At 40.1% G+C, this 57,671-nt stretch carries 53 protein-coding genes (2 of these 53 cut by a window edge); 5 read left to right on the top strand and 48 right to left on the bottom strand.

The features are described 5' to 3' along the window. From ACQKKO_RS11835 to nagE, 6 genes are all read right to left on the bottom strand, one after another. Positions 1-689: the 5' portion of a hypothetical protein gene (locus ACQKKO_RS11835; RefSeq protein WP_498647372.1), read on the bottom strand. Its footprint begins 355 nt before the window's first position; only the first 689 of its 1,044 coding nucleotides appear in the window; the start codon lies at positions 687-689; the stop codon falls past the left edge of the window. 306 nt (positions 690-995) lie between these two features. Next, entirely contained in the window at positions 996-2,072 is a 1,077-nt protein-coding gene (locus ACQKKO_RS11830; RefSeq protein ID WP_498647371.1) for an NAD(P)H-dependent flavin oxidoreductase, read from the bottom strand. Between the two features lie 23 nt (positions 2,073-2,095). Beyond that, on the bottom strand, positions 2,096-2,596 hold the full coding sequence (locus tag ACQKKO_RS11825; protein WP_498647436.1) for a GrpB family protein: 501 nt from the start codon (positions 2,594-2,596) through the stop codon (positions 2,096-2,098). Between the two features lie 37 nt (positions 2,597-2,633). Further along, entirely contained in the window at positions 2,634-3,212 is a 579-nt protein-coding gene (locus tag ACQKKO_RS11820; RefSeq protein ID WP_498647370.1) for an LOG family protein, read from the bottom strand. Between the two features lie 184 nt (positions 3,213-3,396). Continuing rightward, positions 3,397-4,461 carry a tartrate dehydrogenase gene (locus ACQKKO_RS11815; protein ID WP_498647367.1) on the bottom strand — a complete coding sequence of 355 codons (1,065 nt, stop codon included), beginning with the start codon at positions 4,459-4,461 and terminating at the stop codon, positions 3,397-3,399. 271 nt (positions 4,462-4,732) lie between these two features. Next, complete coding sequence (gene nagE, locus ACQKKO_RS11810; protein WP_498647365.1) at positions 4,733-6,187, bottom strand: N-acetylglucosamine-specific PTS transporter subunit IIBC; 1,455 nt, start codon at positions 6,185-6,187, stop codon at positions 4,733-4,735. A 168-nt stretch (positions 6,188-6,355) separates the two neighbouring features. Here nagE and nagA point away from each other — a divergent pair, with 168 nt between their 5' ends. Both nagA and nagB read left to right on the top strand, forming a co-directional pair. Then, positions 6,356-7,558 carry an N-acetylglucosamine-6-phosphate deacetylase gene (gene nagA, locus ACQKKO_RS11805; protein WP_498647363.1) on the top strand — a complete coding sequence of 401 codons (1,203 nt, stop codon included), beginning with the start codon at positions 6,356-6,358 and terminating at the stop codon, positions 7,556-7,558. Next, on the top strand, positions 7,558-8,280 hold the full coding sequence (gene nagB, locus ACQKKO_RS11800) for a glucosamine-6-phosphate deaminase (protein ID WP_498647361.1): 723 nt from the start codon (positions 7,558-7,560) through the stop codon (positions 8,278-8,280). Before nagA ends, nagB begins: the two co-directional genes overlap by 1 nt. A gap of 11 nt (positions 8,281-8,291) precedes the next feature. Here the strand turns inward: nagB and ACQKKO_RS11795 are convergent, their stop codons facing one another. The 9 genes from ACQKKO_RS11795 to ACQKKO_RS11755 all read right to left on the bottom strand — a co-directional run bounded on the left by ACQKKO_RS11795 (position 8,292) and on the right by ACQKKO_RS11755 (position 14,425). Next, positions 8,292-8,897: a response regulator transcription factor gene (locus ACQKKO_RS11795; RefSeq protein WP_498647359.1), complete on the bottom strand. Its 606-nt coding sequence runs from the start codon at positions 8,895-8,897 to the stop codon at positions 8,292-8,294. After that, entirely contained in the window at positions 8,894-10,042 is a 1,149-nt protein-coding gene (locus ACQKKO_RS11790; protein ID WP_498647357.1) for a histidine kinase, read from the bottom strand. The genes ACQKKO_RS11795 and ACQKKO_RS11790 overlap by 4 nt, the downstream gene beginning before the upstream one ends. 13 nt (positions 10,043-10,055) lie before the next feature. After that, entirely contained in the window at positions 10,056-11,090 is a 1,035-nt protein-coding gene (gene desA / locus ACQKKO_RS11785; protein ID WP_498647353.1) for a Delta(5) desaturase DesA, read from the bottom strand. A 120-nt stretch (positions 11,091-11,210) separates the two neighbouring features. Continuing rightward, positions 11,211-11,387: a DUF1272 domain-containing protein gene (locus ACQKKO_RS11780; RefSeq protein WP_498647434.1), complete on the bottom strand. Its 177-nt coding sequence runs from the start codon at positions 11,385-11,387 to the stop codon at positions 11,211-11,213. Between the two features lie 71 nt (positions 11,388-11,458). Then, complete coding sequence (locus tag ACQKKO_RS11775; RefSeq protein WP_498647433.1) at positions 11,459-11,992, bottom strand: GNAT family N-acetyltransferase; 534 nt, start codon at positions 11,990-11,992, stop codon at positions 11,459-11,461. Between the two features lie 68 nt (positions 11,993-12,060). Next, the gene (locus tag ACQKKO_RS11770) at positions 12,061-12,810 is read right to left on the bottom strand and encodes a hypothetical protein (RefSeq protein WP_498647351.1); all 750 of its coding nucleotides are present in this window, start codon (positions 12,808-12,810) and stop codon (positions 12,061-12,063) included. Between the two features lie 285 nt (positions 12,811-13,095). Next, positions 13,096-13,812 (bottom strand): Na-translocating system protein MpsC family protein, encoded by a 717-nt coding sequence (locus tag ACQKKO_RS11765; RefSeq protein WP_498647350.1) that lies wholly within the window; start codon positions 13,810-13,812, stop codon positions 13,096-13,098. 226 nt (positions 13,813-14,038) lie between these two features. Next, positions 14,039-14,287, bottom strand: a complete 249-nt coding sequence (locus ACQKKO_RS11760; protein WP_498647348.1) for a hypothetical protein — start codon at positions 14,285-14,287, stop codon at positions 14,039-14,041. 15 nt (positions 14,288-14,302) lie between these two features. Then, the gene (locus ACQKKO_RS11755; protein ID WP_498647347.1) at positions 14,303-14,425 is read right to left on the bottom strand and encodes a hypothetical protein; all 123 of its coding nucleotides are present in this window, start codon (positions 14,423-14,425) and stop codon (positions 14,303-14,305) included. Between the two features lie 166 nt (positions 14,426-14,591). Between ACQKKO_RS11755 and ACQKKO_RS11750 the strand changes: the two genes are divergently transcribed. Next, on the top strand, positions 14,592-14,843 hold the full coding sequence (locus ACQKKO_RS11750; RefSeq protein ID WP_498647345.1) for a hypothetical protein: 252 nt from the start codon (positions 14,592-14,594) through the stop codon (positions 14,841-14,843). Positions 14,844-14,890: 47 nt separating this feature from the next. Here the strand turns inward: ACQKKO_RS11750 and ACQKKO_RS11745 are convergent, their stop codons facing one another. From ACQKKO_RS11745 to ACQKKO_RS11610, 28 genes are all read right to left on the bottom strand, one after another. Then, positions 14,891-15,916, bottom strand: a complete 1,026-nt coding sequence (locus ACQKKO_RS11745) for a serine hydrolase domain-containing protein (protein ID WP_498647343.1) — start codon at positions 15,914-15,916, stop codon at positions 14,891-14,893. 162 nt (positions 15,917-16,078) lie between these two features. Next, on the bottom strand, positions 16,079-17,320 hold the full coding sequence (locus ACQKKO_RS11740; RefSeq protein ID WP_498647342.1) for an alpha-L-fucosidase: 1,242 nt from the start codon (positions 17,318-17,320) through the stop codon (positions 16,079-16,081). Positions 17,321-17,349: 29 nt separating this feature from the next. Beyond that, on the bottom strand, positions 17,350-18,411 hold the full coding sequence (locus tag ACQKKO_RS11735; RefSeq protein ID WP_498647341.1) for a Gfo/Idh/MocA family protein: 1,062 nt from the start codon (positions 18,409-18,411) through the stop codon (positions 17,350-17,352). After that, positions 18,408-19,304 (bottom strand): sugar phosphate isomerase/epimerase family protein, encoded by an 897-nt coding sequence (locus ACQKKO_RS11730; RefSeq protein ID WP_498647339.1) that lies wholly within the window; start codon positions 19,302-19,304, stop codon positions 18,408-18,410. Before ACQKKO_RS11730 ends, ACQKKO_RS11735 begins: the two co-directional genes overlap by 4 nt. Before the next feature lie 23 nt (positions 19,305-19,327). After that, positions 19,328-20,317 (bottom strand): Gfo/Idh/MocA family protein, encoded by a 990-nt coding sequence (locus tag ACQKKO_RS11725; RefSeq protein WP_498647338.1) that lies wholly within the window; start codon positions 20,315-20,317, stop codon positions 19,328-19,330. A 1-nt stretch (position 20,318) separates the two neighbouring features. Continuing rightward, on the bottom strand, positions 20,319-21,236 hold the full coding sequence (locus ACQKKO_RS11720) for a hypothetical protein (RefSeq protein ID WP_498647336.1): 918 nt from the start codon (positions 21,234-21,236) through the stop codon (positions 20,319-20,321). Positions 21,237-21,270: 34 nt separating this feature from the next. Further along, positions 21,271-22,143: a sugar phosphate isomerase/epimerase family protein gene (locus tag ACQKKO_RS11715; protein ID WP_498647333.1), complete on the bottom strand. Its 873-nt coding sequence runs from the start codon at positions 22,141-22,143 to the stop codon at positions 21,271-21,273. After that, positions 22,127-23,476, bottom strand: a complete 1,350-nt coding sequence (locus ACQKKO_RS11710; RefSeq protein ID WP_498647331.1) for a glycoside hydrolase family 125 protein — start codon at positions 23,474-23,476, stop codon at positions 22,127-22,129. The genes ACQKKO_RS11715 and ACQKKO_RS11710 overlap by 17 nt, the downstream gene beginning before the upstream one ends. A 213-nt stretch (positions 23,477-23,689) precedes the next feature. Next, the gene (locus ACQKKO_RS11705; RefSeq protein ID WP_498647329.1) at positions 23,690-25,939 is read right to left on the bottom strand and encodes a helix-turn-helix domain-containing protein; all 2,250 of its coding nucleotides are present in this window, start codon (positions 25,937-25,939) and stop codon (positions 23,690-23,692) included. Positions 25,940-26,060: 121 nt separating this feature from the next. Continuing rightward, positions 26,061-28,352, bottom strand: coding sequence for a glycoside hydrolase family 3 N-terminal domain-containing protein (locus ACQKKO_RS11700; protein WP_498647328.1), 2,292 nt, complete (start codon positions 28,350-28,352; stop codon positions 26,061-26,063). A gap of 30 nt (positions 28,353-28,382) precedes the next feature. Next, the gene (locus tag ACQKKO_RS11695; protein ID WP_498647326.1) at positions 28,383-31,484 is read right to left on the bottom strand and encodes an alpha-mannosidase; all 3,102 of its coding nucleotides are present in this window, start codon (positions 31,482-31,484) and stop codon (positions 28,383-28,385) included. Between the two features lie 32 nt (positions 31,485-31,516). Beyond that, positions 31,517-32,887 (bottom strand): alpha-L-fucosidase, encoded by a 1,371-nt coding sequence (locus ACQKKO_RS11690; RefSeq protein WP_498647325.1) that lies wholly within the window; start codon positions 32,885-32,887, stop codon positions 31,517-31,519. 82 nt (positions 32,888-32,969) lie between these two features. Beyond that, positions 32,970-34,568, bottom strand: a complete 1,599-nt coding sequence (locus ACQKKO_RS11685) for an extracellular solute-binding protein (RefSeq protein ID WP_498647323.1) — start codon at positions 34,566-34,568, stop codon at positions 32,970-32,972. 87 nt (positions 34,569-34,655) lie between these two features. Further along, the gene (locus tag ACQKKO_RS11680) at positions 34,656-35,561 is read right to left on the bottom strand and encodes a carbohydrate ABC transporter permease (RefSeq protein ID WP_498647321.1); all 906 of its coding nucleotides are present in this window, start codon (positions 35,559-35,561) and stop codon (positions 34,656-34,658) included. A 12-nt stretch (positions 35,562-35,573) separates the two neighbouring features. Beyond that, positions 35,574-36,482 carry an ABC transporter permease gene (locus tag ACQKKO_RS11675; protein ID WP_498647432.1) on the bottom strand — a complete coding sequence of 303 codons (909 nt, stop codon included), beginning with the start codon at positions 36,480-36,482 and terminating at the stop codon, positions 35,574-35,576. Positions 36,483-36,802: 320 nt separating this feature from the next. Continuing rightward, positions 36,803-37,441: a YesL family protein gene (locus tag ACQKKO_RS11670; protein WP_498647319.1), complete on the bottom strand. Its 639-nt coding sequence runs from the start codon at positions 37,439-37,441 to the stop codon at positions 36,803-36,805. 33 nt (positions 37,442-37,474) lie between these two features. Next, the gene (locus tag ACQKKO_RS11665) at positions 37,475-37,861 is read right to left on the bottom strand and encodes a VOC family protein (protein WP_498647318.1); all 387 of its coding nucleotides are present in this window, start codon (positions 37,859-37,861) and stop codon (positions 37,475-37,477) included. Positions 37,862-37,879: 18 nt separating this feature from the next. Beyond that, a complete protein-coding gene (locus tag ACQKKO_RS11660; RefSeq protein WP_498647316.1) occupies positions 37,880-38,404 on the bottom strand; it encodes a 5' nucleotidase, NT5C type in 525 nt (174 codons plus the stop codon). Positions 38,405-38,445: 41 nt separating this feature from the next. Next, the gene (locus ACQKKO_RS11655) at positions 38,446-38,853 is read right to left on the bottom strand and encodes an NUDIX hydrolase (RefSeq protein WP_498647314.1); all 408 of its coding nucleotides are present in this window, start codon (positions 38,851-38,853) and stop codon (positions 38,446-38,448) included. 325 nt (positions 38,854-39,178) lie between these two features. Further along, complete coding sequence (locus ACQKKO_RS11650; RefSeq protein WP_498647312.1) at positions 39,179-42,655, bottom strand: hypothetical protein; 3,477 nt, start codon at positions 42,653-42,655, stop codon at positions 39,179-39,181. 117 nt (positions 42,656-42,772) lie between these two features. Continuing rightward, complete coding sequence (locus ACQKKO_RS11645) at positions 42,773-42,949, bottom strand: hypothetical protein (RefSeq protein WP_498647310.1); 177 nt, start codon at positions 42,947-42,949, stop codon at positions 42,773-42,775. Between the two features lie 22 nt (positions 42,950-42,971). Beyond that, positions 42,972-43,370, bottom strand: coding sequence for an HXXEE domain-containing protein (locus ACQKKO_RS11640; RefSeq protein WP_498647308.1), 399 nt, complete (start codon positions 43,368-43,370; stop codon positions 42,972-42,974). Between the two features lie 118 nt (positions 43,371-43,488). Continuing rightward, positions 43,489-43,992, bottom strand: a complete 504-nt coding sequence (locus tag ACQKKO_RS11635; RefSeq protein WP_498647306.1) for a GNAT family N-acetyltransferase — start codon at positions 43,990-43,992, stop codon at positions 43,489-43,491. A 24-nt stretch (positions 43,993-44,016) separates the two neighbouring features. Then, a complete protein-coding gene (locus tag ACQKKO_RS11630; RefSeq protein ID WP_498647304.1) occupies positions 44,017-44,718 on the bottom strand; it encodes a class I SAM-dependent methyltransferase in 702 nt (233 codons plus the stop codon). A gap of 23 nt (positions 44,719-44,741) precedes the next feature. Further along, positions 44,742-46,625: a serine hydrolase domain-containing protein gene (locus ACQKKO_RS11625; protein WP_498647302.1), complete on the bottom strand. Its 1,884-nt coding sequence runs from the start codon at positions 46,623-46,625 to the stop codon at positions 44,742-44,744. 153 nt (positions 46,626-46,778) lie between these two features. Continuing rightward, a complete protein-coding gene (locus ACQKKO_RS11620) occupies positions 46,779-47,537 on the bottom strand; it encodes an SDR family NAD(P)-dependent oxidoreductase (RefSeq protein ID WP_498647300.1) in 759 nt (252 codons plus the stop codon). Between the two features lie 54 nt (positions 47,538-47,591). Further along, positions 47,592-48,275, bottom strand: coding sequence for a Type 1 glutamine amidotransferase-like domain-containing protein (locus ACQKKO_RS11615; RefSeq protein WP_498647298.1), 684 nt, complete (start codon positions 48,273-48,275; stop codon positions 47,592-47,594). Further along, positions 48,272-48,454 carry a hypothetical protein gene (locus ACQKKO_RS11610; RefSeq protein ID WP_498647297.1) on the bottom strand — a complete coding sequence of 61 codons (183 nt, stop codon included), beginning with the start codon at positions 48,452-48,454 and terminating at the stop codon, positions 48,272-48,274. The genes ACQKKO_RS11615 and ACQKKO_RS11610 overlap by 4 nt, the downstream gene beginning before the upstream one ends. A 151-nt stretch (positions 48,455-48,605) precedes the next feature. Between ACQKKO_RS11610 and ACQKKO_RS11605 the strand changes: the two genes are divergently transcribed. Further along, positions 48,606-49,277 carry an NAD(P)H-dependent oxidoreductase gene (locus ACQKKO_RS11605; RefSeq protein WP_498647430.1) on the top strand — a complete coding sequence of 224 codons (672 nt, stop codon included), beginning with the start codon at positions 48,606-48,608 and terminating at the stop codon, positions 49,275-49,277. A gap of 56 nt (positions 49,278-49,333) precedes the next feature. On the opposite strand, the gene ACQKKO_RS11600 is transcribed toward ACQKKO_RS11605, so the two are convergent. From ACQKKO_RS11600 to ACQKKO_RS11580, 5 genes are all read right to left on the bottom strand, one after another. Then, complete coding sequence (locus ACQKKO_RS11600; RefSeq protein WP_498647295.1) at positions 49,334-50,785, bottom strand: glycoside hydrolase family 1 protein; 1,452 nt, start codon at positions 50,783-50,785, stop codon at positions 49,334-49,336. Between the two features lie 22 nt (positions 50,786-50,807). Further along, entirely contained in the window at positions 50,808-52,676 is a 1,869-nt protein-coding gene (locus tag ACQKKO_RS11595) for a beta-glucoside-specific PTS transporter subunit IIABC (protein WP_498647293.1), read from the bottom strand. Positions 52,677-52,838: 162 nt separating this feature from the next. Beyond that, a complete protein-coding gene (gene licT / locus ACQKKO_RS11590) occupies positions 52,839-53,675 on the bottom strand; it encodes a BglG family transcription antiterminator LicT (RefSeq protein WP_498647291.1) in 837 nt (278 codons plus the stop codon). A 218-nt stretch (positions 53,676-53,893) separates the two neighbouring features. Then, positions 53,894-55,015 carry an NADH:flavin oxidoreductase gene (locus ACQKKO_RS11585; protein ID WP_498647289.1) on the bottom strand — a complete coding sequence of 374 codons (1,122 nt, stop codon included), beginning with the start codon at positions 55,013-55,015 and terminating at the stop codon, positions 53,894-53,896. A 139-nt stretch (positions 55,016-55,154) separates the two neighbouring features. After that, positions 55,155-55,346, bottom strand: a complete 192-nt coding sequence (locus ACQKKO_RS11580) for a hypothetical protein (RefSeq protein WP_498647287.1) — start codon at positions 55,344-55,346, stop codon at positions 55,155-55,157. 207 nt (positions 55,347-55,553) lie between these two features. Here ACQKKO_RS11580 and ACQKKO_RS11575 point away from each other — a divergent pair, with 207 nt between their 5' ends. Further along, a protein-coding gene (locus ACQKKO_RS11575) for an MMPL family transporter (protein WP_498647285.1) crosses the window boundary here: on the top strand, positions 55,554-57,671 show its 5' portion. Its footprint extends 96 nt past the window's final position; only the first 2,118 of its 2,214 coding nucleotides appear in the window; it begins with the start codon at positions 55,554-55,556; the stop codon falls past the right edge of the window.

The following is a 57,671-nucleotide window of genomic DNA, read 5'->3' as shown; positions in this document are numbered from 1 at the left end:
TCAAATGTTTCTTCAAGTTGTTCCAAATGTGAGGTTATAATCGTAGGGGTGAGGTGTTGGCAACCTAAAAAATTTAGTAGGTCTATATAGATATGATCTAATCCATAGTGGTGTAGCATTTCTTTTACTCTAAGATAACGCAAACGGACGGTTGGATTCCGTACGTCAGCAACTAGCAACACATGTGTCATTACTCCGGCTGCAAAAAGCCAACCTGTCACCTGTTCGGCCCAGGTTGAATGGGCTGGCAGAGTGTCGAGATTGTTTGTAATTCGAGAACGTGCGTCTTCACATCTTGCTTCGACCCATTTTCTTTGATAAAACTGGCTTTCCACTATCGATTGAACCTGTTGTAATTCTCCTGTTGGATCCAGCAAAATCGTATTCTTTTTTAAGCTGTTTGCTAGATGATACGAGCGCTGAACATTATCTGTCTTCCGAACAACCGACCAAGGTAAATACGTAATATCCAAACAAACTCCACTCGCACGAATTTTTCCAGGTTTTAATGGGACATCATTGCTGTTTACCACAATGAATACATCCACATCAGAGCTTTGTGTTAACTCATCCAACTCTTTTAACTCTGTAATGGAGCCTGCGAGGTACGCACTGTGAAACGTCAGGTGTCTAGAAGAAAACTGCGAAACCCATTCAAATGCCACTCGCCTTGCCTCTTTAACATTCATGTTAGCACTCACCTCACTAAGGTTTATCGCATAACTAAGGCATATTCTTTCCAGTAGCCTTCAACTCGCAGCTATTCCTCCAACGTCCAACCCGAGAATTGAAGGATACAGGTTTTCAACTCATCTGCTTTCTGATCCAACGTTTGTTTAGCCTATTCCCTGGCAACCTCAACATAAAGCCTTACCTTAACAGAAACGTTTCCAAATGGATCAAAATAAGAGTCGATTCGGTTGCTTGACGGATTAAATGTCTATGACTAGAATAGGGAAAATGTTCACTATCCCTCTACTCCTCATGCCCATGAACTAGACACCATTCCAAACCTCTTCAGCTTCCTCCATCACACGCTCAATCAACTCTCCTGCTGTCTGCACGCTTGCAAGCATTGGACTTTGACCAGACCAAAGGGACATGTATTCACGGTTCTTTCGCTTCACAGATTCCTGCCGAATGCTTTGAGTGAGCGTGTGTTGTATAGGGAATGCGGGTAGGTCTTCTTCATGTTTTTGCATCACTCGAATAAACGTATTGTTGATGCCCCTCGCTTTTTTCCCTGAAAAAACGCTTGTTAAGATGGTTTGGCTATCCGTTGCCTTTGTAACGGCTTTTTTATGGATATCTGAGGCTCCACTTTCCGTGCAGGTTAGAAAGGCCGTTCCCATTTGAACGGCATCCGCTCCTAAGCACCTAGCGGCCATCAGTGCACGACCATCCATAATTCCGCCAGCTGCAATAATCGGAATGTGAATGAGACGAATAGCTTGAGGGATTAGAGCCATTAAGCCAATCATTCCCTCTTCCTCTGTATGTAAGAATGTTCCTCTGTGTCCTCCGGCTTCACTTCCTTGTAGAATCACCATGTCTAGTCCCGCTCGTTCAATTTCAATGGCTTCTTTAACTGTAGTCGCTGTTCCAATCACTACAATGTTGTGCCGCTTTAAGCGCTCAATAATCGAGTGGGAGGGAATGCCAAACGTAAAAGAACAGACTGGAATGTTTTCTTCAATCATGACATCAATTAAAGCTTGGTAGGTACGGTGATCTTCTTCTGAACTAGGGAGAGGCACCTCCCCTTGTTCAATCTCCAGACTCTGATGAATGGAATGTAATAATGTCTTAGACGTATGTAAGGCGCAATCCTCCACCTGATAATCAGTTGGTACAAAGAGATTAACCCCAAAGTATTGGTTAGTTTTCTTTTTGACTGCTTTGATTTGTTTACGAAGGGCTGTAGGTGAAAGATATCCCGCAGCGATCATTCCAAGGCCTCCATGATTGGAAACGGCTGCAGTTAACTCTGGCGTTGAAATTCCACCTGCCATAGGAGCTTGGATGATGGGATGTGTGAGTTGAAGACGTTCGTAGATGCTTGCTTTCTTCATTTTAGGCTCCCCCTTTGTCTCATTCAATTTGTGTTGCGCTGTTTTATGACGGATTGAATAAAGTCTGATTTGTTTTTAGTATACAGCTCTCGGTCATGAGAATATTGCTTAGCTAACTTTATTTTTAGTGCTGCATATTCCCCTACCAGTGCAGTAGAGTTACGAAGGGCATCACGAAAACAGAGATGCTCGTCCCATTTTTTTGAACCTTCATCCACGATATGAAGATGAGCCACGCGTTTATTGTTATGTATTTTAATAAAGTACTTTCGCCATTCCTCTTCACCCTCTGGCGTGGGAATATGAACCCAGCTGTCCTTCTGCAAAAGGTCAGTAATAGGACCCATCTTGCTAAAGTCCTTCAGTTTTGCCATCAAATCAATCACCGGCTTTGCTGCTAATCCAGGTACAGCCGTACTTCCGATATGTTCAATTTTTCTTAAATGATAGGGACCTAGAAGCTCAAACAAGTGATTCTTTTCTGCTTGACCCTTTTCCTGCCATAGCTCTTTCGGATCTTCAATGACAATGGGGTCCTTTTCCTATCAAACGATTGACTCATTAGTTTCCCCACTTAGAGATTTCAAGTGGTTGAAAGCTTTCCAACCTTTGTAACAGGTCCGTTGCATTGGTCTCGGAGATGATTAAGTCTTGATATGCAGGTCTCATAAATCCTTGCTCAACTGTATGATTCATCATGTCTAGCAACGGCTGATAAAAGTTATTTACATTTAAGAAGCTACATGGCTTGTGGTGATAGCCTAGTTGCGACCACGTAAAGACTTCAAACCACTCTTCTAACGTCCCTGCCCCTCCAGGCAACGCAATAAAGGCATCAGACAAATCAGCCATCATCGCTTTTCGTTCGTGCATCGTTTTCACAACATGCTGCTCTGTTAATCCACTATGAGCAAGTTCAACATTCATTAGCTTCTCCGGAATCACACCAATCACTTCTCCACCTGCTGCTAAGCATGCGTTCGCAACGGCGCCCATGCAGCCTACTTGAGCTCCTCCGTAGACAAGAGCAATTCCTCTCTCCGCTAATAACGCTCCTACCTTACTTGCCTCTTCCATATAAATTGGGTCTGTACCAGTGCTTGATCCACAAAATACAGCAATACGTTTTAACTGTTTCACAGAATTCTCCCCTTTTTCTACACAAATCTATTTATTCTATTAGTATTCAATAGTTGGTTTTAACTTTCAACCGTTAAGTCATTTTCTTTTTTCAAAGATTGTGAAAAGAAATAGATAGATAAAGAAAGAAACCCCAGATAGAGCCTTACAGCTGTATAAAGGGTTCTACTTTTTTCTGAAGTCATCAGATGGTTTTCTTTTGCAACGTCTTAATAATCTCATTTGTCACTTCTGTTGTTGAATGACCTCCGCCAATGTCTGGCGTAACGATCCCCTGACTAGTTACCTCTTCAATTGATTGAAGTAAGTGTTCACCAAGCTCGGTTTCTCCGTGATGGTCAAGTAGCATTTTAGCTGTCCAGATTTGACCAATTGGATTGGCAATCCCTTTACCAATGATGTCTGGAGCAGAACCATGAACAGGCTCAAACATCGATGGATATTTACCGTTTAAATTAATGTTGGCTGCGGGTGCAACACCAATACTACCCATAATGGCTGCACCAATATCTGTTAGGATATCTCCAAATAAGTTAGAAGCGACGATTACATCAAACGTTTCCGGTCGAGTGACAAAGAACGCAGCTAGCGCATCAATATGCTGTGAATCTGCTTGAATCGAAGGGTATTCCTTACTAACCTCCTGAAACACCTCGTCCCAAAAGGGCATGGAATAAACAATTCCGTTTGATTTTGTCGCGCTGGTCACATGTCTCCGCCTTGATTTAGCTAGATCAAAGGCATAACGCATTGCTCGTTCGGTGCCACGCCTGGAGAATACTGCATTTTGAATGGCAATCTCGTCTTCTCCTTGATGGATCCTTCCACCAATCGAGCTATATTCACCCTCACTATTTTCTCTAACGACAAGCAGATCAAACTCTTTAGGGTTAACTAGTGGGGACGTCACTCCCTTGAGTACCTTAGCAGGTCTGACATTAATAACCTGTTCAAACTCACGGCGTATATTAATAAGAAGCCCCCATAGAGACACATGATCTGGAACAAGATTCTGATTTCCTACCGCTCCTAGAAAAATAGAGTCAAAGTCCTTTAACTGCTCTAACCCATCCTCTGGCATCATTGTTCCGTGTTCCAGATAATATTCACAGCTCCAAGGAAAGGAAGAAAATTGAAATTCAATTCCACCATGCAATTCAGATACCGCTTTCAAAACTCTTTCGGCTTCAGGCACAACTTCTTTTCCGACCCCGTCTCCAGGAATGCTTGCGATCGTCAGTTTCTTCATCATTCTCCACTCCTATTCCGTTTCTATTTTTCTATTGTACTATTAGAACTTCCCTCATCTCAAACGATGTCATTAAAGAGACTGGGACAAAACATCAATTCGCCTATGAAAACACGAACATAGCAATCTATCCGCTACAGGAGAATCCCTTCCGCTCGCCTTACCAAAAAATCCGGAAATTACGAATGGCGAATGATTCGATCGTAGAATCATTCGCCATTGTCGTATTGATCTTTAGTTATGTCCCAGGCTCTTCTTTATCAACCTTACCTTATTCCTTACTGATTCTTTTCATTTCATCAGCGACGAATTGAACCTGCGTTCCTACAACAACTTGTACGCTGGTTTTTCCTGTAACAATGAATCCTGATACTCCATGAATTGCTTTTAGTTTTGAGGAGTCAATGTTTGAGGGATTCACTACTTCTAATCTTAATCGAGTGACACAATTATCAATGGAGGTTACATTCTCCTGTCCACCTAACTCCTTGTAAATCTTAGTAGCCATTTCGGTAAATGAAACATTTCGATCAGTGGAAGATTTTTGTGTATCTGTCACCTCTTCTACTTCTTCATCTTCTCTACCAGGCGTTTTAATATCAAACTTTAAAATTAAGAATTTAAAAATAAAGTAGTATAACATAAAGAAGAAAAGCCCCTGAAGTAGTAACATATACGGTTGGTTAGCCATCGGTAAACGTGAGCTTAAGACAAAATCAATTAAACCAGCACTAAAACCAAATCCCGCTGTCCATTCAAAGGATGCTGCAATGGCAAAAGATAGCCCTGTTAAGAGTGCATGCACAATGTATAACAATGGGGCAACAAACATAAAGGCAAATTCAACTGGCTCTGTGACTCCTGTTAAAAAGGCTGCAAATCCACCAGCTAGCATAAGTGAAGCGACGACTTTCTTCTTGTTTGTCTTAGCAGTATGATACATCGCAAGACCTGCGGCAGGAATCCCAAACATCATGATTGGAAAAAAACCTGCTTGGTACATACCAGTGACTCCCTTCACTCCCGTACCTGACCAGAAGTTACCTATATCATTGATACCGAGATCAAACCAGAAGACACTATTTAACGCATGATGTAATCCGATTGGAATGAGTAGTCTGTTTACAAACCCATAAATCCCTGCGCCTACTGCTCCTAACGTACTGATTGACTCACCAAACGTAACGAGTCCGTTATAGACTGTTGGCCATGCAATATAAAAGAATACGGATGCAAGAATCATAACCGCCGAAGTTAGAATTGGAACCAATCGTTTCCCACTAAAGAATGCAAGTGCACTTGGAAGCTGAACATGGCTAAATCGATTAAACATAACAGATGCAATTAATCCTGATATAATACCAATGAATACATTTTCAATATTACTAAAAGCCATATTCACTTCTGACTCTTCAATTCCTTGAATTAACGAGATGGATTCAGCTGAAAGTAAAGTTGTAATCACAAGGAAGGCGACTAGTCCACTGAGTGCAGCGGCCCCGTCTTTTTGTTTCGACATACCTAATGCAACACCTACTGCAAACAAAATGGGTATATGCTCAATAATCGATTCCCCAGCTATTATTAAAAATGCTGCGATCACATTCTCCGAGCCCCACCCTGATGGATCAATCCAATACCCAATTCCCATTAAGATTGCGGCAGCTGGAAGGACGGCTACCGGTAACATTAAAGAACGCCCTATTCTTTGAAGATAATTCATCATCGTTATGTACCTCCTTTTTTAACTTGTACCTCACTCACAAAATATAACTATGTTATGTTTAATAGGTATATCTCTAAACCATACTAAAAGCTTGAAACAAATAAAATGGTTTCCTCTAATTAATCCTTTTTTATTTTTAGATAACGGAAAACGAAGGAGACGTGTATGATGCAACACACTCAAAAACCAATAATTCTGAAAGGAATGGAAGTCTATACTGAACATCAATTCATTCAGTCCGGTTACATACTTATAGAGAATCAACATATTGCAGCAGTAGGCTCAATTAATGAGTTGAATTCAATTTCTTCTGATTATGAAGTGATTGAAATCCCACCTGAGTACAAAGCGGTACCTGGTTTTATTGACATCCACATACACGGGGCACATGGAGCTGATGCGATGGATGCAACACATGAGTCTCTGCAAACCCTCACAACGAATCTTCCAAAAGAAGGAACAACTAGTTTCCTTGCTACAACGATGACTCAAAGTTCTTCATCCATTGAAAATGCCTTAATCCATGCAGGGGAATTTATCCACAAGCAACAGCATTCAGGACAAGCCGAGATTCTTGGGATTCACTTAGAAGGACCCTTTATTAACTCTGATAAAGCTGGGGCTCAGCCAGTTGAATATATTGTTCCACCAAGTATAGATGTGTTTAAAAGGTGGCATTCTTTATCTAGAGAGTCTATTAAAATCGTTACATTAGCTCCTGAAATGGATGGGGGATTAGATTTAGTAGAATACCTTCACTCTCAGGACATCATCGCGTCAATTGGCCATTCAAACGCTACATATCTTGAGGTAAACAAAGCAATAGAGAAAGGGTCCACTCAGGTGACTCATTTGTTTAATCAGATGAGTGGCATTCACCACCGAGAGCCTGGTGTAGTTGGAGCAGCATTCTTACATGATTCACTCCTAGCAGAATTAATTGTGGATGGCATTCATGTTCGCCGTGAAATTGTTAAGTTAGCTTTTAAACAGAAAGGGCCAGAGGGGTTACTACTGATAACAGATGCGATGAGAGCAAAGGGATTGCCGGATGGCTTGTATGATTTAGGAGGTCAATCTGTCAATGTGAAAGAAGGAGAAGCCTTGTTAAGTGATGGAACGTTAGCAGGAAGTGTAGTCACACTTAATCAAGCTCTTAAGAATATGATGAATTTTTCAGGATGTACCCTACATGAGGCTGTCCTAATGGCTTCCGTAAACCCTGCAAAGCAGGTTAACGTCTATGATCGAAAAGGCAGTATTTCCGTTGGAAAAGATGCGGATCTCGTTATTTTAGATTCTACATGTGAAGTGGCTATGACCTATTGCCAGGGAAAATGTGCGTATGTACGAGACGGAGGAGGAAACTGATGCAAATCATTAAGGCACGGGATTACGGGGATATGAGTGTAAAAGCTGCAGAGTTTGTGATTTGGCATTTAAAACAGAATCCTGCAATGAACATTGGCTTTGCTACAGGTGGAACACCCATTGGTTTGTACAAGCAGTTAGTAGAAGATCACAAAAAAAATTACACGTCTTATCAACAGGTCACATCATTTAATTTAGATGAATACATTGGTCTCTCGTATGACCACCCGCAGAGCTATCACTCCTATATGAGAGAACACCTTTTCAGCCATATTGATATAGGTGATGAGCGAATTTTTTTACCAAAGAGTAACACCCACGAACCTGAAACTGCGAGCGCGGCTTATGAAGATGCACTGTATAAACAGGGAGGCATTGATCTACAAATTCTTGGAATTGGAAATAATGGACATATTGGCTTTAACGAACCGGGAACACCTTTTCAATCGAACACTCATATCGTTAAGCTTGAAGAGACTACACGTGTCGCAAATGCGCGATTTTTCAACAAGATCTCTGAGGTACCAACCCACGCCATCACCATGGGAATTGCTAGTATCATGAGAAGCAAGGAAATTCTGTTGTTAATCTCAGGTCAGAGCAAGAGGGATGCCCTGCACCACCTATTACATGGGAAGGAAACGCAAGATTTTCCTGCATCCATCTTAAAGCGACACCCGCGTGTTACAGTGATTGCTGATGCTGCTGCACGTGGTGAGTAATTGATTGGTAACTAATTAAACCAGCCCTTTTCTTTTGAATGAGTTACAGCCTCGATGCGATTTTTCACATCTAACTTTTCTAAGATCACAGAAACGTAATTTCTGACCGTTCCAAGTTTAAGGTCAAGTTCGGTTGATATTTCTTTTGTGCTTTTTCCTTCTGCAATTAAAGAAAGAACTTCTTTCTCGCGTTCTGTTAATGGATTTGTCTCACGAAAGACATCATCCATCAATTCAGGTGCATAGACACGTTTTCCTATTACAACTTGTCGAATAGCATGAGCAAGCTCATCGCTGGAGCTGTCTTTTAGCAAATAGGCACTGACTCCGGCTTGCAGAGCCCGTTGAAAATACCCAGAACGCGCAAACGTCGTAAGAATAACAACCTTCGTATCAAACTCAAGTAGCTTCAACTCTTCCGCTGCATCAAGCCCTGTCTTTATAGGCATTTCGATATCCATAATGCACACATCAGGTTGATGCTTAGCCACAAAGTCAACAGCTTCCTGTCCTGTCTTTCCCTTTCCAACAATCTTCATATCATCCTCAAGGTTAAGCAATGCTTCAAGTGCTCCAAGCAACAGCTGTTGGTCTTCGGCTATATAAATTGTTATCATGAATTCCCATCCTTGTAGATTATTTTAATGTCATATGGCACTTGAATGCGAAGCTCTGTCCCATCCTCAGAGTTAATCTCAAGGCTACCATCTACAAATTCCAAGCGCTCTCTCATCCCTGCAAGCCCATTCCCCTTCTCAAAATCATTCTCCGTCTTTTTAAATGTTCCATTATCCCTTACGATTAGAAGAAGTTGACCTTGATCCGACTGAATAAACGCTTCGCAGCTTGTTGCATTACTATGCTTTACGACATTCGTAACGGCTTCCTTTAAACACATGGCTAGTATATTCTCGGTAATCAATTGTATATTCGATACTAGATCCGTGTCTTCCTCATGCCAGCTCCATTCAATATGTGCGGCTTTTAGCATTTGCGCTGATAACATTCGTTCATCTCTTAATCTGAGGCCTTTCATCGATGACACTAATTTTCTTACTTCATTTAAAGAAGCTCTTGCCGTTTGTTGAACTTCTTTGATTTCGATCGCAGCTTGTTCAGGATCTTTGTAAATCAACTTTCGTGCTAGCTCACTTTTAAGTCCAATCATCGAAAGACTTTGCCCAAGTGTATCATGCAGGTCTCTTGCAATTCGTTGACGTTCCTTCACCTTTATTAACTCGGATAATTGTTCGTTCGCATTCTCAAGCTTATGCTCCAGTACATCTCGTTCGTTCTTATTATGAGTACTGAACGGCAGAAGAATCACACTAATCCAGGCGATAATAACAAACGCCAGCTGTGGTAAAAACAAGCTCGGTTCATTAATAATTCCATAGTTAATCGCAAATGATGTTGTAACTAAATGAATGAAGTATAACAGGTAAAACGATCGCTTGTCCCTTATATTACCAATAAAGTAAGCAACAAAAAAGGCAAAAAATGTGTACCCGAACAAAAGGATCGTTGAAGTGGAGATACCCATTAAAAGAAAGATCCATAGATAGACAAGCCATCCTTTAGAAAGAAAGGCAATTCGATAAAAAATGAAAAAACTAACCACTAAGATGACACTTGAAATGATATCTACTTCAAATGAAAATTGAAAAATAAAATAGAAGGGAAGAACAAAGAATACCGCCCAGATATAAGGCGATATTCCACTATAGGTATGAAGATTAAACTTCTGCATTTTTTCTAGCATATCGATCATCCTATCATGTTAGAGAACGGTTCACCGTATTAGGAGAAACCTGTTTTAATACATTATACCCAACAAATCGTCTTGCTTCAGTATCCCAAAGTCTGAATTTTAAAGAAGTGAGACTTGTTCGTAACGTGATTGTTGGAATATTACTCAACTGCTCCGTTTTGTTATGAGCTTCTGCTAACTTATAATTAGGAATTCGTGGGCTCAGGTGATGCACATGGTGATAGCCAATATTCCCAGTTAACCACTGCAATAATGGAGGTAGCTTGTAGTACGAGCTTCCTTCCACAGCCGCTTTTACGTAATCCCAATTTTCGTCTTCTTCAAAATACGTATCTTCAAATGTATGTTGTACGTAGAAAAGCCAAATCCCTAGCATCCCAGAGATAAAAAAGATTGGAAGTTGGATTAAGAGAAACGCCTGCCAGCCTACAAGTAAACATGTACCCGTGGCCAAAAGCACAATACATAGATTTATCACATACGTGTTAATCCGCTCTTTACGTGGTGCTTCTTTTCGATTAAATCGATTCTTAATTAGGAATAAATAGATAGGTCCAAGACCAAACATAACCACCGGGTTACGATACAGTCGATACATCAACTTTTCCTTTTTAGAAGCTTCCTGATACTCACTAATCGTCATCACCCAGATGTCACCAGTTCCACGTTTGTCTAAGTTACTGCTTGTTGCGTGATGAATCGAATGATCCCGTTTCCACTGTAAATATGGAAACAACGTTAAGACACCGGTTACTGTTCCGAGAATGTGATTCACTTGTTTATTTTTAAAGAACGATCCATGACAACAATCATGAAAAATAATAAAGATTCGGATGAGAAATCCAGCCGCTACAACAATAAGAGGAAGCGACAGAAAATAAGAAACATCCATTAAAAAATATGCGCCTACCCAAAGAGCAATAAATGGGATAAATGTATTCATTAATTGTATAATACTACTTTTATTTTCACCTTTAGCATATTGAAGAACTTGTTGAGTTAACTTTTTGGTTTTTTGAATGTGGTCAGTGTGAGTCATATATCAGTCTCCTTCGTCACTTATCTATAACGTAACTATAAGCGCTTTCGGAAAAAATCGTAAGTAGTACTTATCATAAGAGCAGTATGACAAATGTCATACTGCTCCTCGTGCCACCAATCAAACGTGCTGTTTCACCGGTGGTCTTGGCCTGCGCACAAGTTCCCCGCTACAATTAGGACAAATATTTTTTAATTCGCTAGTGCACTCCTTGCAATACGTACATTCATGCACACAAATGTAAGCAAATAAATGGTCTTTGAGTGCTTTGTTACAGCGTTCACAGCTCTTTCTCATCTCTAAACCCATCCTCAAATTCCTCCTCTATCTATACAAAAAAGAATCGCACAAAGGTTGGCGATTCTTTTTTAATAAAACCATTCTTCCCTTAAGACGCCGTAACGAACGGAGTCATAGTACTCACCTTGATAGAAACGACATTTTCGTAGTCTTGCTTCAAGTGTCATACCCAGCTTCTCACCAAGCCTCATCATGCGCTTGTTCCCTGACCAAGTCGTAAAACCAACTCTTACTAACGGCAAAGTCTCAAACAAATGAGTAACCCATGCTTTCAAACATGGTGTTCCGTACTGCTTATTCCATTGAGAAGAATCATAGATAATAATTCCTGCCTCAAGCCAATTTGAAGGTTTATGCTCCCAGTAATAAGAAACCGTACCAACTAAACGACCATTCGCAAAAATTCCGTATACATCATCCTGATCAACATATTGAGTACTTAGCTTTGCTAAGAAATCATCGTAAGTAAGAGCTTGATGCTCAAAGTATGGAGCATCCCATTTCTTCCATTCAGGCTTCTCATCTTTGTAGGCAAGCGTCCAAAACGAAAGCATATCTTCTTCCTTTAGAGGTCTCATGTTTAAATGGTCGTTAACAACGATCACGCTCTCACCTCCACAATCTACATGGTTAAATATACCAGTAGTCTACCATATAGGAGCGAACATACCTAGTCTTTTTTCTCTGGTTCTGTATGGTCGGAGCGCTCTTTTTGATCTCGATCACGGTTTTCAATTGTTTCCTCTTGTTGTTCTGTATAGCCTTTATTCGACTCGGAAGACGAATGCTCGTGCGACGGATCTGTATGGTCCTCTCTCGTCTCCTGATCTCGGTCACGATTTTCAATCGTTTCCTCCTGAGCTTCGGTATATCCTTCTCTTTTGTTGTCATCTTCTGATTCATTTTTCTGCTTTTCTTCTTTCTCTTTTTCCAATCTTGCCTTTTTGAAATCAGAACGCTCGCCATGCCAAATTAAATCAAATATAGCCCGTCCATTTGTTGGTTGTCCATCTGGCAAGTATACAGGTATGACATCAAAGAAAATGTAGTAGAAGATATAAAAAAGGAAGGTATTCCAGAACACGTTAGATTCAATGATACCATTGGCTAACATCATATTAATGGTGAGACCCAGAAGAAGTGGACCAAAAATCGGTGATGCATAGATGAATCCGTGCCAAAACCGATTTTTCGGATTCAGCTCTTCATACTCAATCCAACTGTACATAAAGAAATACCGTCTTACTTCAATCGTCGGCAATGAAAATAAAATGGGGCCACTTCCCACAATCAATTTCTTTTCCTTTGCACCAAGGATTGTAACAGCTAGGTAGTAACCTGCTTCCCGAATGATTGAGGTTAGCGGGAGGATAACAACTGCTGCGACAATTAAGCGGAATAAATCGTATAAGCCAAACATGTAAATTCCCTTCTATCTATTAATCTCTTCTATATATAGTTGAATAACAACGGTCGCATTTTTTGTACTGTTCTTCGTCAATTAATTTCTGAACATATAATTCACTATGAGTACTTTCTCTACTTTCAAGTGATGTCGTGTGAAATGCACATGAATCTCTTACAAAGGAGGATCTGTGGATAAGTTTCTGCGTTGTGTCGATTAAATATTTCATGATAATATTCCCCTTTCTTTCATAAAAAAAAACCGAAAAGGAGTATTCTCCCTTTCGGCTTACGTTCAGCACTAATTGTCTGAATCGTTACTACCTAGATTTTCAGTTGGCTTTAAAATAAATACAATGTAACTTATATCTTCAATGAAATCCCAGTCAACAAAGATGTCCATGATTTCAGCATTCAACATATCGTTAAAATCTCCTGTTTCCAAAAGACTCTTCTCTAAATGTCGTTTCGTCAGCTTAAGTGGCTCTATAAAGCCTTGACGAATAAGTTCTTTCTCAATACGGACCAAAATCCCCTCACGCTTTACAATTAAAGTTCGATCATTCAGGTAGCATGAATTCACTGCATCTGGTAGTCTTTCAGCCTGCTTACTCACCTGTTCAATTTCTCGGTGAATAGCCGCTTTGTTTGAATAATCCTCCAGCATGTCAGCGTTTTGATCCGTGCTTTCCATCACTCCAATAATAATTCCGGAGCGATTATGCAATGACCAATCATAGTACAACTCTGAGACTTTAAGATTATGAGTAGCAGAGAGCGTAGCTTTAATTTCAGGGAGAAGTTCATTCATCAATAGATCTCTGATTTCTTCAACCTTTACATCTTTGTTTTGAGCCATTAAGACACGTTCCATTGGAGAAAGAAATTCTCTTAAATGCATCGTAATAAAAGGTTCTTTTATCGATACGTACACAGAGGATGGACCTTTACCAAAGTTGTCTCTTAATAATTTACCTACAAAACTAGACATTTCAGCTTGAATGGACCGTTTATTCATTTTTCGACCTTCCTTTTAGAGACAAGAACATTAATTTTTCTCGTCCACGTTTAGTATACTAGTCATCGTTTCATAATGAAAGGGGTTCACTGGTTTGTATGAGGACGCGACGTCGTTAATATGTGTAATACCCCTATTCCGGCAACTTATTCCTCATCCAGATTGAATTATGTAAAAAACCTCAGGACATGTTAGGGTACCCTGAGGAAATGTGTTTTATTCGTTCTTATTTTCTTGGAAAGCCATTAAAGATTTCGCCAAACTTCATATGATAAATATCGTTAACCACTGAATTCACTTTCCCTTTATCAGATAAATGTCCCTCTAGTACAATCTCAACTCGTTGATTGTTATCAACTAAAACCGCTTGAACAACAAGAGCATCTAATAAAATCCCAGTAATAACAGCGATTTGTTGTGGAGACAAACTATAATTTGAAAACATACCGTCATATTGGTTGCTATCCTTGCCCATTCATCCGCCCTCCACTTAAGTTGATATGATCTCATCACTTCCTAAAGTTGAATCTGATCGACCTGCACCAATGCTAAACAAGATAAAGATAATCACAACAATGAAAAACAACGCTCCTGATTTGAAGGAATGTCCCATACATGTTCCCCCTACTTTATATAGCCTTATGTACCATATGAAGTTGACATTGATTGGTGACACATGAATAAGAAAAACAAATTTCCAGATAAATATTAAAAATTCAGTTTGATATAAAATCTCACGGGGAATGGCATTCATAAGAACATATAGGAGGAGATCACATTTGGAAGCCATTAAAGAAAGAAAGAAGCTTCGTGACACATTATTAGAGGGACTGTATCAGCACCATTTTAATCACACGGGACAACCGATGACGATTACTGTCACTGATACAAAGGTTGAGGAAGAGCTAGCGTATAAGTATCTTGAGGACAAAGGCCTGATTCATACAGAGAGACAAGGTCGCGATAATCTATGTATTGAGATTACAACGGCAGGTATAGATCATGTGGAAAACAACATAGCAGCGAATTAAACAAAAAAGATCCAGCTCACTTTTTTAAGTGAGCTGGATCTTTTTTGTTAGTTTAGATTCTCTAGCATTTCTTGTATTTCTGTCATGATTTCGTAAGCTCCACCTGAAAGGTTTGAACAAACAATGATATTGACCTCAGACTGTGGGAAGAACGCTTGCCTGAAGTTAACACCTGGGTCATACCCCATCATGATACGGCGGCGAATAACAGATTGATCTACCTCCATGTAGTGACCATAGCCATAAAAGAATCCATCGTCTTCCTCCACGTGAGGAGCCAGAAAGCGCTTGGTTGCTTGTTCGCTTAATAGCTCATAACCCACAAGTGCCTCCCAAAAGATCTGCATATCCCCCACCGTCACAAAGACACCACCATCAGACGCGCTTTTGGCTGGTAAGCTATAGAGATTGGTTCGATAACCCCCATCCGGCTTTTCAATATACCCTAAAGCCGTCCGTTCTGGTAATGAATCGAGTTCAAAGTAACCCGAATCACTCATACCAAGTCGATCAAAGATATGCTTTTGAACATATTGATCAAACGGTACCCCACTTACTTCCTCCACAACAAGTCCAAGCAAAATATACCCTGCATTATTGTAGTGAAATTGTTCGCCAGGCTCCGACTTCATCTTCTCATTTTGAAATAATGGCAGAAAATCGCTTAACTCTCGAATCAGATACATCGGATGCTTTACCCAAAGCTCTTCAAAATCATCCATCACGTCTTCATCAAAATAATCAGGTACGCCGGACGTATGAGTAAGCAAGTGGTGAATCGTAATGCCTTGATGAAAATGTGGGAACGAGTGGTCTAAGAGATCAATGAGTCGATCTTCTGGGGTCAGTTTCCCCTGATCCATTAATAAGCTAATGGCTGCAGCTGTGATCGGTTTTGATCCAGAAGCAATACCATACCGTGTTTGGTCTGTGTTATGAATTTTCTCAGCACGATTAGACCAACCATAGCTCTTTGTCCACGTTTCTGTTTTTGTCTTAACAAGCACAGTACCTGAAAATTCAATCTCTTTTTGCTTTGCGTCTACCTTTGTTTCTAACATTTTTTTATCCATAATCACATTCTCCTCATTTATCTTTTTTGGATGATTCTTTACAACAATTGCAGAGTCAAAAAAGATAAATCAGTAAAGCGTTCACATTTGATGGATTTTGAACATGTGACACCCCTCCTTTTTGTTAGTATAGCATGAGGAAGTTTCAGTTAATTCGTACATTCATATTTTTTTAGAAATAAAAGCAGAGAATTCGACTATTTCTGGATTGCCAACTGCTTGATTAATAGTCAAACGGAGCTTATTAGTCTTTATAGCTTGAAAGCTATGAATACGCTTATGTCCTACGGCTGTACCTTCAGATACCATTTGCCATTTGTCATGAAGCTGAGCTTCAATCTTATAAGATCGAATTCTTTCTCCTTTACGGATCTCTTCTTTAAGCATGACGACATCTATCTTTCTCACTCCATCTAGCTCCATTGTTAGCTCGTGACCATTTCCAAAGCATGACGCCACTGGCCTCGTATAGGCTTCGTTAATTCTAGATCTCCATTCACTCAGACGATCAATATCTACTGTAGGAATGAGTCCACTGTGATCGGGTGCTACGTTTAATAATAGATTTGCACCCCGACCAACAGACTTCTCATAAATCTCTAGCAAGTTATCAACTGATCTCAATCGTTCCTCATCGTGTTCATGCCAAAACCAATGATCGCCTCGGATTGGTACATCGCACTCCGCTGGCAGCCATTCTGGAGTTCCTGGTAACCAGGTTGATTCTTCTTTAGAGAACAAACTTACTTTTGACGTCTGACGTGAATTCCAGCAAGGGTCTGGAGCAATTCCATCTTCATTTCCAGCCCATCTGATTGTAGGCTGCCCCATATTAAAAATCATCGCATCAGGCTGATATCTCTTCACAGTTTCAATGATTCGGCTCCAGTTGTATTCTCGTCCTTCAGAACCGGCCCCATCAAACCATATTTCAACAATCGGACCATAGCTTGTGAGTAACTCTGTTAGTTGCTTACAATAAAACGTATCATACGCTTCTTGATCTTTATAGCAGGGCTCATGTCGATCCCATGGGGAGAGATAGAGGCCAAAGGGCATTCCAATTTGCTGACACGCATCTGCGCACTCCCTCACTACGTCGCCTGCCCCGTTCTGCCAAGGACTGCTTTTCACTGAGTAACTGGTTGTTTCCGTTGGCCATAAACAAAATCCATCATGATGCTTTGCCGTAAGCATAAAGTATTTAAAACCCATATCCTTGGCTACTTTGACCCATTGCAACGCTTGTAAAGAAGTGGGGTTAAAAACCTTTGGAGAATCAGTTCCATCTCCCCACTCCTGGTTTAAAAATGTATTCAAACCAAAGTGGACAAAGAGTCCAAGCTCTAAATTTTGCCAAGCTACCTGTTGTGGCGAAGGAATGGCTAGATCAATATTACTCATAAGGTTACCTCCTTATGTCAAAGGCTTTACTAAAATCGAACCTCTGCACCTGTCTTACTTGATTCGTAAATAGCAGCTAAAATCTTCATGATCTCAACGCCATCTTCAACTGGACTAATGGTTTCTCGCTTCCCCTGTACACATTCTACAAAATGATTAATCTCATCCTGAAATCCTTTAACAAAATCAAAGGTTCGACTATCCATTTGAGGGACCAAATTTAACATCGTATTATGCTTCTCAGTAGCGATTTCTAAAGCTGGTTCAATCTGAGCTCCGCCTCGCTCACCAAATAAATGAACCTCCATCTTCTCTTCTTTTGCGTGGAGTGTAAAACTAACGTCAACCATTAACGAAGCTCCATTTTCAAAGCGAATAAGCGTATTCGCTAAATCTTCTACATTATTTTTGGTTGAATCAAAATCTGCGGCTTTATAATACGATTTGTTTTGAATGTTGGCCCTGTTCCCTAGCTTGTTGTATGTGTTACCAGTCACTGATTGTACCTTAGGTTTTCCCATTAGATACCAACAAAGGTCAATGACATGAACACCTAAATCAATTAATGGACCGCCTCCAGATCGCTCTTGATCGGCGAACCAACCACCAGGATTGCCTAAGACTCTTAGGCATGAAGCCTTCGCATAATAAATATCCCCTAAATCTCCAGCATCAATAAATTTCTTTAATACCTGTGTATTTGATGCAAACCGGCGCACAAAACCAACTTGGAGTGTCTTTCCATTACTTTCATTCACAGCTTTTTGTATGGCCTCAGCTTCATCTACTGTTTTGCATAATGGCTTTTCAACCAACACATGCTTATCAGCTTTTAATGAACGAATAGCAATCTCCGCATGAGAGTTGTTCCATGTACATATGCTCACCGCATCAATTTCTTCTAATGCTAGTAGCTCTCGGTAATCAGTCGTAACGTGTTGTGCTCCGTATTTAATTGCCTTTTCCTCTGCTCTTGACTGATTAAGGTCACATACTGCATAGATTTCTACTTGAGGATTTGTTGCGTACGAATCAAAGTGCATGTCAGAAATCGAGCCTGCCCCAATAATCCCTATCTTAATTAAACTCATCCTATGTGCACCCCTTCCATTTCATTAGGTAACTCATCCCATAAACGCTTCACATTATGTAGGGAAATTGCCGCAGCACTCTTGCATTCCTCTAGTCCTTCAAACTCAATTGAAATGAAATCATCGTATCGTGAATGCTTAATTACCTGTAACACATCTCTTAAGCAAATATCTCCATGCCCTGTAATTGCACCTCTAAGGAAGTTGTGGTTCGTTGTCTTGAACCAGCCCTCACCCGGATTAAACCCTGATGCCTTGCGTACATAAAAGTCTTTTACATGGATCATCGAGGCCAAATAAACTGTATTTGACACAGCGGCATACGGACTCTCATCGACACAAAGGAAGTTCCCTGTGTCCATTGTTAACTTAAAGTTTTCTCGGTTCACTTCACTAATTAATCGTTTCACCCGGTCGCTTGATTGAATATAAAAACCATGATTTTCGATGCTTGTTGTTATTCCATACTCCAAGGCATAGTCAGCAATAATCTGGCAGCCCTCAATCGAGGTCGGCAGATCTTTTTCAAATTCCTCAATCGTTGCTTGTATAGGTGGCTTAAAGGACACGTCATGCCTCATCTTCTTCACGCCAAGTCGATTAGCAATGTCTACCTGTTCCTTCACTCGTTTTATTTCTTCCTCAAACGCATGTCTTGATCCTTTTAAGAAATCTGCTCCGATCGCATAATTGGAAAGATCAATTTGGCACACTTTTGCCTTCGCAACGATCTCATCAATTAAATGTTCAGACTCCGTTAGATTAAAACCTATCGGAACAATTTCAACATGCTCCCCTCCTTGTTCAGCTGTCCACTCGATCACATCAACAATCGATAGTTCATTAGACTGAATAGCACCTACTAAACTGTAGGAACTCATGCCAAACTTCATGTTTTAACCTCCTATCTATTAAGTTAATACGCAATTCGCTTTAATTTTATCAATCGTTTTTCTTGATCGGATTGATATGCAGCTTTTACAACCTCTAACGTTCTTAACCCATCCTCGCCACTAATAAAGGGAGCGCTGTCATTCTTCACACAAGCAATAAAATCATCCACCAGTAATGCATCCATATCGGCTGCCCAGGACTTCCGCTCGACTCGATTTGTTTCATCATTATATAAAACAGAGTGTTGCTTTAAGGCATCTACAGACAGAACTCCATTCGTTCCGATGACTTCTAAGGTGACATCTCCCCATGTAGGAAAAGATTTAGGTCTTGACCAGCTTGGGTCTATGGTAATTACAACTCCCGATTCCATCTCTAGCTGTACCAACCCACAATCCTCAACCTCGATCTCATAAAAACGTTGATCGAATTCAGCGTAAACAGATGCCACCTCGTCCTTAAGCGTCCATCTAAGAAGATCCATCAGATGAACAATATGATCCGTTGCCGCACCTCCACCTGATTGGTCCTTTTGAATAAACCATCCACCAGGCATTTGCCCATGATTGGTCGCATTCACTGCGAGCACATCTCCAATTACTCCACGATCGATCATCGCTTTCATTTCTTGGATAGGCTCGGAGAAACGAACTGGATAAGCAACTTGTAAAATCACTTGATGCTGTTCACACGCTTGAATCATCTCGATCGCATGATTCAGTTCAGTTGCAATCGGTTTTTCACATAGAATGTGTTTTTTAAAGCTTGCTGCTTTCATCACATGTTCACGGTGATTCACGTTTTCTGAACAGATAATCACAGCATCAATATCTGATGTAAGTAAATCATCTAGTGAAGAGTAAAATTCGGATTGAAATTCGTTGGCTTTCGCTTGACCTCGCTCACTATTCGCATCCCAAATTCCAGCGAGTTTGGCATCTTTATGGTTGTTTAGAGCTAAAGCATAACTATTTGCATGCATATGTGCGAAGCTGATTATTCCGATCTTCAATTTATTCGCCCCCCACTTCAATTGGTTGACCTAATCTTGCAGATTGCTTTGTCGCTTCAAGTATCCTGAGCGAATGTATGATGGATTCACTCGAATAAGTCATGGTTTGTTGTTCGCTTATGGCCAACAAGAGATATGCTAGCTCTCGGTTTCCGTTCTCACGAGAGCCATTTGATTCGGATGTATTTACACCTGTGGGGAATAATTTAATGGATGATGCGTTCTCGCTATGAAAACTCAACATCCCTTTTTGCCCTGTTAGTTCAAGTGAATACACTTCCCTATTGTCCATAAAGCAAAGATCCAGATGAACAAAAGATCCATCCTCCATTCTTAATAAGATTGAATGGTATGCGATCGATTGGTTATCAGTAATCGTTTTACGAACCTGCTTAGTCATGACCCGCTTTACTGCGCCAAACGTTTCTGCGATCCATTCAAACTGTCCAATCGCTACTCTATCAAAGGCATAAGGATCAGAATGAATAGGTTTTAGTCGAACGGAAATTCGTTGCACCCCCAGAGGCCCCAAAGCTCCTTTTAACACCTCTAATTGAGCTTGCCTACGTTCAGGAAGAAAATGAACAGTATCTCGGTTGATCACTTTCAAACCATTCCTGGTTGCTTTTTGGAGAATAGAACGAGTAGCTGCTTCTGTTTTGGCAATAGGATAACTTGTTAACACACTCACTCCTTCGTCAATGAGTGCATGTATAACATGCTCTTTTTCCTTATCTAAGGTACAGAAATCAACGAGTTGAATTCGGTTTGACCGAAGAGTTGAAATGAATTCCTTTAGAGCTTGAGTAAGTTCCCCATGGAAAGTGAAAGTCTTAGCAACTTGAATTTCTTTATAATGTAACCAATAGTCATGTAAAGACTTGAGGTCCTCGGCATCAGACATAATCGCGATTTGCATTAGGTATTTCACCTCTTTTTGTGTGATAGAAGAGTTATAACTCTTCCCATAATCTTTTAACGTTGTCTAAACCAATGCGAGTACCTAATCGACATTCTTCCATCCCTTCGAATTCCAGCGTTAAAAAGCCATCATATCCAGATTGTTTAATTCGCTTTAACAGCTCTCTAACAGGGAGGTCTCCCTGGCCAAATATAGCTCCTCTTAGATAGTTATCATTTGCCGTCTTAAACCATTTACCTGCACCAGGATCCTCGTAACTAGGTCTTATATAAAAATCCTTCACATGTACAAGCGAGGCATATGGAAGGTTCTTAGTCACCCCAACTAAGGGGTCCTCATCGACACACATAAAGTTTCCAATGTCTATTGTGGTTTTAAAGTTTGGTTTATTCACCGCTTGTAAGACCCGCTGAACTCTATCACTATGTTGAACAGCCATTCCATGATTTTCTATCGTAGTTGTAATATTAAATGTGGCCGCATAATCTGCAATCCGTTTGCTGCCTTCCACAATACGCGGAAGGCTATTCTCAAAATACGTAATGGTCCTCTTTTCAGGTGGTAATGTAAAGGCTGTTACATCATGTCTTAAATGCCTGATATTCATATAATGCAAAAGATCGACGTGCTTTTTCACTCGATTTACTTCTGTTTCAAATTCTTCCTCTGTATCTTTTACAAAATCAGCAGGCATTGAATAACTTGAAAGTAGAAGGTCTAGATCTTCTGCTTTTTCCCTTACTTTTGCTGCAAGAGATTCATTGTCCACTAGAGTAAAACCGTACGGGACGATTTCAACGTGTTCGCCTCCGTGGTCAGCCGTCCATTGAAGAACATCAAGAATATCCATCTCACCAGACTCAATTGCCTCTAACAAGCTGTATGTGCTAATTCCTGCTTTCATTTAAAGATCCCCCATTTATTTCGGATTTAAGTGATCGCTGAAGCGGACTTCCTTTTACTGCATATCCACAATATGATAGAAGAAATTCACTAAACATCGAGTTTGCCCAAGCAAACCATGGCCGAGTAAAGCTTCCAGGGTTATTAACATCAAAGCCTTCGTGCATTAATCCTTCGTTTGCATCCGTTGAACTGAATAACGAGAGAATGTAGTCCTTCTCCCTTTTATCTGTAGTTGTCATTCCTTGTATCGCTAACGCAATATGCCAGATATATTGATCAGGTGTATGCGGGCTTCCTATTCCTTTTGCAGCAGTTCCTTCATAGTAATAAGGGTTTTCCTTACTTAGAATAAATGCTCTTGTATTGAGATAAACCGGATCATCAAACTCGCAATATCCGAGATAAGGGATAGACAGTAAACTTGGAACATTGGCATCATCCATTAAATTTACATGACCAAGACCATCTACTTCATATGCATAAATCGTTCCATACGTAGGATGATGTACGATCCCATGCGTTTGAATTCCTTGATCAATTTCATTTGCTAGTGTCATTGCTTCAATTGCTAACCGTTCATCCTGTATGACGTCTTTTGCTAGTTCATACAATTGTTTTAAGACAACAACTGCAAACATATTTGAAGGGATTAAATAGCCATATGTACACGCATCATCACTTGGACGAAATCCGCTCCAGGTCATACCTGTGTAAGCTACCGGAGTTCCTTTTCCCAGATGAGATAATGTATCTTGAGCAGGACAATTGTCACGTTCAAAAAAGTACGGGGATTTTTCTTGATGGTGTTGTTCTGTTTTCCAAACAGACAAGATCTTTTGAATAGCTTCTAAGAATTCTTTATTAATATGTGTTGTTCTTCCGGTGGATTTCCAAAACAAGTAGGCTAATTGAATCGGATAGCATAAGGAGTCCACTTCATATTTTCTTTCCCATATTAAAGGGGTCATAAGAGTGCGATCATCATGGTACCGATTCCCATTATGTTCTTCGTTGAATGCGTTCGCATACGGATCATGATTAATGTATATACACTGCTTCATAATTAATCCTTCGATTAACTCAGCCATGTGAGGATCATGCTCGGCTAAGAGTAGATAGGGGCGTACTTGAGCACTTGAATCCCTTAACCACATAGCAGGGATATCACCAGTAATGACAAAGGTGGACCCATCCTCTTGTTTTCGTATGGTTGTTTCGTATGTGTTAACAAAGCAGCTACTAAATAATTCTTGCATTTTTTCATCATCAATAAGGTGCTCTCTTAATTCATCAACCAAATTTGACATTGAAATTGGCACTTTCTCCTCCATATCTAAACCCACCTCTCACGTAATATTGTAACTGCTTACAATTTTAAATTGGAGAAGGAGGTTCTTCAATATGTTGGTTTGTCTCTCCTTAGTCTAATTAATCAATGAGAGCTTCGTGAAAGCCTAATATGTAGGACTGTTCTTTCAAAAAGTATGTTAGATCTATAACTATATGTTTCTTATCTCCATATTCTTTTTCGGATAAACAATCACTTATTTATGGAGTTTTCGATATTGCCCCGGAGTGACCCCTTCAATTTTTTTGAACTTACGTATAAAGTTAGCTACATCCTTATATCCAACTTGAACCACAATTTCTTTAATTGGTTGATCTGATTGGGTCAATTGATTTTTCACATGCTGAATTCGTAGATCTTGAATGAATTGAGTAAAGGTAACACCCGTTTGTTCTTTAATAAATCGGCTAAGATAGGACACAGATAGATAAAAACGATTGGCTACAAATTCTAATGAGATTTCATACAATGTATAGTTTTCTCTAATAAAAGAAAGAAGCTCATCTCTTAGTTTGGAATTGTGACTATCTTTCTTTCGTTCGACTTCTTCACAGATATCCTCAACAATGTTCATCAGTTGATTTTTGAGATCATCAATTGATTTAAATTCAATGAGTTGGTTTAAATCAATGAACTGATCCTGGCATCCAATATCAGAAACTGTTTTTAAAGTCGTATTAATTAGATCAAAGCAAATGCATTTAATTTCATGAATGGATTGATTTTTCTGTTCTAGGACCTGAAACATATCTCCAAGCATTTCATGGGCAACCGTTACATCACCCTGCTTTAAGCTCTGAACAAATTTAATCTGCTCTTCCTTAAAGTAGCCAATGAGTGGCTGTGAGGTTTCTCCAATATCCTTAAAGTATAAAATACTGCCAAGAGGTTTTGTAAACTTGTACTCAGCAGTAGCAAGTGCTTCAATATATGAGCGATTAACCTTTTCCAACGAGCTATAGGACTGCCCTACACAAATAGTAGGAAATCTTTCAAAGTATTGATTGATGTACGTTTGGATGATTGCTATCTGTTGATCGATTACAGTGGTTGAGCTAGCTGAAGTACTCACTAAGATTGCAATAGAATCCGAGTATAGTAGGTCCACTGCATACACTCTTGTTCCATTCAAATGAACCTCATGTAGCTTCTGAATCAATTGATCTTTTTCACAAATGTTCTCTTCACAAAACGAACCTGCCTCAAAATGCAAGGTTGCTACAAAATGGTTTCCTTCTACGATTGAAATATCTAACGAATCCATCATAGCGGCCAATTCATGTTGATACTCAAAGGACCCTTTTAGTAATCTAAGGAGAAATTGTTCTTTCGCAAAGGGTTGATGTAAATAAACCGTTTCGTTTAATATTTCATGGTGTTGATATAATGTTGTAAATGACCTCCCAATTGTTTCTAACTCATTCTCGTTGGTATATAAACCTGATGCGAAAGAGGCGTCTTCTCCTTTTTTAGCAATGTCAGATAACGCTCTTATTGGTTTGTATTGATTCTTCCCAAATACCACTGCCAAAATGATACCTACAATGAACAAGGAGACCAAAAAGAAAGCTACTATATACTGCATATTCGATAACTTACTAAATAACTGACTTGGATCCATAACCGTTACAAATGTCCAGCCACTCATACCTGACTGAACAGAAACAGTCGAATACTCTTTACCGTTTATCCCTATGGTGTCAATTCCATTCGCATTGTTTAACAAGGAAATTACATTTGGAGCGCTAATTGAGTCATCGTGAATCGTAGAGGCAATGACTTGCCCACCTTCATCGAAAACATACACATTCCCTTCCATATCACCTAAAATGTTTTGGATCATACTTATGAGTGTTGACTCTTCAATAAAGTACATTGCCGTTCCGTACGGAGTAACCGAATTTAATTTAACGGGTAAATAATACACAATTAAATTTTCATGCGTCTCTGAATTGATTTCAAAATCATCAACTGTCCGAATTAGAGGGAGATCTGTTCTTAAATCCATGAGTAAGTTTTCTTTACCAAACCTCTCTAATTGATTGCTATTCTGCATTAATGCGTCTATTGAATATAAACCGTTTGTAGAAAATAAGGTTTCATCGTTGTAGTAATACACGAATAATTCTTCAATGATGGCACTGTTTGCTTTGTACTTTTTCAGCTCATTAATGGCTTCTTTCCCATAATACCCATGGTTCATCATATAAGGAGTCAGCCTTGGATCAAATGAGATCCGCGTTGTAATCGTCTCTAGTTCAGACAATCTGTCATCTGTTAAGTTTCTTACTTGTTCCAGATTATAGATATTTGAGCTCTCTATCTCTTCTCGTAAGCTTGAGACGGCATTAAAGTAGATTACTACACTCATTACAATAAAAGGTACAAGAAAAATGAGCAGGTAGGAGATGATATATTTATAAAGTAGCTTGGATCTATTTTTCATGTTCCGAAGCATCCTTTCCCCTCCCACCAGTCTTTTGCTAAAAACATAAGTCTAATTTAATGAAAACCCTTACATTTTGTATTAAGTATACCTCTCTTTGAATAATTTTTGAACTTTTTTGTCACTCGACTATTGTTAAATCAAGTTGAATTGGTGATTGTAAACTACCGCCAACTAGAAGATGAAAAAGCCCAGGTTCTAAAACTTCTTGCATTTTGTTATTCCATAGCGACAAATCTTCTTTTCCTATATCTAATGAGAGAGTTCTCTTTTCACCTGGCGAGAGCATGACTTTCTTAAATCCTCGTAATACGGATTTTCGTTGAGTCACACTCGCTTCTACATCTTTAATATAGAGTTGAACGACTTCAGATCCTTCTACCCTTCCACTGTTTAGTATATCAACATGAATGAATATGCGTTTTCCATTGTTAAGTTCTTTCACAGTTATTTTGTCTTGGAGCAAGCGAGCATGTTGATAAACAAACGTTGTATAGCTTAGACCATACCCAAACGAAAAGAGTGGTGCGCGCTCCATGTCGAGATACCTAAGCTGGCTGCTTTGATCTTTCGCGTTGTAGTAAACAGGTAACTGTGCACTTGACCGCGGTATAGAGACAGGTAATTTCCCACTTGGATTCACATTGCCGAAAAGAACTTCACCTATAGCTGTTCCACCTTCTTGGCCAGGATACCATCCGCATAGGATCGCCTGACAATGGTCTACTATCGATGTCATTGCATGAGGTCTTCCTTGTATTAACACAGCTATAACTGGCGTACCTGTTCGTGCAAGCTCATGAATGAATTGTTCCTGCACTCCCCCAAGCGTTAGATCTGCAACGTCAACCCCTTCTCCACAATCCATATCAGAGGGATTATTGGATACAATTGCTGCACCATTGATATCAAAATCAATATCAAAGTTCCTAGCACTACTGCCCCCAATTACTGCTATGACCACATCAGCTTCCTCTGCAAGCTGAACAGCCTCTTTAAACCCTTGTTTAGACATTTCCCTTATATTACAGCCTTTTGCATAGGTAACAACTGCCTCACTCTGATCGATAATTCCTTCTAAAATCGTTTTTCCTTTGTGAGGAGCTTGAATGGCCGTATAGTCTCCTAGCTGGTGATAGATCTGATCAGCATTTGGACCAACGACGGCAATCTTTTTCATTTTTCGTTTGAGCGGTAAGATTTGATCTTTGTTCTTTAGGAGAATAATTGATTCTCGAGCTACTTGTAGGTTCACTTCCTTAAATTCATTACTTCCTACCACTGTCTTTTTGTAGTCTGCTTCAGAGAACGTTTGATCCATCAACCCTAGCGAAAATTTCAAGTTTAGCACCCTGCGTACTGCTTCATCGACGTATTCTTCACTGACGAAGCCTTTTTTCACAGCACCATTCAATTGAGTGAAGGAAACATCCCAAAGACTCAGATCGACTCCAGACTGAAGTGCTAAAGCACCTGATTTTTCATAGCTTCCAGTCATCGAATTTAATCGATCAACAGCTGTTCCATCAGCCATAACAATCCCATTAAAACCCCATTCATCACGAAGGATCTCAGTAAGCAATCTAGCATTCGCATGACAAGGTATCCCATCAATTTCATTATAGGCAGCCATACATCCTAAAGCTCCTGCCTCTACACCTGCTTTCATACCAGGTAGATGAATTTCGCGTAGCTCTCGTTCACCGATCGCAACCGTTCCTGCATTCAACCCTCCTTCGCTAGCTCCTTGAGCAGCAAAATGCTTTAAAACAGCCGCTATCCTAGGGTAATCCTTATCTGTAGGCTTTCCTTGGAGTCCTGTAACAGCAGCCTTTGTCATTTCAGCTGCTAGAAAAGGATCTTCACTATAACATTCCTCAGATCTACCCCAACGCGGATCTCTTAACAAATCTAAGGTTGAGATTAATCCTACATGTGCTCCTCTTGATTGAATCTCTAGGGCCACATGTTTGTACGCTTCTTCCATCAGCCCAGGATTCCAAGTAGAACCAACACCTATGTTTGTTGGGATCACTGTTCCATCTAAAGCCTGATGCCCATGAGGACACTCTTCTGAAAGCAATACAGGTATACCAAGTCTTGTATGTTCTTTAACATACTGCTGTATCATATTGGAGACCTTCACATTCTCTTCTGTAGGAATGCCATTCTCATAAGTCACAGCTGACCAAGGGTCGGATCGAAACAAACCGTATAAGGCGCCCATCCCTTTTCCTAGAGCAACATGTTCTTTAAAGGCCTCAGTTAATTCAATCCCACTTTCCGTTTTCCTGTATGCCTCCCAACCGTACATCTTTTGGTTCAGCTGACCTACTTTTTCCTCCAATGTCATTTGCTCTAATAAGTCTTCCACTCGTTCACTGATTGACATCCGGCTATTTTCATACTTCATGTTACACTCACCTCTACTTCAAAAAGGTAGTTACTCATAAACAATGGTCTTTACTTCAAACGGTAATAATGAAAATTTCTCTGACGCCACTTCCTTAGGGTGTTTTTCTAATAAGTTCGTTTCGTATGCCTTTCCTTTTAATACATCTGAATGGATTGAAAACGCATCTCTACTCCCGCATGACTCATAAAGTCTTAACGCTATTCCCTTCCCAGTTTCAGAGTGCTTTACTGTATCAATTAACCCATGTGATGTATCCGTTTGAATGAAGCTTTTTTGTGGTGGGAGTGATCCCTTGTGTCGATCTGTTTGATAGATTGATATGGGGTGATTGAGTTCATATCCCTTTTTTGTCACATTTGCATCAATCCAATTTCCTTGATGAGGGTAAAGTGAATACGTAAAATGGTGCTCTCCCTGGTCAGCGGTTGGATCTGGCCATTTAGGCGCTCTTAAAAGTGAGAGACGTATCGTTTTCCCTTTTACATCGTAGCCATACTTACAATCATTTAAGAGACTCACACCATAATTCCCTTCGGACAAATCTGCAAATCGGTGACCACACACTTCAAATTGTGCATGTTCCCAACTAGTATTTGTATGTGTTGCTCGTTCAATGGCTCCAAACGGTATCTCAAATGTGGCTTTTGTCGTTTGAATATCAACCGGAAAAGCAACTTTTAAGAGCTTATGTGTTTCTCTCCATTCAACCTTAGTTTGAAAGTCTATTCTAGATGAATGATGATATAAGATGACATCCTGCCAAATTATAGAGTCCGATAAAGACCATTGGAAACGAAGCACATCCTTTGTTTTCCCTTTAAGTGCCACCTCAACAGAAACTAGTTTTGGCTTGTTAGCCTCTTGGCTGTTGAACTTCGGATCAATATCCCATGCGTCCCAATACGTTGGTTTATCATGAAACAGCTGGAATTGGTTTGCCAGCGCACCATGGAGTAGAACCTCTCTACTTGCAAACTTATCATATAGTCTTGATATCTCACCGTTGTCATTCCATTCAATCAGGTAGTAAGATGTTTCCCAGCTTCCATTAAAGACAGAAGGATGATTATTTATTTGCGTGTTACGATTAGGGCGCAACCATACGGTCTTATAGCCCAATTGTGGAATCTTTAAAGCGATAAATGATAGATGGATTTCATCTTCTCCTTTATAAAGCAGATCACTTTTTACCTCTTGATTGTTTTCATCATAGACTGAAAGATTTAAAAGCTCTCTTCCTCCTCTTAGTTCAATGACTTCGTCTCGATCCCACGACAAGCTATTAAACAATACGTATGGTTCTCCCTCTCCCTCCGTATTCATTTCCTTGGTAATAACGGACATCGCTTGTTCTTTCAATTTATTACCAATAGAGAAGACTTCCCTATAATCCTCCTCAGATTTCACATATACCTCTGGGATGGACGTACCTGGAATGATGTCATGAAATTGGTTAAATAATAGCAGCTTCCAGCCTTCTTTTAATGTTTTCATATCATCTTCACGAATAGCTACTGGTGCTAAAGCCGACCACATTTCCGCTTCGCGATACAAGATCTCTGCCTTTCGATTCCAGCGCTTATTTTTCGCATGAGTCGTATATGTTCCGCGGTGTAATTCAAGATATAAGTCTCCTACCCACTTTGGGAGAATAGCACTTGCATTTTCTGCTCTCTTAAAAAATTCATGAGCAGTACTATTTTTCTGGAGCGGTAACCCGGGTAGATTTTCAGAACGCTTGACGTACTCAAGCATTTCTTTTGTCACTCCACCCCCACCGTCGCCGTGCCCATATAAAAGCATTTGTTCAGGAAGTTCATTCTTTTGCTTAAAGCTATCCCAGTGTTCCTTCACTTCCTTTGGATGGGTATATTCGTTAATCCCGTGATTAAGGTAGGAAAGAATGGACGTGCCATCTATGCCCTCCCAGTGAAACAAATCATATGGGAATGGGTTCGTGTCGCTCCAGTTCATTTTTGTTGTCATAAAGTAATCCAAGCCTGATTTCTTAAGCAATTGAGGAAGTGATGCGCAATAGCCAAATGTATCTGGCAACCATTCAATCTTAGGCTGTACATTAAACTCATCCTTGAAGAACTCCATCCCGTATATGAGCTGACGTACTAATGATTCACCGGAAGGAATATTTAAATCGGGCTCTACCCACATCCCACCAACGATTTCCCATCGTTCATCCTTCACATGCTTTTTCACACGCTTATAAAGCTCCGGAAAGTATGTCTTCACATATTCATAGGCTTGTGGTTGACTTTGGGCATATGTAAAGTGACTGTACTGATCGAGCAGCGTACTCATCGTCGAAAAGGTGCGACTTGTTTTTCGGACAGCTTCCTTCATCGGCCATAACCAAGCTAAATCAATATGGGACTGACCAACCATATGCATAGTACCGCCGACGTTTAAATCTAGCTTTTCAACAGACTGAAGAAAGGTCCTGACCTTCTCATGAATTGTATCTGGTTGATGGGTCAAAATTTCCTTTGACGTGTTATTAATCCAATCGTTCAATCCTATTAACTCACCTAGTAATGTTTGTTTTGTTAATCCCTCCTCGGGAAGGAACATAGCTGATTCATAGTATACTTTCATCGTATAATATAAATCCTCAAGCGCTTTGTTCGGTTGCACCCATTTACTTTCAAGTAAATAAAGAGGAGCGGGATCAAACTCAGCTGGCGCGTTTTGAAAATTTAGTTGATCCACGACTTGAGCTGTAGGATTAAATAGTTCGATCTTTAAATGGAAAGATTTTTGCTTTGGTAAAGGAATATAACTGCGGTTTCGATCAATTCCATGGTAAGGGACCCCGTTTAGATAAACTAAACCCTCATGGTTCGTAGGAATGCCAGGTTGCCCCACTTTAAATTCCAAACCATACTCTTTTCCCTCAAATGAAGGAGGGGTAGTTAGTTCACCTTCTATAAATAAGGTCTCCCCTGATTCAATTAGCTTATCTCCCACTCTTATGGAAAAAGGGGTTGAGTCCTTAAACTCATATTCTCCAGGTTGTTTATAATAAGCTCGTACGGCTTGCCAATCTTCCGTTACTTGTGTTTGGGTATTTACTAGCGAACCCACATACTGAATACATCTTCTTATTTGTTGCACAGGGTAACAGCTCCTCTTTTCTCGTTGATTAGTTACGTTAATCTGAAGGCATACGCATAAGAGTCATCCAATACTTTTGTGTCCGAAGGTAGCGTCAGATGAATTCCTTCAGTCGTTTGCTTAAAAGAGAGCTCTCTCTTTGGAGAAACAAGCTCTACTTGTTGCACTTCATTAAAATAAGGAAGAATGAACTTTTCTGTAGAAGAATCTATTTCATCATTTAAATAAAAGACATAGACGCTGTGATCCTTCTGTGTGAGGGCATACCCGCCTTGAAAATAGGGCGCAACTGGTCTTGTACCATAGATGCCATCCCCGTAAGTAGATAACCATGATCCGAGTTCATTCATACTGGTTAAGGCACCTCGAGGTAGTCTTCCATCTGGTTGTGGTGCTACATTAAGAGCTAGATTCCCACCCTTAGCAACTACTTCTAACAACAAATGGACGAGCTCTCGCCCTGATTTATATATATCTTCATATCGAAAAGAGAACGCACTTCCCATAGTGATACATGCTTCCCACGGTACATGCATAACTTCTGATGGAACTGTTTGTTCTGGAGTGATGATATTCTCATACTTACCACCTACAGTTCGATCCGCAGCGAGTAGCCAAGGCTGTGTTTTTCTCGCTCGCTCCACCACTTCCCCTAACCGAATATCCTGGTTATTAGCAGCAGATACCCATCCCGCATCTAGCCACAAGACTTCGATCCTTCCGTACCCTGTTAATAATTCGTTCATTTGTTTGTGAGTAAATCGAACAAATTCGTCCCATAGCTCTTGGTGTTCCAAAGGGTTATAACTCGGCCCACGCCACATGTTTGAACCTTCTTGCATGTCCTTAGCCCAATAGGATGGAACATGCCAGTCAGCTTTCGAGAAATAGGCAGAGATCGGAAGACCTTTTGCTCTAAATGCATCAAAGAGTTCTTTACAAATATCTGCTTTAGGGTTTGAATGAAACGGACACTCACGTCCTGTAATCTTGTACTCGGTTGTGTGTGTATCCCACATGGCAAACCCATCATGATGCTTTGTTGTAAACACTAAATATTTGAAGCCATTTTCACTTGCGACTTCAGCCCACTTTTCTGGCTCAAAACGCAATGGATTAAATGTTTTGTTAAGATCTACATACTGTTGCTTAAACATTTCACTATCCGATTCCCAATCTATCTCTTCTCTTGACCATTCTGCATCCTCGTCACTCAATGCCCATGATTCTACAATGCCGAGTTGCGAATATGGTCCCCAATGCATCATAATCCCGAGTTTTTGATCTTTAAACCACTCAAGTTGCTCTAGAAGAGCTTTTTCGTGCGGCTTCACCCATCTTTTTTCATTCGTATAAGAATGAATCCCTTCATCGATTTCCAATGATTGTTCGTTTGTATTCATATGATCCTCCTTACTGATTTCAATTAGAAAAAGCTCGTATTCTACTTAGCTTCAAGTATGATACGAGCTTATATCCCATCAGTTAACTGCTTGCCCAACGATCGTAAGCTTCTTGATAGATTTCAACATATTTTTCTATATTCATGCCTTCAATGGTCTCAACGTATTTATCCCAATTAGATAGCGGTTCAACTCCTGTAATAAACCGAGCTTCTAATTGTTCAACGTAAGACTGTAGATCCACTTCTATCGTGTTCACAATCTCCTGTTCCTCATTGGTTAGATACAATAATGGAATGGGCACTTCACCATATGCATCCACCTTTTCTGCTGTTTCTTCATCTAGAAACTGATCAAACTCAGATAGATCATCATCTTCATATCGCATAACTAGTGTTGGTGTTGGGATGCCATATGCCGGAGTTAACGTTCCACGGTATTCCTCTGTACTTTCATACCCTGCTGGCAGGTCCAAATCAACTTTATTTCCATTATCGTCTACCTCAAATAGATAGCCTTCAGGGCCTCCATTTAAGTACTCAGATCCTTCTTCAGAATAAAAGTAATCTACCCAGCGAATGGATGCCTCTGGATGTTCATTTGAGCTAGTGATTGAAAACGTTCCTCTAGAGATACCAGGATTAATTGGAATCAGTGGCTCATCTGTCATAGGGCTAGATAAAGGATGGAACATCGGATTGTTTATTGATTCTTCCTCTGTTTCACCTGTTGTGAAGAATGAGAACCAATCAGGGAATAGACCTAATTTGTTCTCTTGACCTTTGGCTTTTTTCTGCTCATCAGATTGTGAGAAGGTCTCAGGATCAAGTAAACCTTCCTCATATAACTTATTCATATAAGCTAGATATTCTTTATAGTTCTCGGTGCTTGGAGCATAACGAATCACACCGTCAACCTCTTCTACTCCCCAATCCTTCATGCCAAAAGCAGCTAAGAACGCCTTACGCGTGCCATTCATTTGAACATCAAGTAAAGGGATTTCGTCAGCTTCACCGTTACCATTTGGATCCTCTTCTTTAAACCGAACAAGCAAATCATAAAGTTCATCCGTTGTTTTAGGTAATTCTTCGACATCTAATGCATCAAGCCAAGCGCCGTTATACCACATTGGAACAGCCCATCCAGCGTTTGGATGCTGATTAATGGCAGGAAGCGAATAGATGTGGCCGTCTACTGTTGTGATGGACTTAGCGATTTCCGGATTTTCATCTAAAAGCTTTTGGATATTAGGTGCATATTCAGCAATCAGTTCTTCTAACGGAATTAAGATTCCTTGCCTCCCGTAATCAACCTCCATACCAGGTGTTAGATTGCCACTACCTGCCCCGTAAATAATGTCAGCTACATCTCCACTAGCAAACGCCAAGTTAAGTCTAGTTCCAAAATCACTCATTGGAGGAGTAGTGTAATCAAATGCAATATTCGTTAACTCACTATATTCCGAAAGTGTAGGCATATCCTTCCACTCGGCCATACCGGTGCCTGGAGCCATTAATGAGAGCGTGATTTCTTCATCAACAATAGGGAAACCTTCCTTGTTGATTTCAACATTTGAACTAGATGGTGACGAGCTATCCGTATTTGCATCATCTGAACTGCATGCGGCTATAAATCCTAAACAACCAACTGCGGTTAAAGAAAGCGCTAACGTTTTTTTCATTCTACTAACCCCTCTCGTTTTTGTTGAAGCGATAATCAGTGATATTGGCCCGTTTACTATTCACCCCCAATTTAACGTAAAGAAGGCTCACCCTTTTAAAGAACCGATCATTACACCTTTCACAAAAAAACGTTGTAAGAAAGGATAGACAATGATAATTGGTAATGTAGAAACAATCATGACTCCGTATTTAACGATCGCAGCAAGCTGTTGTTTACTATGAAGCGCTTCCGCCATCTCCCCAGTAATCTGAGTATTGTTTGATGACAATTCATTCAGAACAAGGATTTCTCTCAGTACCATTTGAAGAGGATACAAATTACGATCAGATAAATAAATCAATGCGTTAAAGTAACCATTCCAATGGCCAACGCCGTAAAACAAGGCCATTACTGCGATGATTGGTGCTGAGAGAGGCAGAATAATTTTCATGAACATCTTAAAGTTTGAGGCTCCATCAATGGTTGCAGCTTCTTCTAATCCTTTTGGTATCGTTGATTGGAAAAACACTCGAGCAATGATAATATTCCATACGGCTGCTGCATTTGGTAAGACCATCGCCCAAATTGTATCGATTAAGCCTAGATCCCTAACCACTAAGTAAGTTGGAATTAATCCCCCACTAAAAAACATGGTTAAAACAAACATAGCGGTGAAGAAACCTCTTCCGAAAAAATCCTTACGTGATAAGGCATAGGCAGCAGGAATGGTTACAAGCAAGTTTATTAGCGTTCCAAGAGCTGTATAAAAAATTGTATTTAAATAACCTCTCCAGATTTGACTATTTTGAAAGATCATTTCGTACCCAGCAAACGTTATATCGATAGGGTAGAGCCACATCTGTCCACTATTCACTGAAGAAGGACTGCTAACTGAAGCACTGATGATATAGATGAGGGGATACAAAACGGCTATCAAAGCAAGAGTCAAACAAAAATAAACAAATCCTTTAAACAGCTTATCTATTTTTGTTTCTTGTATTGAAGTATTCATAAGTTACCCCCTTTACCATAAGCTTGTTTCACTCGTTTTTCTTGCTATTTGGTTCACAACGATTAGTAGAATAGCGTTAATGACTGCATTAAATAAACCAACAGCTGCAGCAAAACTATACTGTGCATCTAGAAGTCCAGCTTTATAAACAAATGTGGCAATGACATTTGAGGATTCAAGATTCAGTGGATTCTGGAATAATAAAATTTTCTCGAAGCCTAGTGCCATAATGTTTCCAACGTTCATGATGAGAAGAATAACCATCGTTGGAAAGATAAATGGAATATTGATATGCCATATTCGTTGTAAGCGATTTGCACCTTCAACGACGGCCGACTCATGATGCTGTGGATCTACACCCGATAAGGCTGCCAAATAGATGATGGTACCCCAACCCGTACTTTGCCACACACCAGAAAACACATAAACTGTTTTAAACCAAGCAGGGTCTGTCATAAACGCAATTGGTTCAAATCCCATTAGCTGAATACCATGATTGATAATCCCTGTTACTGGTGATAAAAAGGCGATGACCATTCCCGCGATGACTACAACTGATATAAAGTGAGGAGCATAGGTTACGGTTTGAACGGTTCGTTTGAAGAAGCTATCTTTCACTTCGTTTAACAGAAGTGCCAGTATGATAGGTAAAGGAAATCCAACAATTAACTCATATACGCTAAGTCCAAGTGTATTTTTAATTAGATCCCAGAAATAATACGATTCAAAGAACCTTACAAAATGCTTAAACCCGACCCATTCACTTCCTGTTATTCCTGCAACAGGAGTGAAATCTTTGAACGCAATCTGCAATCCATACAAGGGCATGTAATGAAAGATAAAGAAGTAAAGAAAAGCGGGTAAAATAAATATGTAAAGCTGCCAATTTTGTAGGATCTTTTTAGTCTGTTTATTTCTCATTTTTTTTGGTGGAATTGTAGTATGTGTCTTTTCTACAGGTAGCGTTTTTGGTTGTAGTTTCATTGAATACCTCCTTCTCTTAAATTGCTCCAATCGTAGCACTGCCAGAGAAATAGTATCAATATGTTGTTTTCAAAAAATTAACACAATAATAGAAACAGCATATGAAATCGCTTACATAAATAAGGCTTACTCATACGCAAATATGTGCTTCTTGATGAAATGTGTATGTTATGACATCTCTCTAAAGAGTAGCATACACAAGTCTTTCAGTCGGACCACATAAAAAGAAGCTACCTATGTAGCCTCTTAAGATTATACTATTTAGTCTGCGAGATGGTGTTATTTAGAACATGTAATTTCTTCTCTTCGACTAATAAACAAGCGCGATAGGAAAACCATACAATCGGAGTAAAAATAATTGAAGAACCCGCAAAGATAAATAGAACCGGGACGAAGCTAAACAAAAAATATAGGATGAATAGGCTGAGCATAATCGCTATGGTCTCCATCGGTCTTGCTAACGCAATAAATAGAGATTGTTTAAAATAGGTGAACAAAGGTAACTCATATCTGACGAATATAGTGAACATATAAATGACCGTAATGAGATAGACAAAACAAATGAAAAGGATCACCGCATGTAAATAAAATGACTGGATCAATTCTTCCGAGATCTTTAGATCAATATAAAGGAACAATCCAACACCCATTAAGAGTAAACCCAGTATGTTGGATTTCTTAAATTGAGCCTTATAGGTTGAATAGAATTGCTTAAATATAGGAAAGTCAAAATCTTTGTCGTACCATTTATGAACGACTGAACACAGGGCCATCGTTGCCGGCGTGATACCAAGAACGACCAAGCCAGCAAGTGTGAATAGAACCCACAATATGTGAAGATACATAACCTTAGCTAACCAATTACTACACTCATAAAGAACTTTTATGATATTCATTGGCTTACACCTCTCATGAACAAGATTATAACTCTAGTTGTTATCACTAAATAGACTAATCAAATTCCCATCCGGATCATGAATAATGGCATAGCGCTGTCCCCAAAACGCATCCCATGGCTCTTTATAGCTAACGTATCCTTGCTCCATGACTCTTTCATATAAATCATTTAAGGACTTTGCATCCTCACAGGTAAACGCTAACTCAATCCGATGACCTGTAGGTTCTTCCCACGACCCATAGACAGAAGTCGCAACCTCTACCGTATCAAAGGCAAGCCTCACTCCACCTTGATTTACTTCTACATGGGCCTGGTTGTCCATTTCGGAAGAGATTTTAAATCCTAACGTGCGATAAAAGTCTAGCGCCCGCTTCATATCCTTAACCACTATACCTACCATGTCCAGTTTTATCGACAAGCCGATCCACTCCTATTCTTATAAAAAATAATCTCGTACTTCCTTCCAGTTATTCACCCGAACGACACCTGTTTCATGTATATTGTGAGGAGCTGTGTAGAGGATTCCTTGTCCTTTAAAGGTTTTGAAATGCCTTGAGTTATCATCAATCAAATAGTCAGCTCGGATGATGCTTTTCTTTCCGCAAAAGACAATGTTCAGATCGCTTAGAAAAGGAAAGTGCTCCCTCAACCATTCGTACTTGGCTGTAAAAGATGTTGGATATTCCATAGCTGCGGTTGTTATGTATACTTCATACGTCTGGGTTAATTCTTCAATAACTTCCTGACTATCCTTCATCACTGCAAGATCACGGAAGAATGTAGGGTCTTTAATGTAGCCCTTAATCTTATCTTCAAGTTCTGGTCTGAGTGACTCTAACGTGCACCCATGTAAGTCCTCAATCTTAATCTCGTCCTTATACTCTTTGTTATATAAGGACAAATGCTTCGGGATAAAGTCAGCCATTACTTCATCCATATCAATGGCAATTCGCTTTTTCATTTCATTCACTTCCTATTTCTTTAGTTGCTTTCCTTAGTGTATCAAAATGTCACAAAGAAAGGGTGCTCTGCTGGATTTAAACTTTTTTCAATTCGCTCTCTGAAGTTTTGCCATTTGACCATAGGTAGTGCTTTCTCTAATGGAAAAAATGCGACTTCATCACTTTCGTTTGAAGGCCGGCACTCTCCTCCTATAGGCTTTCCTAAAAACAGTGTATTACAGATACACCTTTCTACATTTTGATAAATTCCACAGAACCCCGTAATCTCAATGATGATTCCACTCTCTTCTTCTGTTTCTCGAATCGCAGCATATTCAATGGATTCACCTTCTTCCACTTGACCACCAGGCATTTCCCACCCCCTATGTGGGTTCTTTACCAGTAGTAATTCGTTCTGACCATTTAAGACAATCGCTGCCGCAGACACAATGTGTTTAGGTACACTCATTTGATCACTCCTCTTAACAAGCATTCGATACACTCAGCAAGATTCCTTTAAAAAAAGATGGGACATTACATTAATGCGGATGACAAAACACGCACATAGGAAACAAGCCGCTGCAGGAGAATCCCTCCCACCCACAAGAACGGCCTCAGCCCCTTCCGCGGGAAAAGCGCCGCTACAGTGTCTTCACCGCGTTCTGTTCCGTAGGAGTCTCGGGTTCACACCCGCTGGTCTTAGTAAATGATGCAAAAATACGAACGGCGAATGATTCGATCATAGAATCATTCGCCGTTTTTTAATTGATTCTTAGTTTTGTCTCTGCCTCTTCTTATTTCCAGTTAGTAAAATAGTTCTTCAGCTTACTCATGAACTGATTCCACTGATCTTTTATTGAGGTATCTTCTTCCCGTTTCTTAAGCTCCTGATACGTAGCAAATCCAATTAGAATGGCTCCACCCGCCATAAGATACACCCACCAAGGGACACTTGACCAAAATGTTCTCGTGGCATAAAGAGTGTTCACGAGTAACGCTACGACACCTGTGATAAAATAGGCCGCGTATTTCAGATAGAAGCCAGCGAGTATGGCAAGGACAGCCAGAATGCTTAAGGTTAAGCTGCCATACAATGTTTGATTGGCAAGCGTTGATAAGCTCATCACAATAAACCCTAGAATGACAGTGACCATCTCTACAGGTGGTCTCCATGAGTAATCTTTGGCAACAATCCGAAGGAGAATGCTCACAAGAAGCATGCATGGAACCGTATAGATAAAGACCATATACTCATCCGCAACTGGAAGGAGCGAAAGAAACAGCGAGTACGGATAATAGAAACCGATTAACAGCGTAGCCGCCTTCACAAAGCGGACTCCCTTGTTTGGCTCTTTGATAAAGAGCAGAACAAGATAAGCAAACAGAATAGTCGCGAGCGTAAGCTCCACAGCCGTTCCAATCGTTTGATCACCACGAAGCTGCAAACTCGCAAATAGAATGAGTAACGTACTTATGATCTGATAACTGTTTACTCGTTTGCTTGATATGAAGGACCAGCCAACGTAATAAACACCTGTTGCCTTGCCTGCAAACGCTAAGGCGACGAGTAAAATAACTGTTTGAAGCGTACTTTCATTTCCAAAGAGAACGATAAGTGAAGCGAACGCATATGGGATTGCTGTGTAATTTCCTTGCTTAAGCTTTTCTTCAAGGTAATAGATGCTCGCTATGCTTACCGCAAAAACTATAGCTACTTTCACGATTCCATAAAGTGTCGCTTCCCAAAGGAGTAACGAAATAGGATAGAGATTCAATAAGACCAAACCTACCACTATTCCTTTTCTTTGATATGATAATGGCTTCCAAAGCATACATAGAACGATTATTCCACCTGTTAACAGTAAACTTTCTGACCCTGTAACAACTGGCAGCTCACGAAACCATATCAAATTGTGTATAAAGAGAAAAACTCCTGCACTTAAGCTTTGAGCGAGGCGCCACGCACGTTCCTTTGAACGAATCACCTCTACTATTAAAAAGACAAATGGAACAAGTAAGCCATGAACACTTAATTCACTAATATAGATGAAAAGTGTGTAGAAAATGCCTATGTTAACAAGTAGGCTTTGACCTGTTATATAGAACAAGGTTCCACCAAGTGAAGTCCTTGCCTTAATCCCTTTTCCAAGCCACGTAAAGATTCCTCCAGAAAGCAGGAGAACAGTCCAGAACCCTAATGTTGTTTCAGCAAGGACTGTGTTTAGTAAACTCATATACGTAAGTAATGCAAAAGCAAGAACACCTACGTAATACCCCGATTCCTTAAATATTACGACAGCAGCCACTAGGAAGTAGAGAACTCCAGCGAGCAGATACCCAGTTAGAACAACAGGGAACTCACTAGCGAACGCGAGATAGTGATACAGGATCGTCATCAGAACGATAAGATAGAGCAAGCCACCAGAAGCATATGAAACAATGGCTGTCTGCATACCTTGCCATTTTTTGTAGGCGAAGTGTAGGCCTGAAAGTAAACCTGCACCTACTATAAAGTGGACCGTTGTATCAAGTGGAGCAAGATAGATGCTTTCACTTGCTCTGGCAAAATAAGATGTAATTACCGCAAAGAATAAGACAATCACTCCACTTACACTCATCACACGCTGATACGCCTTTACTTCATACCTAAACAAAACAGAGGCCAACATCGATAAACCGAGTAATACCCCAGTCAATAGCCACCATTCTGTATAGGTAGCAAGTTCTAAAGAAATCATTCCGATTGACATAGCAGAGATCAATTTAATTGGATGGCGAATGAACCTCGTATCAAGCTTTCGTAAGAAGATTGTCGCTACATATAGAACCACAAAGAGCGCAGCATACGATATTGCTTTAATACTAATGGATTCAAGATAATGACTGATTAAATACCAGATTGAATAACTGGATAACAAATACCCAAAGAACAAGGTCACTCGTTGTTTAGCTAACCACCCAGCTGTAATCAGAAGAGCAACTGTCCCACACATTGTGACACTGTATAAGTTTGGAGTGGAGTCCTCAGCAAGAATCATTAGTTGACTGAAGGCATGTGTGAAAAAGATAGTAATAAAAAAGACGATCTGGATCGGCATGAACAATAAAGCATCGCCTGTTTTCTTCTTCTCAATCTGATAAGCAGCCAATAAAATCGTTGGTAGCACTAACGTAAGTAAAGCATTGTACCAATCATATTCATTCGCATCCCAGAAAATAAAGCCTGTTACACCAATACTAAAGGTTAAAACGGCAGGGATAGAGAGGATCCTGTACACGGGTTGCTTTAAGGCAAACCAATAATAAAGAATCCCGAGTAGTGCATAGTTTCCAAAGCCAGCGCGACTCCAGTCAAATAAAATAAATTGAATAAATGTCGCGAGAATGATCTGCGCGAGTATAAACCATGGCAGATATACACGATACGATTGAAAGGCAGATACATTCATTACCTTATTCCAAAGGAACAGTTGAACAAATATAAAGATCGTGAGTAGAAGGACATACGTTTCAACAGTGGATGAAACAAATCCGGCTGTATACAACATACTAGAAGCGGTTGCAATTAGAGCAACAATCTGGAATGTACGGTTTGCTTCAATACTATATAGAAACGCGTAAAGTACGGCACATGTAAGAGATGCAAGAGCCGCAAATAACAAACTGCCTTCTCCACCCATAGATAAGTAGTCACCAAAGATCCCGTAGTAACTAATAGAGAAAAATACGATCGGTACAAAAAAAGCAAAAAGCATCAGAAAAGCAAGCATCGTTTGTTTAATCTTAAGACGATGAGCCACATAACTCATTCCTGCAAACAACACTGCAATTCCACTAATTAAGAAAACCTTTGTTACGGGAGCAAGTACTAGCCAATTGGTTAATGCAAGCAGCACCCCACCTAACAGCAATAACGCAACCCCGGATGTAAGAATATACGTTAATCGACGTTTACGACTCTCCTCGGGAGTACGTTGTTTTTTTACAATCGTTGGACGAACTAGTTGCGACTGAACTGGTTTCTCAACCACGGGAGGCGCTTGAACCGTGGCAGCTTGAGATAGCTGAAGCTCTTTCTCCGCAATCTCAGCTGCTTTTTGTTTAGCAAGCTCTTCTCTTTCCTGCTCCTCTAGAGCCAGAAGCTTTGCATCAAATCCTTTTTTCACCTCTTCATACGTAGACACATCAATATAATCCTCTTCCGCGAGTAAGAGCACCTCATCGATGGCCTGATCAATCCTGATAGATACTTTCCGATTCTTTTCTTTCAAATGAACACCCCCTAATTCCTCATTCTTACTGATCAGTTTATACCTAATGTTAGTACCAAGTTATGATTACTTACCATTTTACACAAAGTTCTTTGGTATGAGCGCTTTGAGCAGGGTTTACTTATTCGCTATTGCTACACAATCTAGACACTCCAATCGCTGCAATTTAGCAAACGCCTTTAGATTTGTCATTCCATTTAATTCACTAGCACGAACAAATAGAGCCAGCTTTTCATCTGATTGAAATTCTTTTTTGCAAGTAGAGCATTGTAGCTTTTTCCGCTTAAAAAACATGAAGTTCTCTCCCTTATATAATCTATAAATTTATTAAGAGAAACAATGTATAGGGTGTGACGAGAAAGACTGCCGTGTAAAGGCCTGGCGTATATGTTTTGGCTACACATGTTTGGATGAGATGGATAAGGTTATGTACGAATACAATCCATAGAAATAGGTGAAAACCCATTTCAACACCAGGCACTGACGAAAGTTCTACCCTCATGAAGACAACCATTGATACAAAAAGAAAGATGACAACGTCTCTTTTAGCAAACTCATTAGAACGAATGTTCCAGAAAGACCAAATCGGTTTCGTCCACTTTGATTGGAGAAGACTTTTTCGTTTCTCTGCCCAATGTTCGACTGTGATGATTTCCTCAAAATCATGAAGCATAAAGACAACAATAAACAACCATAGAAATGTTGTTTCAATCACGTACTGACCTCCATTTTATACAGACATTCATTAGAAATGATCTTTCGTCACGATGATTTTAGAAAAAGTTAAGAAATAAAATGGATTCTGTACACAAGCGTATACAGAATCCATTGGTTTAATCTTCCTGTTTCCATTCGTAAATCAGTACATCAACATTCTCGCCTCTAAGTGTAATCTGCTCTTCTTGATGAAGCGTTGCTCCCATCTTTTCATAAAAGACTCTTGATTGGTTATGAGCTAAGACCTCGACATAGACGGTTGTGCAGCCTAATGAATAGAGGTCTTCTAAAATTTGATTGGTTAGACGAGCGCCAATTCCTTTTCCTTGTTCTTCTTTAAAAAGGTAAACGGTCGTTAAGTCCCCTACATTCTCGTCTTTGCTTTTTTCACGCTTCTCTCCTGAGGCAATGCCAACGATTTGACCATCTTCGTTCTCAGCTACATAGATAAATCCTCGTTCGTTCTGAATGTTGTTCTCCCATAGCTTTGTTCGATCATCATATGAAAGATTCTCCAACATTTCATCGGGTAGTAACCCTTTGTATGTAGTACGCCAGCTATCAACATGGACCTTTGCCATAGCAGGCGCATCTTTTAATACGGCCTTTCGAATAGACATGATGCATCCTCTTTTCTCTACGATTTATCGCTTAATGACTAACATCGTATGCGCATTTCTATGAAACTCGTACGTTGTTCGAACTTCCGAGACTGAATATCCTTCTTCAGTTAACGTTGCTTTTACTTGATCTAAAGCAGCATATCTCGCGCCTTCAAGATCAACTAAAGGAAAAAGCCTCAATTCTTTTTTGGTGACACGGAGTAATTCCTTGATCGTCTTAAGGTGAAATGCCTGATCCAGTCGGTCACTATACATAAATAAAAAATGGGCCGAGAGCGTTAGATCAAATTGTTGGTCTGCAAAAGGCAGAACCGGAAGCATGGCTGGCACATATCGCTCAGGGTATGCCCTTATATGATCTGTACAGTCTGAAAGTGCCGCAAGACGATGGCTTCTCACATCCTCTACATCTTTAAAATAGTCCCATAAATACTTGTCCTTCGCTCTTTGTAATCCCTTCATTGCATACTCAGTATCTGCTAATCCTTTCTCATACAGAGACTGCATGGAATGGGTATAAGCCATGTCACATGCCGTTACATCTATACCTCGAGAATGAGCATGCGCTGTAAACGAGCACGCCCCCGCAGGACAATCAAGCACGTTCTGACCTTGTAAATCCTGTTCGCGCAAATCAAACAAGCTCATGTATTCATGAAATGTTCGTCCAATGAAAATCACTCGATCCAACTCTAAATAATGACTCGTCTCTGCTCTGCTCATTCTCGCTCACCTCTTCTATTTAGTTACCTATAAAACTCAAACATACTCATAAGAATGATTAATACCACGATACTGATCATTGATAACATATACATTATTTTTTCTTTAGTGGTAGACCTTGTTTTACGCCAATTCACTATCATAAACAGCATGGCGATACCTGCAATTCCTGTAAACACACCATTTATCACGAGTTGAGGCATGACCTCTGAATAGGCCCGCCCAGCATTCATTAGCATACGAATAACTAGGATCAGAAGGTTAATAATTAACGCTGTTCCACTTAAGGCAAGAACTCCATGTGCCAATGAGACTCTCGACTTGGTACGATTCGATTTCCTTCTAATCAATTTTATAAATAAGATAATCGGAATAAATAGGAAATAGAGCGTAATTGTAAGTGCAAGGACTCCATATATCCATAGATAAGGCATACCTTTACCAGGTGGAAACGGTTCGTAATCTGATATTGACGTTGAGACCTTATTAACAACGCCATCCTCCATCTGTACAAATAGCTGCCCCATCGAATGGAAGACTAGATCCCCCTCGACTAGCTTGTAGGTATAGGGGGTTGTTTGCAGATAGGTTGCGGTAAAACCGGCATAATGCACCTCAACTTGATTTTCCTCTTTTGGCTTGATGGTAAAGGGCATCAGATCAAAATATAGACTAATAAAGCTGTGTTGAGGTCTGCGTGTCGCTACAAACGACCCTTCGATTGTAGGTGGTAACTCTTGTGCTCCTACTACTTGTTGCACACCTTCTGTTCCAACAAGTAGCTCTGTTAACCCATAGTTAATCTCCATCTCACCTGCTTGGTTTGTCATCACAACTACTGCAAACTCTTCACTTGGTACCAGATGAACATGACTGGAGAAGGAGTTTGTGTTCCCTCCATGATACAGACCACGCGCGCCCCCTGCATATTCCCACATCCCATGTGCGATTCCGTTAATTGCTTCATCAGCTGTATAGCTTTGTGTTAGAAACGTATCAAGCGTTTTTTGTTCTTGGAATAATGGAGACGGTTTTCCCTCGAGTGGCAGTAAGGCATGAATAAAAGTAGATAAGTCCCTTGTCGTCCCGTTTACTCCACCACTTGGATACATCGACATGTAAAACCAATCTGACTCAACAAACGTAGAAGAATCAGCTAAAACGTATCCCTTTGCTTTTTGATCCTTCAGCTCTTCCTTGCCAAGAAACATTGGATGAATGACTGTTTGCTCCATATTCAGAGGTTTAAAGATTTTGTTCTCTACATACTCATAAAAAGGCTCCCCTGTTAATTGCTCCACAATAAATGCAGCTAGAGCTGTGGAGAAATTTGAATATGCCACTACTTCTCCTGGCGAATACACTTGATTTGGCTCTGCAATCTTTAATCCTTCCTCAAGCGATGTCACATACTCAGGTGTAGAAAACCCTAAATCAAACACATTGTCTTCAAATCCAGTCGTGTGATGCATTAAGTCTAATAATGTGATTGGTTCTTCTTTACTCACTTTTGTAAGAAATCCCTCAGGTAAATAGGCTTGGATATCATCTGTTAAATCCAATTCTCCTTGCTCAGCAAGCTGCATTAAAGAAATCCAAACGAGAAGCTTACTAACAGATCCCCATTCCATAATGGTCTCAGTTGGATCCATCGCAACATTTTCTTTAATATCAGCGAATCCGTAGCCTTTTGAAAACACCACTTCATGATTCTTAATTATTTGAACACTGGCTCCAGCCGTCGTATTACCTATCCAATCATCCACATACTCATCAATAGTTGTTTCAATGTCCGAGATCGGAATGCCAGATGGTGTTTCTTGCCCAGACGCATAGGTCTGTGAAGGATATAGGAAAAAGGATAACCACAAAATGATAAATAAGATCATTCTTTTGTTTGCTGTCACTTAGCTCTCTCACTTTCTATAATGTCATCATTCATGCGCATTCCCCCTATCTAACTATATATTTGACTAATTAATAGTTAATACCTGCTTTTTTACCGAGCTTTCGACAAACAAAAAAAAGACAGATCGCTCTGTCTTTTTTTGCCTTGCTTCTTATTGTGCTGTAAATCCACCGTCGATGGGAATCACTGCACCATTGATATATTTCGCCTCACCATTAAGTAAGAAACAAACAAGCTCTGCTACTTCCTCAGGTTTGCCGAGACGTCTTTGCGGAATAGATGCTAGGACACTTTCCACTTGTTCAGGATTGGTTCTGCGGTATTCAGCAACCATTGGTGTTTCTGTTGTTCCTGGTGAGATGGCATTCACTTGAATTCCTTCTCTCGCATACTCAACAGCAATCGTCTTTGTAATCCCAACAATTCCGTGTTTGGTTGCTGAGTACGATCCCACTGTTTCCTGTCCGACAAGTCCAGCTGTCGAAGAGGTGTTAACGATGGAGCCTCCACCGTTTTTAAGCATCACTTCAAGCACATATTTTAACCCGTACAATGCACCGTGTAGGTTGATTCCAAGTACAAGGTCAATTTCTTCGATTGTATTCTCTACGAATCGTTTGCCGGGACCTGAAATGCCCGCATTATTATAAAACATATCAATCGTTCCAAAGGCATTTACGGTTTCGTCAACATAACGTTTAACGTCTTCCGCTTTTCTTACGTCCGCTTGCACAAAAATCGCCTCTGCGCCTTGTTCTTTTACTAGATCAACGGTTTCGTGTCCTGGCCCTTCAGCAAGATCCACTACAGCAACATTTACTCCCTGACTTGCAAGCTTCACAGCCACTGCACGTCCAAGTCCATTGCCTCCACCTGTAACGATTGCAACCTTTTTACTCACTGCTTTCACCTCATATAATTCGATATTCAGATCACCATTTATTATACTCTCATTACTTTTAGATTACTCTTTTAATGCTTCGGTGCTACCTGTTTTTCTCCCTGCCGTTTCATATCCTGTTCCACTTTTGTTTGTTGATTGAATGGAATGGTATAGTTCCTCGTTAATGAAATGTAGTGCTGTTCCGTCGTTTATTCCATAGCCTTCAAGCATTTTGCCATCCTTAACAAACCGTTCATATGCAGGACGTCTTTTTTCCTCCCCATCATAATGCGGACAAACACTTCCTTTTAACAAGCCTAATCCATTGATAGGGTAAAGTGGACCGTTTAATGGATCGGTTAAGCCTTGTTCAAACCAACAAATGGCGCCGGCACTTAAGCCGGCGCAGATTAAGCCCTTTTCATAGGCTTGTACAATGATCGTATCTAAACCCCAGTCCCTCCAGAGCACCATCATATTCCGAGTACTTCCACCACCTACATAGACAATATCCTGATCGAGTACAAAGGCTTCAAGATTTGTGAAATTTGCATCAAATAAAGATAAGTGAGTCGGTATACATGGCTTCTCTTTAAAAGCACGATAAAAGCGTGTGATGTACCCTTCCTGATCTCCACCGGCTGTAGGAATAAAGCAGATTTTAGGCGTGGGCTTGTTTGCTTGTGCCAAGATGTAGTCATCGAGTATAGGATTATCGGGTTCCATTGAGAACCCGCCTCCTCCAAGCGCAATGACCTGCCTCATGATTTAGATACTCTTTTGCTTGTTTCTATACCAAATCCAAAAACAGATGTGACCATGATAAAAAAGAATAGAATTTCAATTGTAGGATCCGCTCGCCATGAGCCGATGAAATACATAAACACAAGAATGACAAACAAAATAGACGCTATTCCCTGCACAATAAACGACCAATTCTTCACTTACATTCCTCCCACATACAAAGTCTGCCTCACTCACTTCTATACCACTTGGAAAATACCTCCCAAAAAATATAAAGCAAATTCCTTGTCTCATATGGAAAACTTCGCTACGCTTGGGCTATGAAACCTATTACGAGAGGAATGAATGAACATGACAACATCATCTGAGAAAAAACAAGAAATTATAGATGCCTTTCACTTCAGACATGCGACGAAATCATTTGATTCAAGCAAAAAAATACCTGATTCAGACTTTGAATTTATTTTGGAGACGGGAAGACTTTCACCGAGTTCTGTTGGATATGAGCCTTGGACATTCTTAGTTGTTCAAAATCCGGAGCTTCGAGCAAGACTGAAAGAAGTCTCCTCTGGTGCACGTGGTCAGTTAGATACCGCCAGCCATTTTGTTGTTATCCTTGCTCATAAGAATGCACGATATGATTCTGAATATGTCTATAACATTCATAAACATGTGAAGCAAGTTCCTGAAGAGATGATTCAAGACATACTTCCACGTTATAAAGCTTTTCAAGACGATGCACAGAATTTGTTTGAATCTGAACGCTCTCTTTTTGATTGGGCCAGCAAACAAACGTATATCGCTCTTGCTAACATGATGACTTCCGCTGCACAGATTGGGATTGATTCATGTCCAATCGAAGGATATCTTCCAGATGCCGTTAACAAGATTCTAGCAGACGAAGGCATTGTTGATACGGACACATGGAACGTTTCTGTTATGGCAGCCTTCGGATATAGAGAAACGGAACCAGCTAGAGAGAAAACAAGACAACCACTTAATGACATAGTGAAGTGGGTTTAATACGTACAAATGGCGGATCGTGAATCAATCCGCCATTTGTTCTTCTTTATGACGATTTATAAAACCTCACCATTTGTTTCAATAACCTTCTGATACCAGTGGAAACTCTTCTTCTTTGAACGTGCGAGCGTTCCATTTCCTTCATTATCTTGATCTACGTAAATAAAACCATAACGTTTTTGCATTTCAGATGTGGAAACACTAATTAAATCAATCGGTCCCCAAGCTGTATACCCTATTAAATCCACACCGTCTTTAATGGCTTCTTTCATTTGCTCAATATGCTTACGTAGGTAATCAATGCGATAATCATCTTCAATCAGTCCATCTTCTGGTACTTTATCAATCGCTCCAAGTCCATTTTCCACAATAAATAATGGCACTTGGTAACGATCGTATAGTTTGTTTAAAGCAATTCGAAGACCAACTGGATCAATCTGCCATCCCCACTCCGAAGACTCAAGATAAGGGTTCTTAATTCCCGCAAATAAGTTACCAGGAGCTTTCTCGCCATGAGGAGAGGCGCTTGTCACAAATGTCATATAGTAACTAAACGACAAGTAATCAACCGTATGATTTTTGAGGATGTCCGTGTCTCCTGGCTCCATGTCAATCTTGATGTTTTGCTCTTCAAAGAATCGATTGATGTAGCTTGGATAATATCCTCTTACCTGCACATCAGTGAAAAACATATTTAACTGTTCTTCTTTTAAAGTCTTTAGTACATCATCAGGGTTACAAGTTTCAGCATAGCTTTCCATCAAAGCAAGCATGCAGCCAATTTTTAAATTTGGATTAATCTCGTGTCCTGCTTTTACAGCCAATGCACTTGCGACAAATTGGTGGTGTAAGCCCTGGTATGAAGCCTGTTCTACATGATCATAACGATCTGATACGATTCCTCCACCATTGTATGGGCTTAGTGTAATGCAGTTAATCTCATTAAATGTCATCCAGTACGTGACTTTGTCCTTGTAACGTGTGAACACTGTTTTTGCATAATGCTCAAAGAATCCGACCAGTTTTCTGTTTGTCCATCCACCGTACTCTTCAATAAGGTGAATCGGCATTTCATAGTGGGAAAGGGACACAACTGGTTCGATTCCGTATTTTCTCAGTTCATCAAATACGTTATCGTAAAATGCAAGCCCTTCTTCATTCGGCTCCTGCTCGTCTCCTTTTGGGAAGATACGCGGCCATGAGATGGACATACGAAATGCTTTGAATCCCATCTCAGCAAGCAAGGCTATATCTTCTTTATAATGATGGTAAAAGTCAATTCCGCCTCTTTTTGGAAAATGCCTTGTGCTTGTTCCATTTAATGCTTCTTCAATTTGTTGACTAGTGAGATCTGACGTATGATCTCCTGTCCGTTCTTCCCTAGGAATATAAGGAATCATGTCTGCACTCGAAAGACCTTTACCTCCCAAGTCAAATCCACCTTCAATTTGGTTAGCTGCAGTTGCTCCTCCCCAAAGAAACCCTTTAGGAAACGTTTTTTGTGACATCCAATACCCTTCTTTCTTTTTGTTAATTTACTTTTAACAGGGTGTCTCCCTGTTTAATCTCTTTTGATACTTCACCTTCAATGGTTAAATACTCTGGTGTATTCGTCACTATAATTGGCGTAATCGTGTTGTACCCTGCTCGTTCAATGGCTGATTGATCAAACGAGACAAGTTTTTGACCTACTTCAACTTGATCATCTACTTTGATATAAGATGTGAAGTGTTCACCATTTAATTTCACTGTATCAATTCCAACATGAATTAAAATCTCCGCACCCGTTTCACTTCTTAGGCCAATTGCGTGATTCGTTTTAAACAATGCTGAGACTGTTCCTTTAACCGGTGATACCACCACGCCATCTGTCGGGCGAATGGCCACACCTTTTCCCATAAGTTCATCAGCAAAAGTTGGATCAGGAACAGCGGATAATGGTTCAACAAATCCTTTTAATGGACTAGCAATTACCTCTGGTTGATCGCTTGGAGGTGTTGGTGCTTTTTCTGATACCGATTTATCTGATACTGTTTCAGCTAAATCCTTGCCTTTCTCGTCTTCAAATCCAAGAAGATACGTGACAATCGTAGCGACAACAAATGCAATAACCATACCAAGCAATCCGTATAAGAAAGTCGGTCCAATTAAGGCAGGAATTCCTGGTAAGCCACCAATACCACTAAGTACATACGCTTTAACACTAAACAATCCAAGTACCGCTCCACCTGCTGCTCCACCAATCATAGCTGCATAGAACGGACGCTTTAGGCGCATGTTGACTCCGTACATAGCTGGTTCCGTTACACCCATTAATGCTGTAATGGATGTTGATAATGCTAACGTTTTTAGTTTTTTATTTTTCGATTTTAAGAATACACCAAATGCAGAACCTGCTTGCCCCATGTTCGAAACGAAGGTTACAGGAATAATATAGTCATATCCTTTTTGTGCCAACGAGTTGATGATGACAGGAACTAAACCATAATGCATACCTGTGATTGTAATAATCGGCATAAGTGCACCAAGGAAAATACCTCCGAATATACCGGTTTTGGTCATTAATCCATCAACAACAACAGAGAGTCCATCACCAAGTAGTGTACCCAATGGTCCAATAGCAAGAAGAAGAATAGGAACCATAACAAGCAGCACGATCATTGGTACAAGGAGTAACTTTAAGGATTTATGAATGAAACGGTCAACCACTCGTTCAAAGTGAGATGCAATCCAGATGATCACAAGAATTGGAATGACCGATGACGCATAGGTTGCTGGAATAACTGGGATTCCAAAGAATGTAACAGCTTCACCCGTTGAGAGGAGAGCTCCAATGGAAGGATGTAAAATCGCAGCAGCAATCCCTGCTGCAATGTAAGGGTTACTTCCGAGCTTATGAGCCGCACTAACCGCTAGGATTAAAGGCAGAAAGTAGAAGACTCCATCCCCAATGGCATTTAGAATAATATAAGTGCTTCCTTCTGTATTCATTAGATCAAAGGCTACAATTAATGCGAGAAGCCCTTTGATCATTCCACTACCTGCAACAGCAATTAATATAGGGGCGAATACTCCAGAGATAAAATCAAACAGTCGGTTAAGAGGATTCCCTTCCTTTTTCTTTTCAGAAGGTTTTTTTTCATTTCCTTCTACTCCACCCGTTTCTGCAACAATCGCTTTATAAACCGCTGGTACGTCATTGCCAATAATGACTTGAAACTGAGAACCACTAAGGTTTGTCCCAACAACCCCGTCTAAATCCTCTAAGGCTTTTCGGTCTGTCTGATCATTGTCATTCAAATTAAATCGTAGTCTGGTCATACAATGAGTCATATGATCAATATTTGACTTTCCACCGATATGCTTAACAATATCTTTTGCTAATTCATGATGGTTCATAGTTCGTTTCTCCTTTAATTTAGCTTCACCATACGCGTGCACTCGCATGGCATCAGTACTTCTTATAAAAAAGACCTAAGTACCTATTTCAAAACACAACAAACATACGTGTTCTCAAATAGATACTTAGGTCTTGCCTGCTTTACCAGTCACAATCCTACATTATTTGTGTTCTCTAACAATTCGTTGAATATGCAAGGTTAAATACAAGGTTTCATCCTCTGTTAATGAATACGAATGATGTTTTAACAAAAACGTTTTAATCTTATCAGCACATGAGGCTGCTTTAGGGAATTTCTCTTGAACGATCGGATATAAGCTATCCTCATGGCTTTCCATATGATCACCATTCATCAAGCGCTGTGCAAAGAACTTAAGATGTGTGACAAACCGATAATAACTTAATGATTGTTCGTCAAATTCGATTTGATAGTGATAAGAAACCACTTTAAGTACTTCTTGAATGATTTTTGTTATCGAGACGATGGTTGGTATTTCTTCTCCGATTTGCGCATTTACAAAATGCAAGGCGATTGAAGCAGCCTCATCTTCAGGAAGTTCTACACTTAATCGTTCATTGATTGCTGATAGCGCATTCATCCCAATGGCAAATTCGTCAGGGTAAAAGCGCTTCACTTCCCAGATCAAACCGTTTTTAATTGGTAGTCCTTTGTTGTGCCTTTCAACAGCAAAATGAATATGATCCGTCAAAGAGATATAAATACTTTCCTGTAGATGCTTTGCGAATTTCATACGAGCCTCTTTGATAATCTCTTCAGACAATTCCATATAGACAGAAGGAATTTTTTCAAGCAGCTCTTCTAGTTTAGCGAAAGTATGTTTATCTTCCATTCGGAATCGTTTTTCAATTTTTGATTCGTCTATTTCGTCTTTTTTCTTCTTTTGAAATCCCACACCTGGACCCATGATAATCACTTCTTCTCCAGAAGCATCCAGGATGGTAACAGCATTATTATTAAGAATCTTATGGATTCTCATCATTGCTCCACCTCAACCGAGATAAATGATTTTGTTAGTATAAACAAAAAAGCAGACACTACCCTAAAGAATTAGACAAATCACTCGTCCAATTTTTCTAGGGTATTGCCTGCTTCACCAGTCACAATTCCTACTAATTATGATTTTGTACTCAAATTATATCACATTGCTTATCTAATGCAAGTGGTTTCATTTGGATAATATGACCACCTATCATGTTAGTGCAATGTTCGAACGGATTCTTGTGTATATGGAACCGCTTGTTCTAACTCATCATCCTTAAGCTTTCTCGCCCACTCAGGGTCAGCTAAAAGCGCTCGCCCAACGGCTACTAGATCAAATTCGTCATCGGAAAGTTTCTTCGCTAGCTTCTCTAGGTTCTCTGTCACGCTTGTTTCATGTGAAGTACCTTCTTCATCTCTAAAAGCATAATCCAGTCCTAATGATCCAACAGTGATGGTTGGTTTACCAGTTAGCTTTTTCGTCCACGCAGCCAAATTTAACGAGTCTGATTCGTCTTTGAACTCGGGTTCCCAGAAACGTCTTGTCGATGCATGGAATACATCCACGCCTGCTTCTGATAAAGGCTCAAGAATGTGTTGAAGCTCTTCGGAGGAATGAGCTAGCTTCGCGTCATAATCACCTAGCTTCCATTGGGAAAAGCGGAATACAATAAGGAACTCTGGACCAACGGCTTCACGGCACGCCTCCACCACTTCTCTGGCAAATGTGGTGCGACCTTTTAAATCTCCACCATACCGATCGGTTCTTTTATTCGTTTTCTCCCATAAGAATTGATCGATTAAATATCCATGAGCTCCATGAATTTCAATCCCATCAAATCCAACAGCCTTCGCATTTGCAGCTGCTTGTGCATAGGGCCCAACAAGTTCTTGAATCTCATCTTCCGTTAACGGATCAGTGACTGCATTTCCCTCTAAATCTAACCCTGATGGACTCACTGGTAACGCCTCTTCATTTGGAAGCTCTCCTTTTTTACGCGCACCGCCAACATGCCAGATTTGAGGAATAATCATACCGCCAGCTTCATGCACCTCATCAACGACCTTTTTCCAGCCTGCAAGAGCATCCTCCCCGTAGAAGCGTGGGATATCCTGATGACTAACAGCTGATGGATGAGGAATGGCTGTGCCCTCTGTAATGAGCAAGCCCACTCCATTTTCTGCACGTCTTCGATAATACGCAGCAACCTTTTCATCTGGTACTCCATTTGGTGAAAAAGCTCTTGTCATCGGCGCCATCGCAATACGATTGGGGATTATAACATTTTTTAATGAAACAGGATGGAACAGTGTGTCTTTTCCTTTAATATGACTCATCATTTATACCTCCAAAAGTAATTGGTTGTCCTACTATAATGGTGAACATGAATATTGTCTAACAGGTTGCTCATAGCTCTATACCCCATATGAAAAACCGTACCCTTAATGGACACGGTTTGATTGTAAAATCTTCTATTTAGACATACTTTAAACTAACTACTGTCCAAAAGACGGTGAATACCAGGGTGATTCCAACGAATAAAGTAAGCTTAGCTGGTTTTGACCAGGACTTTAACCACCCCCATCTTTTTTGATCTTGTTTGAAATCCAACACATCTGCAAAAATAAAGATCGCAACGAGTAACCCTGCAAGAATCAGTTGAACCATAACACACACTCCTCTTTGTGGATAATTGTACCTTAAGTGTACATAACACCCATAATTATTGCAATAATGTGGAGGGAATGTTAGCAAAAAATAAATATCTTCAGATCGCGCACCTTATCAATTGATAAGTTTTTTTGATCGTGATATAACCCTAATAGAACTTCGACTTATCAACTGATAAGGATTATAAATTAAAAGGAGCAAATCATGAGAAGTGCACTGACAAATATCGTACATGCCATTGTTAGTAAGAAAGGCCGATGGATTACAATCGGGGTTTGGATTTTAGCTATTATTGCATTTCAGCTTTTACTTCCTCCATCAGGGGACTACACAGATGACACGATTGAACCGTTATCTGAAGATCAGCCTTCCATGCAAGCGGCAAGCATCATGGAAGAATATTATCCAAATAACGACGGATTACCGGGATTAATTACGTGGTACCGGGAATCAGGCTTAGAAGAAGATGATTTAGCTGCCATTCAAGAGCTCTCACAAAGTATGACAAACAATGAAGTTGAAGCTCAGGAAATGGCTATTCCTTACCAGGATATCCCTCTTCCTGCATTGCAGGAGATGATTTCAGAGGATGGAACGACATTTATTCAAACCATTCTCTTTAAAAATAATGCTTCTGCAGAAGAAACAAAGGCAGGACTAACTGACATTGAAGAAAGAGCAACAGACATTCTCTCAGATAACCCGTTTAGTGCCGCACTCGATTCAGACGAATTAGTTACGCGTGCCACTGGTCCGGCTGGGATTAGTGTGGATGCAACAGAGTTATTTGCGGATGCCGATGTAACTTTATTAATCGGAACGGTTTTACTCGTGCTTGTGATTCTTTTACTTATCTATCGTTCGCCTATTCTTCCATTTATCCCGCTGCTTGCTGTAGGTGCGGCTTATGCAGTTGCTACGCCGATCCTCGGATGGTTAGCTAAGGAAGGAATCATATCATATGATTCACAGGGTATCGCTATTATGACCGTGCTACTATTTGGAGCAGGAACGGATTATTGCTTATTCTTAATTGCTCGGTTCCGTTTATTCTTATATGAAGAGAAAAGTCGAATGAAAGCCATTCGCTTAGCATTATCTGATATGGCTGGTGTAATTGGTATTAGTGGATTAACAGTTGTTGCTGCATTAATGTCGCTGTTAATTTCACAATACGCAACCATAACAAACTTTGCTGTACCATTTGGTGTATCAATCTTTATCATGATGATTTCTTCATTAACACTCGTACCGGCACTACTTAGTGTTATTGGCCGTACAGCCTTCTTCCCATTTGTTCCAAGAACAGAAGAGATGGAAGAACAACGTGCAAAACAGAAGAATAAAAAAGTGAAAATACACAAGCAATCAACATTTTGGCATCGCATCGGTGAGTTTGCAGCATTCAAACCGATTCGAACCATTATTATCACGATGGTTCTTCTAATCGGAAGCTCCTTGTTCATCATTCAAATTAATTTTTCTTATGACACCTTATCTTCCTTCCCAGAAGATACACCATCTCGAGAAGGGTTCTCCATCATCAGTGAAGGCTTTGGGTCAGGAGACTTGGCACCTGTTCAGGTTGTTTTTGATACAGCAGGAGAAGACGTTGATTTAACTGAAGATCTGACAAACTTAAACGGTGTAGCAAAAGTTGAAGAGCCTGAAGTAAGTGAAGTCAATGAAAATATTGTGATGTACCAGTTGGAATTAGATCAAAATCCATACAGCAATGAGGCAATGGATGATCTTGAATCGATTCAAGCAGATGTTGCAAATATAAAAGATGAGTATGAACTAAATGATGTCTGGGTTGCAGGTCAAACCGCTGAGCAAATTGATCAGCGTACAGTCATTGAAAAAGACCAAACAAATATCATCATTCTAGTTGTTGTTGTTGTGTCTATCTTACTTCTCATCTACCTGCGTTCCATTACAGCAATGATTTACCTAGTTGGAACCGTGTTAATCTCTTTCACAAGTGCACTAGGGCTTGGTTGGGCGATTCTTCACTATGGCTTTGATGTCCCAGCGATCTCAGCCTTAATTCCAATCTACGCTTTTGTGTTCATCGCAGCACTAGGTGAAGACTATAACATCTTAATGATCTCAAATATTTGGGAGAAGAAACGTGGTCGCCCACTTAAAACAGCCATCACAGAAGGTGTTGGTCAAAGTGGTGGAGTGATTACCTCAGCAGGAATAATACTCGCAGGAACCTTTGCTGTACTTGTCACCCTTCCTATACAAGTACTCGTACAGTTTGGTTTAATTACAGCCATTGGTGTCTTACTTGATACCTTTATTGTAAGACCATTA

The organism is Alkalihalobacillus sp. NPDC127517 (genome assembly GCF_050276055.1).
In the GTDB taxonomy this organism is placed as follows: domain Bacteria; phylum Bacillota; class Bacilli; order Bacillales; family Bacillaceae_D; genus Alkalicoccobacillus.
The sequence above is the reverse complement of the archived record's forward strand: the minus strand, read 5'-3'. Positions and strand labels throughout refer to the sequence as shown.

Coding starts and splice junctions, on each gene's coding strand:
- ACQKKO_RS11830 (WP_498647371.1), bottom strand. CDS start 2,072: ATGAAGAAAGCAAGCATCTACGAACGTCTTCAACTCACACATCCCATC.
- ACQKKO_RS11815 (WP_498647367.1), bottom strand. CDS start 4,461: ATGAAGAAACTGACGATCGCAAGCATTCCTGGAGACGGGGTCGGAAAA.
- nagE (WP_498647365.1), bottom strand. CDS start 6,187: ATGATGAATTATCTTCAAAGAATAGGGCGTTCTTTAATGTTACCGGTA.
- nagA (WP_498647363.1), top strand. CDS start 6,356: ATGCAACACACTCAAAAACCAATAATTCTGAAAGGAATGGAAGTCTAT.
- nagB (WP_498647361.1), top strand. CDS start 7,558: ATGCAAATCATTAAGGCACGGGATTACGGGGATATGAGTGTAAAAGCT.
- ACQKKO_RS11795 (WP_498647359.1), bottom strand. CDS start 8,897: ATGATAACAATTTATATAGCCGAAGACCAACAGCTGTTGCTTGGAGCA.
- ACQKKO_RS11790 (WP_498647357.1), bottom strand. CDS start 10,042: ATGCTAGAAAAAATGCAGAAGTTTAATCTTCATACCTATAGTGGAATA.
- desA (WP_498647353.1), bottom strand. CDS start 11,090: ATGACTCACACTGACCACATTCAAAAAACCAAAAAGTTAACTCAACAA.
- ACQKKO_RS11780 (WP_498647434.1), bottom strand. CDS start 11,387: ATGAGAAAGAGCTGTGAACGCTGTAACAAAGCACTCAAAGACCATTTA.
- ACQKKO_RS11770 (WP_498647351.1), bottom strand. CDS start 12,810: ATGTTTGGCTTATACGATTTATTCCGCTTAATTGTCGCAGCAGTTGTT.
- ACQKKO_RS11765 (WP_498647350.1), bottom strand. CDS start 13,812: ATGAATAAACGGTCCATTCAAGCTGAAATGTCTAGTTTTGTAGGTAAA.
- ACQKKO_RS11760 (WP_498647348.1), bottom strand. CDS start 14,287: ATGGGCAAGGATAGCAACCAATATGACGGTATGTTTTCAAATTATAGT.
- ACQKKO_RS11755 (WP_498647347.1), bottom strand. CDS start 14,425: ATGGGACATTCCTTCAAATCAGGAGCGTTGTTTTTCATTGTTGTGATT.
- ACQKKO_RS11745 (WP_498647343.1), bottom strand. CDS start 15,916: ATGGATAAAAAAATGTTAGAAACAAAGGTAGACGCAAAGCAAAAAGAG.
- ACQKKO_RS11740 (WP_498647342.1), bottom strand. CDS start 17,320: ATGAGTAATATTGATCTAGCCATTCCTTCGCCACAACAGGTAGCTTGG.
- ACQKKO_RS11735 (WP_498647341.1), bottom strand. CDS start 18,411: ATGAGTTTAATTAAGATAGGGATTATTGGGGCAGGCTCGATTTCTGAC.
- ACQKKO_RS11730 (WP_498647339.1), bottom strand. CDS start 19,304: ATGAAGTTTGGCATGAGTTCCTACAGTTTAGTAGGTGCTATTCAGTCT.
- ACQKKO_RS11720 (WP_498647336.1), bottom strand. CDS start 21,236: ATGCAAATCGCGATTATGTCTGATGCCGAGGACCTCAAGTCTTTACAT.
- ACQKKO_RS11715 (WP_498647333.1), bottom strand. CDS start 22,143: ATGAAAGCAGGAATTAGCACATACAGCTTGTTAGAGGCAATTGAGTCT.
- ACQKKO_RS11710 (WP_498647331.1), bottom strand. CDS start 23,476: ATGGAGGAGAAAGTGCCAATTTCAATGTCAAATTTGGTTGATGAATTA.
- ACQKKO_RS11705 (WP_498647329.1), bottom strand. CDS start 25,939: ATGAAAAATAGATCCAAGCTACTTTATAAATATATCATCTCCTACCTG.
- ACQKKO_RS11700 (WP_498647328.1), bottom strand. CDS start 28,352: ATGAAGTATGAAAATAGCCGGATGTCAATCAGTGAACGAGTGGAAGAC.
- ACQKKO_RS11690 (WP_498647325.1), bottom strand. CDS start 32,887: ATGAATACAAACGAACAATCATTGGAAATCGATGAAGGGATTCATTCT.
- ACQKKO_RS11685 (WP_498647323.1), bottom strand. CDS start 34,568: ATGAAAAAAACGTTAGCGCTTTCTTTAACCGCAGTTGGTTGTTTAGGA.
- ACQKKO_RS11680 (WP_498647321.1), bottom strand. CDS start 35,561: ATGAATACTTCAATACAAGAAACAAAAATAGATAAGCTGTTTAAAGGA.
- ACQKKO_RS11675 (WP_498647432.1), bottom strand. CDS start 36,482: ATGAGAAATAAACAGACTAAAAAGATCCTACAAAATTGGCAGCTTTAC.
- ACQKKO_RS11670 (WP_498647319.1), bottom strand. CDS start 37,441: ATGAATATCATAAAAGTTCTTTATGAGTGTAGTAATTGGTTAGCTAAG.
- ACQKKO_RS11660 (WP_498647316.1), bottom strand. CDS start 38,404: ATGAAAAAGCGAATTGCCATTGATATGGATGAAGTAATGGCTGACTTT.
- ACQKKO_RS11655 (WP_498647314.1), bottom strand. CDS start 38,853: ATGAGTGTACCTAAACACATTGTGTCTGCGGCAGCGATTGTCTTAAAT.
- ACQKKO_RS11645 (WP_498647310.1), bottom strand. CDS start 42,949: ATGTTTTTTAAGCGGAAAAAGCTACAATGCTCTACTTGCAAAAAAGAA.
- ACQKKO_RS11635 (WP_498647306.1), bottom strand. CDS start 43,992: ATGTCTATTCGAAAGGCCGTATTAAAAGATGCGCCTGCTATGGCAAAG.
- ACQKKO_RS11630 (WP_498647304.1), bottom strand. CDS start 44,718: ATGAGCAGAGCAGAGACGAGTCATTATTTAGAGTTGGATCGAGTGATT.
- ACQKKO_RS11615 (WP_498647298.1), bottom strand. CDS start 48,275: ATGAGGCAGGTCATTGCGCTTGGAGGAGGCGGGTTCTCAATGGAACCC.
- ACQKKO_RS11605 (WP_498647430.1), top strand. CDS start 48,606: ATGACAACATCATCTGAGAAAAAACAAGAAATTATAGATGCCTTTCAC.
- ACQKKO_RS11600 (WP_498647295.1), bottom strand. CDS start 50,785: ATGTCACAAAAAACGTTTCCTAAAGGGTTTCTTTGGGGAGGAGCAACT.
- ACQKKO_RS11595 (WP_498647293.1), bottom strand. CDS start 52,676: ATGAACCATCATGAATTAGCAAAAGATATTGTTAAGCATATCGGTGGA.
- licT (WP_498647291.1), bottom strand. CDS start 53,675: ATGAGAATCCATAAGATTCTTAATAATAATGCTGTTACCATCCTGGAT.
- ACQKKO_RS11585 (WP_498647289.1), bottom strand. CDS start 55,015: ATGAGTCATATTAAAGGAAAAGACACACTGTTCCATCCTGTTTCATTA.
- ACQKKO_RS11580 (WP_498647287.1), bottom strand. CDS start 55,346: ATGGTTCAACTGATTCTTGCAGGGTTACTCGTTGCGATCTTTATTTTT.